At 69.3% G+C, this 56845-nt stretch carries 57 protein-coding genes; 16 read left to right on the top strand and 41 right to left on the bottom strand.

All coding sequences use genetic code 11. From position 1 onward, the window contains the following. Positions 1–7 precede the first annotated feature (7 nt). The 4 genes from KTR9_RS11465 to KTR9_RS11450 form a co-directional block, all read right to left on the bottom strand. Complete coding sequence (locus KTR9_RS11465) at positions 8–547, bottom strand: pyridoxamine 5'-phosphate oxidase family protein (protein ID WP_010841458.1); 540 nt, start codon at positions 545–547, stop codon at positions 8–10. A gap of 30 nt (positions 548–577) precedes the next feature. Continuing rightward, the gene (locus KTR9_RS11460; RefSeq protein WP_044506509.1) at positions 578–2128 is read right to left on the bottom strand and encodes a DHA2 family efflux MFS transporter permease subunit; all 1551 of its coding nucleotides are present in this window, start codon (positions 2126–2128) and stop codon (positions 578–580) included. Positions 2129–2198: 70 nt separating this feature from the next. Continuing rightward, positions 2199–3491, bottom strand: a complete 1293-nt coding sequence (gene cobA, locus KTR9_RS11455) for a uroporphyrinogen-III C-methyltransferase (RefSeq protein WP_231632640.1) — start codon at positions 3489–3491, stop codon at positions 2199–2201. A gap of 63 nt (positions 3492–3554) precedes the next feature. Next, positions 3555–4562 carry an acyl-ACP desaturase gene (locus tag KTR9_RS11450; RefSeq protein ID WP_014926499.1) on the bottom strand — a complete coding sequence of 336 codons (1008 nt, stop codon included), beginning with the start codon at positions 4560–4562 and terminating at the stop codon, positions 3555–3557. A gap of 140 nt (positions 4563–4702) precedes the next feature. Between KTR9_RS11450 and KTR9_RS11445 the strand changes: the two genes are divergently transcribed. Beyond that, a complete protein-coding gene (locus KTR9_RS11445) occupies positions 4703–5392 on the top strand; it encodes a response regulator (RefSeq protein ID WP_014926498.1) in 690 nt (229 codons plus the stop codon). A 1-nt stretch (position 5393) separates the two neighbouring features. Here KTR9_RS11445 and KTR9_RS11440 read toward each other — a convergent pair whose 3' ends face one another. From KTR9_RS11440 to mqo, 6 genes are all read right to left on the bottom strand, one after another. Continuing rightward, a complete protein-coding gene (locus KTR9_RS11440) occupies positions 5394–7007 on the bottom strand; it encodes a GAF domain-containing sensor histidine kinase (RefSeq protein WP_044506507.1) in 1614 nt (537 codons plus the stop codon). Beyond that, on the bottom strand, positions 7007–8482 hold the full coding sequence (locus KTR9_RS11435; RefSeq protein ID WP_014926496.1) for a cobyrinate a,c-diamide synthase: 1476 nt from the start codon (positions 8480–8482) through the stop codon (positions 7007–7009). Before KTR9_RS11435 ends, KTR9_RS11440 begins: the two co-directional genes overlap by 1 nt. Continuing rightward, positions 8476–9093 carry a cob(I)yrinic acid a,c-diamide adenosyltransferase gene (cobO, locus tag KTR9_RS11430; RefSeq protein ID WP_014926495.1) on the bottom strand — a complete coding sequence of 206 codons (618 nt, stop codon included), beginning with the start codon at positions 9091–9093 and terminating at the stop codon, positions 8476–8478. Before cobO ends, KTR9_RS11435 begins: the two co-directional genes overlap by 7 nt. A 69-nt stretch (positions 9094–9162) precedes the next feature. Further along, positions 9163–11181 (bottom strand): VWA domain-containing protein, encoded by a 2019-nt coding sequence (locus KTR9_RS11425; protein WP_014926494.1) that lies wholly within the window; start codon positions 11179–11181, stop codon positions 9163–9165. Beyond that, positions 11178–11684: a GNAT family N-acetyltransferase gene (locus tag KTR9_RS11420; RefSeq protein WP_014926493.1), complete on the bottom strand. Its 507-nt coding sequence runs from the start codon at positions 11682–11684 to the stop codon at positions 11178–11180. Before KTR9_RS11420 ends, KTR9_RS11425 begins: the two co-directional genes overlap by 4 nt. 47 nt (positions 11685–11731) lie before the next feature. Beyond that, positions 11732–13258, bottom strand: coding sequence for a malate dehydrogenase (quinone) (mqo, locus tag KTR9_RS11415; protein WP_010841468.1), 1527 nt, complete (start codon positions 13256–13258; stop codon positions 11732–11734). A 197-nt stretch (positions 13259–13455) separates the two neighbouring features. On the opposite strand from mqo, the gene KTR9_RS11410 reads away from it, so the two are divergent. Both KTR9_RS11410 and KTR9_RS11405 read left to right on the top strand, forming a co-directional pair. After that, on the top strand, positions 13456–14484 hold the full coding sequence (locus tag KTR9_RS11410) for an alpha/beta hydrolase (protein WP_014926492.1): 1029 nt from the start codon (positions 13456–13458) through the stop codon (positions 14482–14484). Next, positions 14481–15878 carry a mycothione reductase gene (locus KTR9_RS11405; RefSeq protein WP_014926491.1) on the top strand — a complete coding sequence of 466 codons (1398 nt, stop codon included), beginning with the start codon at positions 14481–14483 and terminating at the stop codon, positions 15876–15878. The genes KTR9_RS11410 and KTR9_RS11405 overlap by 4 nt, the downstream gene beginning before the upstream one ends. A gap of 17 nt (positions 15879–15895) precedes the next feature. Here the strand turns inward: KTR9_RS11405 and KTR9_RS11400 are convergent, their stop codons facing one another. Then, positions 15896–16699 (bottom strand): alpha/beta fold hydrolase, encoded by an 804-nt coding sequence (locus KTR9_RS11400; protein WP_014926490.1) that lies wholly within the window; start codon positions 16697–16699, stop codon positions 15896–15898. Between the two features lie 56 nt (positions 16700–16755). After that, positions 16756–18327, bottom strand: coding sequence for a cobyric acid synthase (locus KTR9_RS11395; protein WP_014926489.1), 1572 nt, complete (start codon positions 18325–18327; stop codon positions 16756–16758). Positions 18328–18460: 133 nt separating this feature from the next. Here KTR9_RS11395 and KTR9_RS11390 point away from each other — a divergent pair, with 133 nt between their 5' ends. Then, positions 18461–20674, top strand: a complete 2214-nt coding sequence (locus tag KTR9_RS11390; protein ID WP_238554098.1) for a protein kinase domain-containing protein — start codon at positions 18461–18463, stop codon at positions 20672–20674. Positions 20675–20698: 24 nt separating this feature from the next. On the opposite strand, the gene map is transcribed toward KTR9_RS11390, so the two are convergent. Then, a complete protein-coding gene (gene map / locus KTR9_RS11385; protein ID WP_010841474.1) occupies positions 20699–21562 on the bottom strand; it encodes a type I methionyl aminopeptidase in 864 nt (287 codons plus the stop codon). A gap of 121 nt (positions 21563–21683) precedes the next feature. Between map and KTR9_RS11380 the strand changes: the two genes are divergently transcribed. From KTR9_RS11380 to KTR9_RS11370, 3 genes are read left to right on the top strand one after another with little or no spacing between them, the layout of a single operon-like run. Further along, positions 21684–22706 (top strand): heme/hemin ABC transporter substrate-binding protein, encoded by a 1023-nt coding sequence (locus KTR9_RS11380; RefSeq protein WP_014926487.1) that lies wholly within the window; start codon positions 21684–21686, stop codon positions 22704–22706. Beyond that, complete coding sequence (locus KTR9_RS11375) at positions 22703–23845, top strand: FecCD family ABC transporter permease (protein ID WP_014926486.1); 1143 nt, start codon at positions 22703–22705, stop codon at positions 23843–23845. Before KTR9_RS11380 ends, KTR9_RS11375 begins: the two co-directional genes overlap by 4 nt. Beyond that, the gene (locus KTR9_RS11370) at positions 23839–24681 is read left to right on the top strand and encodes a heme ABC transporter ATP-binding protein (protein WP_014926485.1); all 843 of its coding nucleotides are present in this window, start codon (positions 23839–23841) and stop codon (positions 24679–24681) included. Before KTR9_RS11375 ends, KTR9_RS11370 begins: the two co-directional genes overlap by 7 nt. On the opposite strand, the gene KTR9_RS11365 is transcribed toward KTR9_RS11370, so the two are convergent. The 5 genes from KTR9_RS11365 to dxr all read right to left on the bottom strand — a co-directional run bounded on the left by KTR9_RS11365 (position 24623) and on the right by dxr (position 31119). Next, positions 24623–26464, bottom strand: a complete 1842-nt coding sequence (locus KTR9_RS11365) for a penicillin-binding transpeptidase domain-containing protein (protein ID WP_014926484.1) — start codon at positions 26462–26464, stop codon at positions 24623–24625. The genes KTR9_RS11370 and KTR9_RS11365 overlap by 59 nt on opposite strands. Positions 26465–26521: 57 nt before the next feature. Next, entirely contained in the window at positions 26522–27358 is an 837-nt protein-coding gene (locus tag KTR9_RS11360; protein ID WP_014926483.1) for a GNAT family N-acetyltransferase, read from the bottom strand. Positions 27359–27389: 31 nt separating this feature from the next. Further along, positions 27390–28577 (bottom strand): flavodoxin-dependent (E)-4-hydroxy-3-methylbut-2-enyl-diphosphate synthase, encoded by a 1188-nt coding sequence (ispG, locus tag KTR9_RS11355; RefSeq protein ID WP_014926482.1) that lies wholly within the window; start codon positions 28575–28577, stop codon positions 27390–27392. An 85-nt stretch (positions 28578–28662) separates the two neighbouring features. Beyond that, positions 28663–29892: a M50 family metallopeptidase gene (locus KTR9_RS11350; protein WP_044506501.1), complete on the bottom strand. Its 1230-nt coding sequence runs from the start codon at positions 29890–29892 to the stop codon at positions 28663–28665. 51 nt (positions 29893–29943) lie between these two features. Beyond that, the gene (dxr, locus tag KTR9_RS11345; protein ID WP_014926480.1) at positions 29944–31119 is read right to left on the bottom strand and encodes a 1-deoxy-D-xylulose-5-phosphate reductoisomerase; all 1176 of its coding nucleotides are present in this window, start codon (positions 31117–31119) and stop codon (positions 29944–29946) included. A gap of 143 nt (positions 31120–31262) precedes the next feature. Between dxr and KTR9_RS11340 the strand changes: the two genes are divergently transcribed. After that, on the top strand, positions 31263–31559 hold the full coding sequence (locus tag KTR9_RS11340) for a DUF2631 domain-containing protein (protein ID WP_014926479.1): 297 nt from the start codon (positions 31263–31265) through the stop codon (positions 31557–31559). A gap of 73 nt (positions 31560–31632) precedes the next feature. On the opposite strand, the gene rlmN is transcribed toward KTR9_RS11340, so the two are convergent. Then, a complete protein-coding gene (gene rlmN, locus KTR9_RS11335) occupies positions 31633–32739 on the bottom strand; it encodes a 23S rRNA (adenine(2503)-C(2))-methyltransferase RlmN (protein WP_010841484.1) in 1107 nt (368 codons plus the stop codon). Between the two features lie 30 nt (positions 32740–32769). Here rlmN and KTR9_RS11330 point away from each other — a divergent pair, with 30 nt between their 5' ends. Next, positions 32770–33177 (top strand): LapA family protein, encoded by a 408-nt coding sequence (locus tag KTR9_RS11330; protein WP_014926478.1) that lies wholly within the window; start codon positions 32770–32772, stop codon positions 33175–33177. A 27-nt stretch (positions 33178–33204) separates the two neighbouring features. On the opposite strand, the gene KTR9_RS11325 is transcribed toward KTR9_RS11330, so the two are convergent. The 4 genes from KTR9_RS11325 to KTR9_RS11310 form a co-directional block, all read right to left on the bottom strand. Further along, on the bottom strand, positions 33205–34056 hold the full coding sequence (locus tag KTR9_RS11325; RefSeq protein ID WP_014926477.1) for a phosphatidate cytidylyltransferase: 852 nt from the start codon (positions 34054–34056) through the stop codon (positions 33205–33207). Continuing rightward, positions 34053–34610 carry a ribosome recycling factor gene (frr, locus tag KTR9_RS11320; protein WP_010841487.1) on the bottom strand — a complete coding sequence of 186 codons (558 nt, stop codon included), beginning with the start codon at positions 34608–34610 and terminating at the stop codon, positions 34053–34055. The genes KTR9_RS11325 and frr overlap by 4 nt, the downstream gene beginning before the upstream one ends. Before the next feature lie 58 nt (positions 34611–34668). After that, positions 34669–35403, bottom strand: coding sequence for a UMP kinase (pyrH, locus tag KTR9_RS11315; RefSeq protein ID WP_010841488.1), 735 nt, complete (start codon positions 35401–35403; stop codon positions 34669–34671). Between the two features lie 88 nt (positions 35404–35491). Continuing rightward, the gene (locus tag KTR9_RS11310; protein ID WP_014926476.1) at positions 35492–36523 is read right to left on the bottom strand and encodes an alpha/beta hydrolase; all 1032 of its coding nucleotides are present in this window, start codon (positions 36521–36523) and stop codon (positions 35492–35494) included. Positions 36524–36824: 301 nt separating this feature from the next. On the opposite strand from KTR9_RS11310, the gene KTR9_RS11305 reads away from it, so the two are divergent. Then, positions 36825–38246 (top strand): condensation domain-containing protein, encoded by a 1422-nt coding sequence (locus KTR9_RS11305; protein ID WP_014926475.1) that lies wholly within the window; start codon positions 36825–36827, stop codon positions 38244–38246. Between the two features lie 95 nt (positions 38247–38341). Next, entirely contained in the window at positions 38342–39928 is a 1587-nt protein-coding gene (locus KTR9_RS11300; RefSeq protein ID WP_014926474.1) for an MFS transporter, read from the top strand. 54 nt (positions 39929–39982) lie between these two features. Here KTR9_RS11300 and tsf read toward each other — a convergent pair whose 3' ends face one another. Continuing rightward, the gene (gene tsf / locus KTR9_RS11295; RefSeq protein ID WP_014926473.1) at positions 39983–40807 is read right to left on the bottom strand and encodes a translation elongation factor Ts; all 825 of its coding nucleotides are present in this window, start codon (positions 40805–40807) and stop codon (positions 39983–39985) included. Positions 40808–40863: 56 nt separating this feature from the next. Beyond that, complete coding sequence (rpsB, locus tag KTR9_RS11290; RefSeq protein ID WP_010841493.1) at positions 40864–41685, bottom strand: 30S ribosomal protein S2; 822 nt, start codon at positions 41683–41685, stop codon at positions 40864–40866. Positions 41686–42016: 331 nt separating this feature from the next. On the opposite strand from rpsB, the gene KTR9_RS11285 reads away from it, so the two are divergent. Continuing rightward, complete coding sequence (locus tag KTR9_RS11285) at positions 42017–42526, top strand: M23 family metallopeptidase (RefSeq protein ID WP_443134918.1); 510 nt, start codon at positions 42017–42019, stop codon at positions 42524–42526. Between the two features lie 29 nt (positions 42527–42555). Here the strand turns inward: KTR9_RS11285 and KTR9_RS11280 are convergent, their stop codons facing one another. Together KTR9_RS11280 and KTR9_RS11275 are read right to left on the bottom strand one after the other, a co-directional pair. Beyond that, the gene (locus KTR9_RS11280) at positions 42556–43440 is read right to left on the bottom strand and encodes a tyrosine recombinase XerC (RefSeq protein ID WP_044507869.1); all 885 of its coding nucleotides are present in this window, start codon (positions 43438–43440) and stop codon (positions 42556–42558) included. A gap of 86 nt (positions 43441–43526) precedes the next feature. Further along, positions 43527–44393 carry a siderophore-interacting protein gene (locus tag KTR9_RS11275; RefSeq protein ID WP_044506496.1) on the bottom strand — a complete coding sequence of 289 codons (867 nt, stop codon included), beginning with the start codon at positions 44391–44393 and terminating at the stop codon, positions 43527–43529. 174 nt (positions 44394–44567) lie between these two features. Here KTR9_RS11275 and KTR9_RS28215 point away from each other — a divergent pair, with 174 nt between their 5' ends. Next, positions 44568–44714 (top strand): hypothetical protein, encoded by a 147-nt coding sequence (locus tag KTR9_RS28215; protein ID WP_014926469.1) that lies wholly within the window; start codon positions 44568–44570, stop codon positions 44712–44714. Then, complete coding sequence (locus KTR9_RS11270; protein ID WP_014926468.1) at positions 44711–45145, top strand: hypothetical protein; 435 nt, start codon at positions 44711–44713, stop codon at positions 45143–45145. The genes KTR9_RS28215 and KTR9_RS11270 overlap by 4 nt, the downstream gene beginning before the upstream one ends. Before the next feature lie 2 nt (positions 45146–45147). On the opposite strand, the gene dprA is transcribed toward KTR9_RS11270, so the two are convergent. Both dprA and KTR9_RS11260 read right to left on the bottom strand, forming a co-directional pair. Then, a complete protein-coding gene (gene dprA / locus KTR9_RS11265; protein WP_014926467.1) occupies positions 45148–46275 on the bottom strand; it encodes a DNA-processing protein DprA in 1128 nt (375 codons plus the stop codon). Next, complete coding sequence (locus KTR9_RS11260; RefSeq protein WP_274518061.1) at positions 46272–47867, bottom strand: YifB family Mg chelatase-like AAA ATPase; 1596 nt, start codon at positions 47865–47867, stop codon at positions 46272–46274. Before KTR9_RS11260 ends, dprA begins: the two co-directional genes overlap by 4 nt. A 100-nt stretch (positions 47868–47967) precedes the next feature. Between KTR9_RS11260 and bluB the strand changes: the two genes are divergently transcribed. Together bluB and KTR9_RS11250 are read left to right on the top strand one after the other, a co-directional pair. Then, positions 47968–48606 (top strand): 5,6-dimethylbenzimidazole synthase, encoded by a 639-nt coding sequence (bluB, locus tag KTR9_RS11255; protein WP_014926465.1) that lies wholly within the window; start codon positions 47968–47970, stop codon positions 48604–48606. 98 nt (positions 48607–48704) lie between these two features. Then, complete coding sequence (locus KTR9_RS11250) at positions 48705–50045, top strand: DUF4185 domain-containing protein (RefSeq protein ID WP_014926464.1); 1341 nt, start codon at positions 48705–48707, stop codon at positions 50043–50045. Between the two features lie 10 nt (positions 50046–50055). Here the strand turns inward: KTR9_RS11250 and KTR9_RS11245 are convergent, their stop codons facing one another. From KTR9_RS11245 to rpsP, 12 genes are all read right to left on the bottom strand, one after another. After that, entirely contained in the window at positions 50056–50460 is a 405-nt protein-coding gene (locus KTR9_RS11245; protein WP_014926463.1) for a YraN family protein, read from the bottom strand. A gap of 118 nt (positions 50461–50578) precedes the next feature. Further along, positions 50579–50890 carry a DUF2469 domain-containing protein gene (locus KTR9_RS11240; protein WP_005198978.1) on the bottom strand — a complete coding sequence of 104 codons (312 nt, stop codon included), beginning with the start codon at positions 50888–50890 and terminating at the stop codon, positions 50579–50581. Then, complete coding sequence (locus KTR9_RS11235; protein WP_014926462.1) at positions 50887–51576, bottom strand: ribonuclease HII; 690 nt, start codon at positions 51574–51576, stop codon at positions 50887–50889. The genes KTR9_RS11240 and KTR9_RS11235 overlap by 4 nt, the downstream gene beginning before the upstream one ends. Positions 51577–51586: 10 nt before the next feature. Further along, positions 51587–52441: a signal peptidase I gene (lepB, locus tag KTR9_RS11230; protein ID WP_014926461.1), complete on the bottom strand. Its 855-nt coding sequence runs from the start codon at positions 52439–52441 to the stop codon at positions 51587–51589. Positions 52442–52459: 18 nt separating this feature from the next. Further along, positions 52460–52801 (bottom strand): 50S ribosomal protein L19, encoded by a 342-nt coding sequence (gene rplS, locus KTR9_RS11225; RefSeq protein ID WP_004572295.1) that lies wholly within the window; start codon positions 52799–52801, stop codon positions 52460–52462. Between the two features lie 210 nt (positions 52802–53011). Beyond that, positions 53012–53980, bottom strand: coding sequence for a hypothetical protein (locus tag KTR9_RS11220; RefSeq protein WP_044507868.1), 969 nt, complete (start codon positions 53978–53980; stop codon positions 53012–53014). After that, positions 53980–54336, bottom strand: coding sequence for a hypothetical protein (locus KTR9_RS11215; RefSeq protein ID WP_044506487.1), 357 nt, complete (start codon positions 54334–54336; stop codon positions 53980–53982). The genes KTR9_RS11220 and KTR9_RS11215 overlap by 1 nt, the downstream gene beginning before the upstream one ends. After that, on the bottom strand, positions 54323–54667 hold the full coding sequence (locus tag KTR9_RS11210) for a YbaB/EbfC family nucleoid-associated protein (protein WP_014926459.1): 345 nt from the start codon (positions 54665–54667) through the stop codon (positions 54323–54325). The genes KTR9_RS11215 and KTR9_RS11210 overlap by 14 nt, the downstream gene beginning before the upstream one ends. A 36-nt stretch (positions 54668–54703) precedes the next feature. Then, positions 54704–55423, bottom strand: coding sequence for a tRNA (guanosine(37)-N1)-methyltransferase TrmD (gene trmD / locus KTR9_RS11205; protein WP_014926458.1), 720 nt, complete (start codon positions 55421–55423; stop codon positions 54704–54706). Next, positions 55423–55956 carry a ribosome maturation factor RimM gene (gene rimM / locus KTR9_RS11200; RefSeq protein ID WP_014926457.1) on the bottom strand — a complete coding sequence of 178 codons (534 nt, stop codon included), beginning with the start codon at positions 55954–55956 and terminating at the stop codon, positions 55423–55425. Before rimM ends, trmD begins: the two co-directional genes overlap by 1 nt. Positions 55957–55982: 26 nt before the next feature. Beyond that, the gene (locus KTR9_RS11195) at positions 55983–56225 is read right to left on the bottom strand and encodes an RNA-binding protein (RefSeq protein ID WP_004572301.1); all 243 of its coding nucleotides are present in this window, start codon (positions 56223–56225) and stop codon (positions 55983–55985) included. Continuing rightward, the gene (gene rpsP / locus KTR9_RS11190; protein WP_010841588.1) at positions 56222–56659 is read right to left on the bottom strand and encodes a 30S ribosomal protein S16; all 438 of its coding nucleotides are present in this window, start codon (positions 56657–56659) and stop codon (positions 56222–56224) included. Before rpsP ends, KTR9_RS11195 begins: the two co-directional genes overlap by 4 nt. Positions 56660–56845: the final 186 nt, after the last annotated feature.

Raw genomic sequence — 56845 nt, 5'->3', positions numbered from 1 at the left:
TGCGTCGCTACTGCGCGTCGAACTCGAACAGGGTCGCGCCACCGGGCTCCACGGTCTGCAGGACGGTCGCCCGACGCGGCGTCACACGGTAGACCCACCACGGCGGCGGGCCGGCCGACGGCGCGCTGAAGTCCGCGGTCAGGGCGATACCGGACTCGTCGACGCGGCACGGCCACCCGTCGTTCGCCCACAGCTCGGCGAGTTCGGCGACGACGCCGGGTTCGGTGACCCGTCGCGCGTCACCCTCGACGACGAGATCGGCCACGTCGAGCGCCACCGACAGGGTGCAGCGCGGGTCGCGGGCGAGGTTGTTCGCCTTCCGGGTCGTCGGACCGGTCTCGAGCCACAGCGCCCCTTGGTGCCACAGCGCCCCGATGCCGGTGACGTGCGGGCTGCCGTCGGAGTTGATCGTGGCGATCCACCACGTGTGCCGGCCGGGGCCGCCGGTGCCGGGTGCCTGGGACACCCCGGCCGCAAGGCGCGCCGCGACGGGCTGCCAGTCGAGGGTGTCGATGTCGTAGAGCTCAGCGAGATTCTTGGCGTCCATGAAGGGACCGACCGTGCTCCCGCCGACAACTCATCGCTGGGTGTCGGGCCCCGGGGTGCGCGTCTCGGCGTCGACCCCTGCGTCGGCGGCTTCCTGCGCGGCCTGCCCCTCGGCGACCTGCTCGGGCGTGAACCGCATGAACAGCACGACGATCGCGGCCAGGACGGCGATCCCGGCGCAGGCGGCGAAGGCCAGACCGTAGCCCTCGGCCTGCGCCGCGAGCTGTGTGGAATTCATCGTCTCCACCGGCGCGGTCGTGCCACCCTTCGACAGCGCGCGCGAGGTGACCATCGCGCCGACGACGACCAGGCCGACGGCCCCGCCGAGGTTCTGCGCGACCTGTGCCAGTGCCGTCAGGGGGCCGATCTCGGTGGTGCCCACCCCGGCCACCACGGACAGGGTCAGCGGGATGACCGCCAGACCCACACCGAAGCCGATGACGACGACCGGGATGAAGATGCTCGGGAAATAGTCCGGCGAGTCGGTCGCGATCGACGATGCGTACAGACAGCCGACGAGGATCACCGCGCCGCCGACCAGGACGAGCCATCGCGGCTGGATCATCAGCGCCAGCTTCGACGCGATCGCCGCGGCGATGCCCAGTCCGAACGCGAAGGGCACGACGGCGAGCCCGCTCTGGATCGGCGAATACTGCAGGATGCCCTGCAGATACAGCGAGATGAAGACCGCCATGCACATCATGATCATGCTGGCCAGCAGAATCGCGAGCAGCGCCGCGACGCGGGAGCTGTTGTCGAAGAGCGAGAACGGCAGCAGCGGGTTCCGGGCGCGGCGTTCGACCACGATGAACGCGGCCAGGGCGAGGCCGCCGAGGATGAACGAGCCGACCACGACCGGCGCCGTCCAGCCGTTGGGCCCTTCGTTCACCGCGAGCACGAGCAGGGTGCAGCCGAGCGTGCCGAGGACCGCGCCGGGCACGTCGAGGGGCAGTCGTTCACCCTGGGATTCCCGCAGCGCGACAAATGCTCCGACGACGACGATCAACCCGATCGGCACGTTGATCAGGAAGACCAGTCGCCACGACAGCTCGGTCAGCACACCGCCGAGGATCAGCCCCGCCACCGACCCCACCCCGGTCATGGCCGCGTAGACGGCGAAGGCCTGGCTGCGCGGTTTGCCGGGTGCGAAGGTGGTCGCGACCAGGGCCATCGCGGTCGGCGCCGCGATGGCCGCCGACGCACCCTGGAGGGCTCGCCCGGCGAGCAGGCTGGCCTCGTTCCAGGCCAGGCCACAGAGCAGCGACGTGAGCGTGAAGGCGACGACACCGACGATGAACATCCGCTTGCGGCCGAAGGTGTCGCCGAGCCGGCCGCCGAGGAGCATGAGCCCGCCGAACGCCAGCACGTAGCTGCTGATCACCCAGTTGGCACTCGACTCCGACAGCGAGAGGGCGTCGCGGATACTCGGCAGGGCGAGCGCGGCGACGGTGCCGTCGAGCACGACGAGCAGCTGCATCCCGGACAGCACCAGGATCGGCAAACCGAAGACCGGACGGAACTGCGCGGTATCCACCGTTCCAGTGTTCACGGTTCCGGTGTGCGCAGATCCGGGAGTCGACATAGAGAACGACCGTACCGGCCGATGGCAGGCACATGCCAATCCCCATTGATTCGGTCGGGCTCGGATTCGGTCAGGCCCGGATTCCGTCAGGCTCTCCCTCGGTGAACGCGGCCACGTCACCGATGACCACGATCGCGGGCGGCCGCAGTCCCTCGGCGTCGGCCACCTCGCCGGCGTGGGCGAGGTCGGTGCGCAGCAGCCGCTGCGTCGGCAGCGATCCGTTCTCGATCATCGCGACCGGGGTGTCGGGTCGCCGGCCGCCGTCGAGCAGTGCCCGGGCGAAGACCTCGACGCGTTCGACGGCCATCATCAGGACGAGGGTGCCGCGCAGCTTGCCCATCGCCGACCAGTCGATCAGCGAGTCCGGGTGGCCGGGTGGCACGTGACCCGAGGCGATGACGATCTCGTGCGTGACCCCGCGGTGCGTGACCGGGATCCCCGCGGATGCCGGCGCGGCGATCGAGCTGCTGATGCCCGGGACGACCGTCACCGGGACACCGGCGGCCACGCAGGCCTGGAGTTCTTCGAAGCCCCGCCCGTAGACATAGGGGTCTCCCCCCTTGAGACGGACGACGAACTTGCCCGCCTTCGCCTTCTCGACCAGGACGTCGTTGATGGCCTCCTGCTTCATCGCACGGCCGTACGGCACCTTGGCGGCGTCGATGATCTCGACCTGCGGGCCGAGCTCGGCGAGCAGCTCGGGGGGCGCGAGCCGGTCGGCGACCACCACATCGGCCTCGGCGAGGAGCCGCTGACCACGGACGGTGATGAGGTCGGGATCACCCGGTCCGCCACCGACGAGGGCCACGCCCGCGGCATGCGGGGCGGCGTCGTCGACGCTCAGTGAACCGTCGGCCAGCGCGCGGCTGATCGCGGCGCGCAACGCTGCCGACAGCTTGTGGTCGCCACCGGCGAGGACCCCGAACTGCACGTCGCGGTGGCGGCCGGACGCCGGCGTGACCGCGGTGCCGTGTCGGGCGTCGTCGGCGCGCACGCAGAACGTGTGCCTGCGCTCGGCCTCGGCGACCACCGCCTCGTTGACGGCGGGGTCGTCGGTGCAGGCCATCGCGTACCAGGCGCCCTCCAGATCCCCGTCGACGTAGCGACGCTGGGTGACGCTGATACCGGGGAACGACTCGACGGCGGGCGTCGGGTCGAGTGCGACGACGTGGACGTCGGCGCCCGCCGCCACGAGGTTGGGCAGACGTCGCTGGGCGACGGACCCACCACCCACCACGACGACCCTGCGTCCGCGGAGGTCGAGGCCGACCAGGTAGTGCCCCTCTCCGGAGGGGAAGGCGTCGGGCCCGGGAACGTGCGGGGGCCCCGGGACATTCGACGAGGCGGAGTCAGGCTCGGACATGGGAGCTGACACTACCGGGACCGCTGATCCACAGCGGCGTCGGTTGATCCGCAGCGGCGTCGGTCACCGTCTCCGCTGCTCGCGTGCGCGCTGCCGTTCCAGGGCGCGTTCGCGCGACTCCTCGAACTTGCGCACCTTCACATCCATCTGTTCCAGGAAGTCCGCGAGGAGTTCGCGGTAGTACTCACCGATGGGCCCGAAGTCGTCGCGTTCGAAGATGCGCCACTTCCGCAGGACCGGCATGACGACATCGGACATGTGTTGCGGCAGATCGTAGATACCGCCCTTGGCGATCAGCACGGCGTTGCGCCGGAAGTTCGGCATCGTCGCGCCGGGCATCTGGAAGTTGGTCACGATCGCGTGGATGGCGGCCATGGTCTGGTCGGGGACGAGGTCGAGCGCGCCGGCAACGATGTTGCGGTAGAAGAGCATGTGCAGGTTCTCGTCGGCCGCGACACGTTGCAGCATCCGGTCGGCGATCGGGTCGCCGCACGCCTTTCCGGTGTTGCGGTGCGACACCCGGGTGGCGAGCTCCTGGAAACTCACGTAGGCGACCGCGAACAGCATGTCGAAGCTGTGGTCGCGCTGGCCGTCGTCGTCGGGCAACGGGTTGAATCCGGACGTCATGTGCGCCATCCGGATCTCTTCGAGCTCGACCGGGTCGACGCCACGGGTCACCACCAGGTAGTCCCGCATGACGATCGAGTGCCGGTTCTCCTCGGCGGTCCAGCGGCCCACCCACCAGCCCCAGGCGTCGTCGAGGGTGAAGTTGTCGGCGATCACCCGGTGATAGGACGGCAGGTTGTCCTCGGTGAGCAGGTTGGTGATCATCGCGGCCTTGGCGACCTCGGAGAGCCGGGATTGCGAGGGATCCCAGTCGTGTCCGCCCAGTGCCGCGAAGTTGCGGCCGTCGTCCCAGGGCACGTAGTCGTGGGGGTGCCAGTCCCGGGTCATCTTCATGTGGCGCTCGACCTCGGTCTCGCACACCGGCAGCAGTTCGCGCAGCAGGTCCGAGCCGGTCATGCCGGGGTTGCCGAGGTCGGCGTCGGGGGGTCCGATGAGGGTTGTCACGTGCTCTCCTGGTCGGGGCTGGGGTCGTACCGTTTCACTCTGCGCGACGGGGCGGGTGGTGCTCGTGAGGCAAAAGTCCCGCCTGCATGGGGTCCGACGTCGCGAGTTGGCGACCCGTCGGATCCGGTACTTTCAGACCCATGGCCCCTGTCACGACGGATTCGCCCACCACCGGTCCGAGCCCGTCCCCGGTTCGTGCCTACCTCGTCGACGACCACGAACTCGTCCGGCGTGGCCTGCGCGACCTACTCGGGACCGCCGACGACATCGAGGTGGTGGGCGAGGCCGCGTCGGTCGGCGAGGCCCTCGTCGGCATCCTGGCGACCAAACCCGACGTCGCCGTCCTCGACGTCCGGCTGCCCGACGGCAACGGCGTCGAACTGTGCCGGGACGTGCGCGCCGCCGAACCCGGGATCAAGTGCCTGATGCTGACGAGCTACGCCGATGACGATGCGCTGCTCGCCGCGGTCCTCGCCGGCGCCTCGGGATTCGTCCTCAAGCAGATCCTGGGCCACAACCTGGTCGCCGCGGTCCGGACCGTCGGACGTGGTGGGTCACTGCTCGACGACCGGTCCACGGCCGCACTGCTGGCCAAGCTGCGCGACGGCAAGCAGACCGAGAAGGACCCGCTCGCCGAGCTGACCCATCAGGAGCGCGAGGTGTTCGCCCTCATCGGCGAGGGTCTGACCAATCGGCAGATCGCCGAGCGGATGTTCTTGGCGGAGAAGACGATCAAGAACTACGTGTCCCGCATCCTGGGCAAGCTGGACATGCAGCGACGCACCCAGGTCGCGGTGATGGCGACCAGACTCCGCGACGGCAGGGCCTGAGCTATCCGAGGAGGGGCACCGACCAGGTGAGCGTCGTCCCGCCCCTGCGCGTGAGGACGCTGAACGTCCCGTCGCAGTCCTCGGCCCGCCGGGTCAGGTTCTCCAGTCCGCGGTAGGTGACGTCGGCACCGATGCCGATGCCGTCGTCGCTGATCTCGACCGTCAGCACGTCGTCGGCGGTCACCGAGACGGCGATGCGCTCGGCCCGCGCGTGCCGGAGGGCGTTGCTCAATCCCTCCCGCAGGACCGCGTCGATATGCGGTCCGAGCGCGTCCGGCACCACTGTGTCGACCGGGCCGTCGAACTCCACGCTCGGCGAGATCGACGCGTGCCCGGACAGTTCGGAGACGATGTCGATCACCCGCCGTCGCAGCGTCGGGTCGGCATCGGGTCCATAGGCCGTCTGCAGATCGAAGATCGAGGTGCGGATCTGCGCGATCGTGCGGTCCAGGTCGGTCATGATCTGCTCGAGGCGCGCTGTGGCGGCGGCGGGATCGGTGGTCCCGGCGAGCAGCGTCTGCACCGACATGCCGACCGCGAAGAGTCGCTGTATCACGTGATCGTGCAGGTCTCGGGCGATCCGGTGCCGATCCTCGAGCACCTCGAGATCGCGGGCGATCTGCTGCTGTTCGGCGTAGACCACCGCCAGCGAGGCGACCTCGGCCACACCGGCGAGACCGGCGATCTCCTCGTCATCCCAGTACGGGCGATTGCGGTGGGTGATCAGCATCCAGCCGAACGCGCCCGACGCGCGTTGCAGTGGCTGCACCGAGGTCCAGCGGGCGCCACGCCGGATGAGCGACTCCGCGATCTGCCCGGAGCGCTGCACCCGTAGAGACGTGGCATCCGGCGCGATGAAGGTGTCGACCTCCACCGGCTCCCCGGTGTGACCGCGCAGTTCCACCTCCCCGGCCAGCTCGGTGAACAGGTAGACATCGACGGCGCCGACCAGGTCGGCGACATCCGCGCACATGCGGGACATGGTGTCCGACAGTGCGATTCCGGCTAATGGCTCCGACCCACGCCGGGCGAGGACCTGCATCCAGCGATGCCGCGTGCGGGCCCGCTCGAAGAGGCCCGCGTTGTCGACGGCGATACCGGCGGCGACCGCGAGTACCGCGACAACGGTCTCGTCGACCTCGGAGAAGTCCTCCGCGGACCGCTTCTCGGTCAGGTAGAGACTGCCGAAGACCTCCCCGCGCACCATGATCGGTGCGCCGAGGAACGTGTGCATGGGCGGGTGGTTGGCCGGGAAGCCGACCGAGGTCGGGTGCGCGCCGAGGTCGTGGATGCGGTGCAGGCGGGGGTCGTCGATGAGCAGCCCCAGTACCCCGCGTCCGACCGGCAGATGTCCCATGGTCGCCCGCTGGGCGTCGGTGATCCCGATGTGCACGAACTCACTCAGTCCGCCATCGGGACCGCGCACGCCGAGGGCGCCGTACTGGGCGTCCACCAGACCGGCCGCGACCTCGACGATGCGCTGCAGCGCCCGGTCGAGCTCGACACCCTGACCGACGACGAGGACCGCCTCCAGCAGTTCCCGCAGCAACGCCGGGTCGTCGGCACCGTGGTCGGCGAGCGCGTCGAGGGTCTCGCGGAGCCGGTGGTCGAGCATCACGACGCCCCGGCGGTGTCACCGGCCCGGTCGGAGGACAGTGCCGGCGCCACCTCGGCGGCCCGGGACACGAAGCGGCACAGCGCCTCCGGGATCGAGGCCGGATGCAGATGCAGATACGAGGCGTGCACCGACGCCGTCGTGACCCCGTGCCTCGATGCCCGGCCCGAGGCATCCCGCCACGCCCAGGCGGGTGCGTGCGCGCCGTCGCCCACCCCGCTGCGGTGGAACTCGTGGCCCGTCACGCGTTCGCCGGTCCGGAAGAGGACCGAGTCGCTCACGGCGACGGCGTCGCGATAGCCGAGGGTCAGGGTGGGGCCGAAGTGTCCGGGGATGTCGAGGACGCCGCTCATCGGGTGCCCGTCCAGCTGAGCGCACAGGTACAGCAGGCCCGCGCATTCGGCGTGGATCGGACGACCCGCCGCGGCATGCGCACGGAGGTCGGCGCGCAGGAGTTCGTTGGCGGCCAGCGCCTCGGCGTGTTCCTCCGGGAAGCCACCGCCGATCACGACGCCGCCCGCATCCGCGGGCAGCCGATCGACGAGCGGGTCGAACACGACGACGCGCGCACCGGCGGCAGTCAGCATCTCGGCGTGCTCGGCGTAGCCGAAGGTGAACGCCGCGCCCCCGGCGACGGCGATGACCGGCGACTCGGTCGTCGCGGTCCGGCGATGGGGCGCAACGGCTTCCGACGCCGACCACGCCGTCGCATCGGGCACCGATCGTGCGCGGGCGGCGGCCACGATGGCCGGCAGGTCGAGGGCGCCGCGTAGGTGTGCGGTCATCGCGTCCACCGCCGCGACCGCGTCGGCATTGCGTTCGGCAGCCGGGATCAGACCCAGGTGGCGGGAGGGCACCGTCAGCGACGGGTGACGACGCAGCACGCCGAGAACCGGCAGTCCGACCCGGGCGGCGGCCTGTCTCAGCACCATCTCGTGACGGGGCGAACCGACCCGGTTGAGGATGACGCCCGCGATCGACACCGAGGGGTCATAGGACAGGAATCCGTGCAGCACCGCGGCCAGTGACTGGCTGTGCCCGGCGGCGTCGACGACGAGGATCACCGGCGCGCCGATGATCGACGCGACGTGCGCGGTGGAACCCACGCCGAGGGACCCGGCCCCGACGCCGCCGTCGTCGGAGCTGCCGTTGTCGTGGTCGACGATGCGACCGTCGAACAGGCCCATCACGCCCTCGACGACCGCGATGTCCGCACCCGCCGCGCCATGGGCGAACAGCGGCGCGATGCGTTCGGCGCCCACCAGATTCGGGTCGAGGTTGCGCCCGGGACGTCCCGCGGCCACCGCGTGGTAGCCGGGATCGATGTAGTCGGGACCGACCTTGAACGGGGCCACCCGGTGCCCGGCTGCCCGCAGTGCACCGATGAGGCCGGTGGTCACGGTCGTCTTGCCGCTACCGGACGACGGTGCGGCGATCACGACGGCCGGCGTCGAACCGCCGGCGGAGCTCACCATTCGATCCCCTTCTGCCCCTTGCGGCCGGCGTCCATCGGGTGGGCGATCTTGCGCATCTCGGTGACGAGATCGGCGGCGTCGACGAGTTCGGCCGGCGCACGCCGGCCGGTGATCACCACGTGCTGGCGTCCGGGGCGCCGCGCGAGGGTCTCGACGACCTCGGCGGTGTCGACCCATCCCCAGTGCAGCGGGTAGGTGAACTCGTCGAGGACGTAGAAGTCGTGCTCGCCGGCATCGAGGCGGCGGGCGATCTCGGACCACCCGGCCTGTGCGGCGGCGGCGTGGTCGTCGTCGTGGTCGGAGTTGGCGCGCAGCCACGACCAGCCCTGGCCCATCTTGTGCCATTCCACCGGTCCACCGGCGCCGGTCTCGGCGTGGACCCGGTCGAGGGCGAGCATCGTCGACTCCTCCCCGACCTTCCATTTCGCGCTCTTGACGAACTGGAACACCGCGACCCGCATGCCCGCGTTCCACGCGCGCATCGCCATGCCGAACGCGGCGGTCGACTTGCCCTTGCCGTCGCCGGTGTGCACCGCCAGGACGGGCTGGTTGCGGCGCTGTCGCGTCGTCAGCCCGTCATCGGGGATGCTGACCGGAACTCCCTGGGGCACTCGACTTCTCCTTGCCGGTAGCGGGTGGTGGGCGGTGACGGGTGGGCGGGTCGGTGCCGGACGGAGGGCTCAGGCCGCCCCGCGTGCGGGTGCCGGTCCGGTGAGGGCGGTGGCCGACAGCTCGTCCATGGGGATCAGGTCGGCACCGAGGTGGGCCGCGAGATCGCCGGCGAGTCCGAGCCGGACCATGCCCTGCTCGCAGTCGACGACCACGGACCCGATCCCGCGGCGGCGGATGCCGTCCGCGGCCTGCCGGGCGCGTGCCATCGCGCTTCGTCCTGACGCGTCGCGCCCGGAGGTGGCCCGTCCGTCGGTGAGGACCACCAGCAACGGCCGGCGGTCGGGCTCCGCCCGTCGACACCGCTCCACCACGTCGGCGGCCAGTTGCAGGCCCTCGCCGAGCGGCGTGCGGCCACCGGTACGGATCTCTTCGAGGCGACGCACCGCGATCTCGACGGATTTGGTGGGCGGCACCGCCAGTGTCGCGGCGGAACCCCGCGCGACGACCACGGCGACGCGGTCGCGGCGGGTGTAGGAGTCACGCAGCATCTCCACGCACAGCTCGGACACCGCGGCCAGACGACGCCGCGCGGTCATCGAACCGCTGAGGTCGACGACGAAGACGACCAGGTTCGACTCCTGGCCGATCCGTTGCGCCGACCGCAGATCCGGCGCCGCGATACGCAGGCCGCCCGGCCGGAACCCGTCGTCGCCCCGTGTCGCCCGGCCGGCAGCGGCGAGCACGGTGCCGAACAGATGGACCGGTCGTTCGGCGTCGAAGTCGACGGCATGGGTGGTGTGCCCGCGACGGCTGCGCGCCTTCGAGCGACGGCCCGGATCCCCGTCGCCGAGTCCGTCGACCCGCAGGGTCGGCATCCGACGACCGGTCGGAACAGGCGCGGAGCCGAACGCGGGGCCGGGGGCGGTCTGCGGGACCTCGCCGTCGCCGGTCTCGGGCGCGGTGCCGGGATCCTCGGCGGTGTCGGTGTCGTGGGCTGCGCCGGGAGCCGTGGCGGTCTCGTTCGGCTCGGACGCCGGCGGCTCGCCGCCGCCACCGGGCGGTGGCGTCTCCGGCGGTCCCGGGTCGTCGTCGGGTGAGTCGGGCCCGGCCGCGTCCTCACCCGCCGACATCGCCTCGTCGAGCTGGTCGGAGCTGAGTCCCGACTCGTCGAACGGGTTGCGGCGGCGCCGGTGTGGCAGTGCCAGCTCCACCGCCGCCCGGACGTCGACGTCTTCGACGACAACGGCTCCGCGCCAGGCGGCGTGGGCGAGCGCGGTCCGCGCCACGACGATGTCGCCGCGGAGTCCGTCGACGTCGAGGTGGGCGCAGATCCCGGCGATCCGGCGCAGTTCCCGGTCCGGGAGCTCGACGATGCCCACGGCGGCCCGCGCCGTCGCGATGCGTTGCGTCAGTTCGTGTTCGGCGGCGGCGTGGGCGGCGACGAACGACTCCGGATCGGCGTCGTAGGCCATCCGCCGGCGCACCACCTCCACGCGTTCGTCGACCTCGCGACCCGCTGCCACGTCGACGGCGAGCCCGAACCGGTCGAGCAGCTGCGGGCGGAGCTCGCCCTCTTCCGGGTTCATGGTCCCGACGAGCACGAAATCGGCCGCCTGGGTGTGCGACACACCGTCGCGTTCGACGGTGACCCGCCCGCTCGCCGCGGCATCCAGCAGGACGTCCACGAGGTGGTCGGCGAGCAGGTTGACCTCGTCGATGTAGAGGACCCCGCGGTGCGCCCGGGCGAGCAGGCCGGGGGTGAACTCCGCGCGGCCGTCCCGAAGGACCGAGGTGAGGTCCAGCGAGCCGATCACGCGGTCCTCGGTCGCCCCGATCGGCAGTTCCACGACGCGGCCGGCGGTGTCGGCCACCGACCCGGGCACGCCGAGCAACGGACCCAGTCCGCGCACGATCGTCGACTTCGCGGTGCCCTTCTCCCCGCGGATCAGGACTCCGCCGATACCCGGCGAGATGGCCGAGAGGATGAGCGCGAGTTTGAGCTGCTCCTGGCCGACGACCGCACTGAACGGGTAGCGCACGTCGGCAGCCAGATCGGCGGGGGCCGGGAGTTCGCCGAGGGTGGTCATCGCGACCCGGCGCGGAGCATCGACACGTGGGGAATCCCGTCCTCGAGGTAGTCGTCGCCGTCGCGGGCGAAGCCGAACTTGCCGTACATCTCGGTGAGGTAGGTCTGGGCCTCGATCCGGCACGGGCGGTCCCCGACCTCGTCGAGCGCAGCGGTCATGAGGGTTGCCACGAGACCGCGGCCCCGATGGTTCCGCTCGGTGCAGACCCGCCCGATCCGGAAGACCTGCCCGCCGTCGGTCTGGGGTTCCTCGAGCAGTCGCAGCGTGGCCAGGACCGTACCCGCCCCGTCGGTCGCGTCCTCTCCGGCACTCTCGGGCGGGTCTGCACCGTCGGTGATCCAGAACTGTCTCGTGGTCGGCTCGAGGTCGCGTCCGTCGAGCTCTGGGTACGGACACGCCTGCTCGACGACGAAGACCTCGACTCGGAGCCGCAGGATCCGATACAGCGTGGCTGCATCGATGTCATCGGCCTGGGCGCGATGCACCCGCGGTACGGAGATCATGTGTCGTGGTTAGCACACAACGCGGCCGGACTTCATCTTCCGAGAGATCAGCCGGCGGTGGCGGGCGCGAGCCGGCCGGTCTCGGCGGGGGTCTCGTTGCGCTCGGTCAGCTGCAGCGACTTGTTCGTCCAGTCCCAGACCTGGCGGTACAGGTCCCGGTTGCCGTTCAGTTTCTGGCCGAAGGACGGGATGATCCCGGACAGCTTCGACGTCCAGCCCGCGTACTCCTCGGGGAAGCACTGCTCGAGCACCGAGAGCATCGCCGGGACGGCGGTCGAGGCGCCGGGCGACGCCCCCAGGAGGCCGGCGATCGTGCCGTCACCGGCCGCCACGACCGCGGTGCCGAACTCGAGCTGCCCACCGACGCCGGTCTTGCGGATGACCTGTACGCGCTGTCCGGCGGTGATGAGCTCCCAGTCGGCGCCGAGCGCGCGGGGGACGAATTCCGACAGCGTCTTGACCCGGTCGGCGGGGCCGGCGGCGAGCTCGCTGATGAGGTACTTGAGCAGGCCGAACTCCTTCGGCGCGATCGACATCATCGGGAGCAGGTTGCCCGGCTTGATCGACGCGGGCAGATCGGTGATCTTGCCGCTCTTGAGGAATTTGGGCGACCAGCCGGCGTACGGACCGAACAGCAGGCCGGGCTTGTGGTTGATGACGCGGGTGTCGAGGTGGGGCACCGACATCGGCGGCGCACCGACGGCGGCCTGTCCGTAGACCTTCGCGTGGTGCTCGGCGACGAGATCGGGATTCGTGCAGCGGAAGAACTCACCGGAGACCGGGAATCCGCCGAACCCCTTGGCTTCTTTGATCCCCGACTTCTGCAGCAGGTGCAGTGCACCACCGCCGGCGCCGACGAACACGAACTTCGCGTGCACGGACAGCTTCTGGCCGGTCCGCCCGTTGCGGACCTTCACGATCCAGCTGCCGTCGGACTGCTTGGACAGGTTGGTGACCGAGTGGCCGAAGTAGATGTCGGCGCCCTGCGCGACGTAGTTGAGGAGCTGCTGGGTCAGTGCGCCGAAGTCGACATCGGTGCCCTGGTCGAACCAGTTCAGTGCGACCGGGTCGGCGAAGTCGCGTCCGTGGGACATCAGCGGCAGCCGCTCGCTGAACTCGGCCGGGTCGTCGATGAACTCCATGCCCTCGAACAGGGTCTGCGAGGCGAGGTTGTCGTAGCGCTTGCGGAGGTACTTCTGCCCCTCCGCGCCGTGGGTGAACGCGACGTGCGGGATCGGGTTGATGAACTCCGACGGGTCACCGAGGATGCCGCTGTCGACCGCGTGGGCCCAGAACTGGCGCGACACCTGGAACTGCTCGTTGATGGTGAGCGCCTTGTCGATGTTGACGTCACCGTCGGCCGTCTTCGGCGTGTAGTTGAGCTCACACAGCGCCGAATGGCCGGTGCCGGCGTTGTTCCACGGGTCGCTGCTCTCCGCGGCGGCCGCGTCGAGCTGCTCGAACAGGCTGATCGACCAGTCGGGCTGGAGCTGCCGGAGCAGCGCTCCCAGCGTGGCACTCATGATTCCCGCACCCACCAACGCGACGTCGGTCGTGATCTCCGTTTTCGACACCTGGACTCCACTTCACCTGGTGGGACACTGTGACCTGAGTTCGTCGCGGCACGTCGTCCCGGATGGCACCTTCTCGACCGGGCACTTCTCACCCGATCCTTCTCAACCGCCATTGTCCAGCATGGCACGTCCCCCGACAGAATCGACCTGCGCAAGTGTGTGCTGCACGACACCTGGGCAGTCGGTGACCTGTCACTATGCTGGCTGGCGTGAGCGTATCCGCCGCCGCCGACTGGCGGCCCGACCGATTCCTCGACGCCTACCGGCAACGCGTGCTCCCGCTGGGACCCGACCCCGACGGCGAGTCGCCGGTCACCGCGACCCTGGTGCGCCGCGCCGAGACGTCACCCGCACGCGGCGCGGTGCTGTACGTCCACGGCTTCACCGATTACTTCTTCCACGAGCCGCTCGCCGATTTCTTCGTCGACCGCGGTTACGCGTTCTATGCCGTCGATCTCCGGAAATGCGGACGTTCGCGGCAGTCGCACCACACGCCGCACTTCACCACCGACCTCGCGATGTACGACGAGGAGCTCAACGCCTCGTTGCGGATCATCCTCGACGAGGTGGGCCCCGACTGCCGGGTCGTGGTGGCCGGCCACTCGACCGGCGGCCTCGTCACCGCGCTCTGGCTCGACCGGTTGCGGCAGCGCGAGCCGGCCCTGCACGCCGCGGTCGACGGACTCCTGCTCAACTCGCCGTGGTTCGACCTGCAGGGCGACGCGGTCCTGCGCACGCTGCCGGTCACACTGCTGATCAAGGCGGTCGCCGCCGTCGCGCCGACAAGGGTGATCCCGAAAGAACTCTCGCAGGCCTACGGCGAGAGCCTGCACGACAGCGCCCACGGCGAGTGGAACTATGACCTGTCGGCGAAACCGCTCGGCGGATTCCCGGTCACCTTCGGTTTCCTCGACGCGGTGCGCAGCGGCCAGCGCCGCCTGCACCACGGTATCGACGTCGGCGTCCCCGCCCTTGTATTACGTTCGGACAAAACGCATTTTGCCAAGACCTACTCCCCGTCCACCGATCATGCCGATGCCGTCCTCGACGTCACCCACATCGCGCGCTGGAGCGGTTGCCTCGGCGGCCGGGTGACCGCGGTGCCGATCCCCGACGCCCGGCATGACGTATTCCTCTCCGTCGCGCATGCTCGTGAGCACGCCTACCGCGAGGTCGACCACTGGCTGTCCGCCGTCCTCTCAACCGAAAGCGAGAATCCCCTATGACCGCCACACAGGTCGTCGACCTGGCCATCATCGGCTCCGGGAGCGGCAACGCCATCCCCGACGACCGGTTCGCGGACAAGACCCTCGCGATCTTCGAGGAGGGCGTCTACGGCGGCACCTGCCTCAACGTGGGCTGCATCCCGACCAAGATGTTCGTCTACGCGTCCGAGGTGGCCGAGATCGCCACCCACGGCGCGCGCCTGGGCGTGCACGCCAAGGTCGACTCGGTCGACTGGCCGGGCATCGTCGACCGCGTGTTCGGCCGCATCGACCCGTTGTCGCAGGGCGGCAAGGAGTACCGGGTCGACCGCTGCGACAACATCACCGTCTACGACTCCCATGTGGAGTTCGACGGGCGGGACGACGACGGCCGGTACCGGCTGGTCACGAGGGACGGCGACACGGTCCTCGCCGCCGAGGTGGTGCTGGCGGCCGGCTCGCGCGCGGTCATCCCCCAGGTCATCGCCGACTCGGGCGTCACCTACTACACCAACAACGACGTGATGCGTCTCGCCGAGCTGCCCGAACGCCTGATCATCGCCGGAAGCGGTTACATCGCCGCGGAATTCGCGCATGTCTTCGGCGCGCTGGGTTCCCACGTGACGGTCATCGCGCGTGGACCGGCATTGCTGCGCAAGCAGGACGCCGACATCTCCAACCGCTTCACCCAGGTGGCCAGGGAGAAGTGGGACGTGCGCCTGGAGACCACGATCACCGACGCCGAGGACCTGCCCGACGGCGGTGTCCGCGTGGGGCTTTCCGACGGCACCTCACTCGAGGCCGACGTGCTCCTGGTCGCGACGGGCCGCCGGCCCAACGGCGACCGGCTCAACCTCGGTTCCGTCGGCATCGAACTCGACGAGGAGGGCCGCGTGCGCTGCGATGCACACGGCCGCACCGCCGCCCGCGGCGTGTGGACCCTCGGCGACGTCAGCTCGCCCTACCAGCTCAAGCACGTCGCCAACCACGAGCAGCGGGTCGTCCAGGCCAACCTCCTGAAGGGTTGGGACGCAACCGATCTGGACTCCTTCGACCATCGGTACGTACCGGCCGCGGTGTTCACCCACCCGCAGATCGCGTCGGTGGGGCTGACCGAGGCCCAGGCGCTCGACGCCGGCCTCGACATCGCCGTCAAGGTCCAGGCCTACGGCGACGTCGCCTACGGCTGGGCCATGGAGGACACCACCGGATTCTGCAAGCTGATCGCCGAACGCGGCACCGGCCGGCTGCTGGGCGCACACCTCATCGGTCCGCAGGCACCCACCGTCATCCAGCCGGTCATCCAGGCGATGCACTTCGGACAGACCGCACACGAGCTGGCCCGCGGGCAGTACTGGATCCACCCGGCGATGCCCGAGGTCCTCGAGAACGCGCTGCTCGGCCTGGAGATCTGACGGCGTCGGCGAGACCCTCAGAAAATGGTTGAGCGCAGGGCGATCTCGCTGGCGAGGGCCGGAGCGGCGTGCTGCGGAATCCAGTGGTCCACGCCGGCGAGTTCGCAGAAACGGAAGTCGCCGTAGACGTACCGCCCGCTCCCCTGTGCCTGTTCGCGACCCAGCGCGGTGTCGGCGTCGCTCCACAGCAGCGTCGTCGGGATCTCCACCGGCGGGCACGCCATCGTCGCCTTGATGTCGCCGGTGAAGTTCGCGCGGTACCAGTTCAGCGCCGCGGTCAGGGCGCCGGGCTCCCGCAACGGGGCGAGCTCGTCCTCGGTGATCCCCACGGCCCGCAGCTGCGCACCGTCGTCGGCGAGGAGCTTCTCCTCTGCCCCGTCGGCGACGAAATCGAGGATGTACGAGGAGCGTTCGCGCTGATCGCTGCCGGCGAGCGCGTCGCGCATCGCCGACGGATGCCCGGTGCTCCCGACGACGAGTCCGGTGAACCGGTCGGGGTACTTCCCGGCGAGATGCCACGCGAGGATGCCGCCCCAGTCGTGTCCGACCAGGATCGCGTAGCCGATGCCGAGCGCGTCGAGCACGCCGATCGCATCGGAGACGAGGTGGGTGAGGTGGTAGTCGTCCACCTGGGACGGCCGCGCGCCCGGGCTGTACCCGCGCTGGTCGATCACCAGGGTGCGCAGGCCCGACTCGTGCAGGCGCGGCAGAACCTGGTCATAGCAGCTTCCGTTCACCGGGAAGCCGTGCAGCAACAGAACCCACGGGCCGGCCTCCGGCCCCCCGATCCGGACGTCGAAGGTGAGGCCGTTCACGGTCACCTGACGGTGATCTTCAGTCATTGGGCAACGATAACCCGTTCGCAGGATCGCAGCGCCTACAGAGCATCGAGGTGGTGCCGGATGATCGGCGGATTGCGCGGCGGCCCTTGTTCGATGAGACGCGTCACGGCGTCAAGGTCGAGATGTTCGGTGACGAGGTCGGCCATCTGGTCGACCTGCCGGCGACGTTCGGCGTCGACATCGGTGTCCGGTGCCACGCGGAACCCGCGCACCCCGGCCTCGGTCGCCACGTCGGTGAGGAGACGGCGACGGAAGTCGTTGCACGCCAGCAATCCGTGCCAGTGCGTACCCCGTAGGGCCCCCCGGATCGCACCCTCCGGTCCGTGCCGGTCGTCGACGATCCACGTGTCCTCCGCCGAGCGGGTCACCCGTCCGTGATGGATCTCGTAACCGCTGATCGCGACCGCGGACGCCGGGTCACCGGCCGATCCGCCGGCGCCGGTGACCTGCCGCACGGTCTTGTCGGCGTCGAACTCGATGTCGAGGTCGAACAACCCCAGCCCGGGCACACGCCCGCGACCGGATTCGACCCGGTCGTCGAGTGTTCGGCCGAGCATCTGGAATCCGCCGCAGACGGCGACGATCGGACGTCCGCGGGCGGCGCGTTCGGTCAGCGCCTCCCCGATGCCGCGCGCCCGGACCCAGTCGAGGTCGGCGACGGTGGCCCGGGTACCGGGCACGACGACGAGGTCGGCGGCCGCCACCCCGGCCGGGTCGTCGACCCAGGTGACGTCGACACCGGGTTCGCAGGCCAGCGCCTCGACGTCGGTCGAGTTCGATATCCGCGGCAACCGGATGGCCGCGACACGCAACCGGGCGCCCACCGTCGGGCCGGACTCGGTGAACGAGCGCGGTGGCCCGACGCGTCGCCCGACGGGTGCGGCGAGGGAGTCCTCGGCGTCGAGCCACAGGTCGTCGGCGAACGGCACGACACCGAGCGTCGGCCGCCCCGTGATCGCCTCCACCTGGCGGAGCCCCGGTTCGAGGATCGAGGGGTCGCCGCGGAACTTGTTGATCACGTACCCGGCGATCAGGCGCTGATCGGCGTCGTCGAGAACCGCGGTGGTCCCGAACAGGTGTGCCAGCGAGCCACCCCGGTCGATGTCGGTCACCAGCAACACCGGAAGCCGAGCCGCCTGTGCCAGACCGAGATTGGCGATGTCGTTGGCGCGCAGGTTGATCTCCGCGACCGAACCCGCGCCCTCACAGATGACCACGTCGAAATCGCGTCGCAGACCGGCCAGTTCGTCGGCGACGACGACACGCAGTCGTGCCCGCCACTGAAGATAGTCGGCGGCCCCGACGTCGCCGGCCGGGCGGCCGCGCAGGATGACGTGCGAGCGGCGGTCACTGCCCGGCTTCAGCAGCACCGGGTTGAACCGGGTGGACGGCTCGAGTCCGCTCGCGAAGGCCTGCAACGCCTGCGCGCGACCGATCTCGCCGCCGTCGAGGGTGACCACCGAGTTGTTCGACATGTTCTGCGCCTTGAACGGTGCGACGCGCACGCCGGTTCGGTGCAGCGCCCGGCACAGCCCGGCGACGATCAGGCTCTTCCCGGCATCGCTGCTCGTACCGCCCACGAGCACTGCGCCACCGACTGCGTCCACCCGGACAGCCTAGTGGTGGCGTCGTTCACACGGCGCACCGTTCGCCTCGCGGCGCGGTGGCGCTGGATACAGTGGCCCATCGAAGGGGTCAGCAGTCGTGCACAGCAATGGGGGGTCGTCGGACGTGGAGGTCGTGAAGCCCGGATCCGTGTTCGCCGGGTATCGCGTTCTCTCGCTGCTCGGGCACGGCGGCATGGGACAGGTCTGGCTCGTCGAACATCCGACCCTGGGCCGGCGCGAGGCGCTCAAGATCATCTCGCCCAATCCCGCCGACCCCAGCTTCGCCGAGCGGTTCCGCAACGAGGCCCGCACCGCGGCGGCACTCGATCATCCCGGCATCGTGACGGTCTACACGCACGGCGTGGAGAACGGCAGTCCGTGGTTCTCGATGACCTACCTCGACGGCGACGACCTCACCGCCGTACCGATCCTGCCGGTCGCGGATGTGGTGACCATCGTCGGCAAGGTCGCCGATGCCCTCGACTACGCGCACACACAGCGCGTCATCCACCGCGACATCAAACCCGCGAACATCGTGATCGCGCGGGGATCCGACGGCCGGATCACGCGGGTCACCGTGCTCGACTTCGGCATCGCCCGCCTGATGGACGGCGCCAAGATGACCGCCACCAATCTGTTCGTCGGCACCCTCGCCTATGCCGCACCCGAAATCCTCACCGGCGAGGCGGCCATACCGGCGTCGGACCAGTACGCGCTCGCGTGCACCACCTTCCAGCTGCTCACAGGATCACAACCCTTCCCCGGCCAGACCCCGATGGCCTTGATCGCCGGCCACGTCAACACACCCCCACCGCGGATCTCCGGGCGTCGACCCGATCTCGGATATCTGGATCCCGTGTTCGCGCGCGCCCTCGCCAAGAACCCCGCCGACCGGTTCTCGTCCTGTTCCGAGTTCGCCGCTGCCCTCGCCCGGGCCGTCGAGACCGCACCGACGGCGTCCACGCCGCCGTTCGGGCAGCACCAGCCCCCTGGTCGCCCCCAGCAGCTTCCCCCCACCCAGCATCCGCCCACCCAGCACGCGCCGGTACACCCCGCCGCTGCCCACCGGGCCCCGCCGCCCGGCGGTGGTCAGTACGCACCGTTCCCCGCCTACGGTCCCGGCGGCCCGCGTCTCGGCCATCCGACCGGACCGCATGGGCCCGGCCCCGGGCAACGGGGATCCGGCTCGCGGACCGCATGGATCATCGCCGCGGTCCTCGGTGTCATCGTCCTCGTCGTCGGGGTCGTCGGAGCCGCCATCGCCCTCGGCGGATCGGAGTCGGATTCCCCGACGACGGTCGCCGGGTCGTCGACGTCGGGGCCCAGCACGTCCGGTTCCCCGGCCGGCAGCGGCACCTTCGATTCCATCGCGTCCAGCGGGGACAGTACGTGCGCGGTACGCGACGGCCGGCTGTACTGCTGGGGCGGCAACGAGCGGGGCACGCTGGGCGACGGCACGACCACCGACCGCCCGCGGCCCGTCGCGATCACCGGCATCTCCGATGTGTCCGCGGTCAGCATGGGCGGTCTCGGAACAACCTGCGCGATCAGTTCCGGCGACCTCTACTGCTGGGGCTACGGCGTCGGACAGCCGGGCCAGAACGTGCCGCTCCCGACGAAGGTGACCGGCCTGTCACGGGTGTCGGCGGTGTCGGTCGGGTTGACGATCTGCGCGATCAGCGACGGCGACGCCTACTGCTGGCGCAACAACGCCAGCGGGCAGGTGGGTAACGGCAGCACCGGCTCGGTGGACGTGCCGACCCGCGTCGCCGGGTTGACGGACGTGACCGCCGTCTCCACCTCGCACACCACCAGCTGCGCGATCGCCGGCGGCTCCGCGTACTGCTGGGGCAACAACCGGGAAGGCCAGATCGGTGACGGCACCACGATCGACCGCCTGACCCCGACGCGGGTTCTCGGTCTCGATTCGCCGGCGTCGATCAGCGCGAGCCTCTACTCGACATGTGCGGTGGCCGGCTCCGGTGGCGTGTTCTGCTGGGGCCAGAACACCAGCGGCCAGCTCGGCGACGGCACCGAGCAGAACCGGCGGACCCCGACCCGGATCGACGTCCGCGGGGCCACCGAGGTGTCGACCGCGGCGTACGGCGGATGCGCAGCCGCCGGCAGTTCCGCCTATTGCTGGGGGTCGCGCAGCGATCAGCCCGACAAGAGCCCGGACCGCGTCAACGGACTGTCCGGGGTCACCGAGGTCACCACCGGGTCGGCGAACGTGTGCGCCGTCGCCGACGACGAGATGTACTGCTGGGGCCTCAACGGGAAGGGTCAGCTCGGCAACGGGACGACCACGACGAGCAGCGAACCGCAGCCCGTCCGGTTCCCCGCCTGACTCCTGAGTGGTCGGCCTGACCTCTCAGTTGTCGGGAAGCGTGAGGACCTCGGCTCCGTCGTCGGTGACGACGAGGGTGTGCTCGAACTGCGCGGTCCACCGGCGGTCGGCGGTCACGACGGTCCAGCCGTCGTCCCACATCTCCCATGGCAGCGCGCCGAGATTGATCATCGGCTCGATGGTGAACACCATCCCCGGTTCGAGGACCGTGTCGACGTTCGGCTCGTCGTAGTGCAGCACGATCAGCCCGTTGTGAAAAGTCTCACCGATGCCGTGGCCGGTGAAATCGCGCACGACCGTGTAGCCGAAACGATTTGCGTAGGACTCGATGACCCGTCCGACGACATTTAGCTCGCGGCCCGGCTTCACGGCCTTGATGGCCCGTTCGGTCGCGATCCGGGTCCGTTCGACGAGATCGACGGCCTCCTGGTCGACGTCGCCGGCGAGGAAGGTCGCGTTGGTGTCACCGTGCACACCGTGGATGTAGGCGGTGACGTCGATGTTGACGATGTCCCCGTCCTCGATCACGGTCGAGTCCGGGATGCCGTGGCAGATGACCTCGTTGAGCGACGTGCAGCACGACTTCGGGAAGTCCTTGTAGCCCAAGGTCGACGGGTACGCGCCGTGATCGATCATGTACTCGTGCGCGATCGCGTCGAGCTCATCGGTGGTCACGCCCGGGGCGACGGCCTTGCCTGCCTCGGCGAGAGCGTTGGCCGCGATCTTGCTCGCGATGCGCATCTTCTCGATGGTCTCGGCCGTCTGCACCCAGGGCTCGTGCCCTTCGTCGACCGTCGGCTTCCACACGTACTCGGGACGTTCGATGGAGTCGGGCACGGACCGGATGGGCGACACGATCCCCGGCGTGAGGGCACTACGAACTGGCATGCGTCCAGACTATCGCTGCCCGTCGCGCCGAGGCCCGTGGGCGGACGACGGACCGATCGCCATTAAGCTCGCCGGGAGGAGCCGACGGCGGCGTCGGGCCGACGATGGAGGTGGTGACGCGGTGCGGACCAGGGGGTTGCGGGCGGCGCTCGTGATGGTGCTGACCGTCCTGAGCCTGTCGGCATGCTTCGTCACCCCGATCGAGCAAGACCGGCACTCGCCGGGTGCGTCGCTGCGCTCCGGTCCGCAGACCGCCACACTCGCGGAGTCCGACGTCACCCCCGTCGTCGAGAATCCCGCCCCTCGGCTGCCCGCCACCGTCGACTCACTCCGGTACGGCGACGTGACCGTCGGCGACGCCGACCGGATCATCGCCGTCGACATCAACGGGACCCTCGGCAACATCGTGTACGCCCTCGGACTCGGGTCCCGCGTAGTGGGGCGCGACACATCCACCGCCTTTCCCTCGGCGAGGTCGCTGCCGGTGGTGACCAACCGCGGACACAGCCTCAACGCGGAATCCGTTCTCGCACTCGACCCGAGCGTGCTGCTCGTCAGCGAGTCGACCGTGCCGACCACCGCGGTCGACCAGATCCGCGACTCCGGGGTCGCCGTTGTGGTCTTCCCGGCCGCCCGCGATCTCGAGTCGAACGACACCCTGATGCGCTCGGTCGCCGCCGCGCTCGGTGTCCCCGACGCGGGCGAGAAGCTCGTCGCCCGGACCGACGCCCAGATCGAGGAAGCGCGCGAACTGGTGCCGGACCCGTCCGGAGATCCCACGATGGCGTTCCTCTACATCCGTGGACGCAACCTGCTGCTGCTGGCCGGGCCCGGATCGGGCGCCGACGACCTGATCGAGGCGCTCGGCGGCCGGGATGCCGGTGCGGCTGCCGATCTCACCGGCGCGTTCACCGCGATCAGCGCCGAGGCCATGATCACCGCCGACCCGGACGTCATCCTCGTGATGACCCAGGGCGCGGCGACGGTCGGCGGACCCGCTGGGGTCCTGACGTTGCCGGGTGTGGCCGACACCGAAGCCGGCCGAAACTCACGGGTCGTCCAGATGGACGAGACCCAGATCCTGGCGTTCGGACCCGAGGTCGGACTCGTGCTCGGCGCCCTCGCGAGGTCGATCTACGCATGACCGACCCGGCACCCACCCGGACGACGACAGCGCCGGCGACCGAACCGACCACCGCGTCGACGGCCTTCCCCTCCCCCGGTGACACACCGCATCGGGTCCGCGACCTCACCGTGGTCGCCGTGATGCTGGTCGCCACCGTCGTACTCGTCATCGTGTCGGCCGGCACCGGCAAGGTGTCGGTACCGCCGCTCGAGGTACTCGGCAGCATCGCCCACCACTTCCACCTCGACCTGGGACCGCTTCCGTCACACCCGAACGGCGAGGGCGCGCTGTGGAATGTGCGATTCCCCCGCATCGTGCTCGGACTGTTCGTCGGCGCCGCACTCGGTGCCGCGGGCTGCCTTCTCCAGGGTGTGCTCGCGAATCCGTTGGCCGAGCCGGGCATCATCGGCGTCTCCTCGGGCGCCGCGGTCGGCGCCTGCCTGATGATCGTGCTGGCCGGAGGGACCGCCGGAGTCGGTGGCGCCGCGGGCAATTGGGCTCTCGCCGGTGCCGCGTTCGTGTTCGGTCTGATCACGGCGGCGGCGGTGTACCTGTTGTCCCTCCGGGACGGCTCGTCGTCGGCGATCATGCTCGTGCTCACCGGCATCGCCGTCAACGCGTTCGCCGCCGGGATCATCGCGTTCCTGACCTTCGTCGCGACCACCGCCGCCCGCGAGCAGATCATCTTCTGGCAGCTCGGCTCGCTCGCCGGACGCACCTGGAGCGAGATCTGGGTCGTGGCACCACTCGTCGTCGCGGGTGTCGCCGCCTGCCTGTTCCTCGTCCACAAACTCGATCTGCTGGCCCTCGGCGACATCCAGGCCGCCTCCCTCGGCGTGAACGTCGAAGCCGTCCGTCGCCAGGCGATCATCCTGACCGCGGTGTTGACCGCCGCCGCGGTCGCCTTCGCGGGGATCATCGCCTTCGTCGGCCTCGTGGTACCCCACGTGATGCGCCTCATCGTCGGACCGCGCCACGCGATCCTGCTGCCCACCAGCGTCATCGGCGGGGCCCTGGTCATCACCGCCGCCGACCTCGCCGCCCGGACGATGCTCGGTGACGCCGACCTCCCGCTCGGCATGTTCACGTCGCTGATCGGCGGCCCGGTGTTCTTCATCCTGCTGCGTCGCAGCCGTCACGCGGGTGCCGGATGGTGACCGCCGAGACCCCGGCCACGACGGTCCTGGGCATCCGCGCAGAGGATGTCTCGGTCGTCCTCGGCGAGCGCGAGGTGGTCCGCGGGGTGTCCCTCGACGTCGGGCCGGGTGAACTCGTCGCCCTGGTCGGACCCAACGGATGTGGCAAGTCGACGCTGCTGTCGGCGCTGTCGGGCACCCGCACGCCACAGCGGGGACACATCGAGGTCGACGGGCGCGACGTCACGTCGACCTCGATGCGCGAACTCGCGCGCCACCGCTCGCTGGTGACGCAGCAGAACCGGGTCGACACGCCCTTCACCGTGGCCCAGGTCGTCGCGATGGGCCGGTACCCGTGGCTGCGGACACCGCGCGCCGCCGACTCCCCCGCCGTGATCGCCGACGCGATGGCGCTTTGTGAACTCGGCGACATCGCCGACCGCCCGTTCGGACAGCTCTCCGGCGGCCAGCAGGCACGCGTCTCCCTGGCTCGTGCACTCGCCCAGGACACTCCCGTGATGATGCTCGACGAGCCGACCGCGGCCCTCGACATCCACCACCAGGAGCAGGTGCTCGACATCCTGCGCATCCATCGCGACGCGGGCAACGCGGTGCTGCTGGTGGTGCACGACCTGACTCTCGCGGCGGCCTACGCCGACCGGGTGGCCGTGATGAAGGACGGCCGGTTGCTGGCGAGCGGACCGACGTCCGAGGTGATGACCGTCGACCTGCTCAGCCGCACCTACGATCACCCCGTCGAGGTCATCGAGCACGCCGGTCGACGGGTGGTCCTGCCCGTCAGGGCAGAGGGCGCACCGCGTACCCCGGTCCGAGACCACCGAAGAAGTCGCGGGTGACGGCCACCGCGTTGTTCGAGTCCCCGCCACCCACGACGAGGGTCGCGAAGGCGATGTCGCCGCGGTAGCCGGCGAACCAGGCGTGTGACCCGCCGGCGAACTCAGCCTCACCTGTCTTGCCGAACACCGCTCCCTGCCCGTCGATCACCGATGCCGTACCGCTCGTGATCACGGCCCGCATCATCGGGCGGAGCTGGTCGTAGACCTCGGGCGCCATGGTCGGCGTCGGCCCCTCGACCTTCGTGGGCTTGTCCAGGATGAGTTGCGGCACCGGCGCCTTGGTGCCGTTCGCGACGGTCGCTGCCACGAGCGCGAGGCCCAGCGGCGAGACGAGCACCTTGCCCTGTCCGAAGCCGTCCTCACTGCGGGCGACGAGTTCGTTCTCGATCGGCACCGACCCGGACACGGCGTCGAGGCCGGCGATCTCGTACTGCTGACCGATGCCCATCGCAGCCGCGGCGTGCGCGAGGTCCGACGGACCCATCTGGCTGGCGAGCTTGGCGAACGTGGTGTTGCACGACTGCGCGAACGCTCGCAGCATCGACACGGTGCCGAGCGAGAAACCGTCGTAGTTCGGGATCAGGCGCGGCCCGATCTGGATCGCACCGGGACATCCGACGGGGGTGTCGGGGGTGGCCATGCGTCGGCTGATCGCGGCCGCGGCGGTCACCATCTTGAACGTCGAGCCGGGCGGGTACAGACCGGTCGTCGCGATGGGACCCTGCCGGTCGGCGGCGGGATTCTGCGCAACCGCGAGGATCCGTCCGGTGGACGGTTGCACGGCCACGAGCGCGATCTGAAAACGGTTGGTGGCATTGACCGCTCGCTGTGCCGCGTTCTGCACCGTCCGGGACAGGCTCAGCGAGACCGCCGGCGCGGGGTCGGGGTCGTGATCGGCGAGCACGTCGGCGTCGAGGCCGTTGGGATTGACCGTGACCACGCGCCAGCCCGCGCGTCCCGACACCTCGGAGTCGACGACCTTCTTGACCTCGGTCAGCAGTGCGGGCGCGAATCTCGGGTCCTCGGGGACCAGTTCCGCCTGTTCATTGGTCACCACGCCGGGGATCGCCAGCTGGTCGCGCAGTCGATCGAACTGCTCGTGCGAGAGCCGGGCGAGCGGGTACTGCTGCCGGTTCGCGGTGACCTGTTCGGTGATCGTCTGCTCGTCGAGCGACGGGCTGAACCGGCGCAGCACCGCCACCGCGGCGGTCACCGACTCGGCGATCGACGCTCCTTGTTCGGCGGCGTCGACCGGGTCGAAGTTGACGCCGACGACGCTGCCGTTGACCATCACCTCCGAGCCGTCGGCCTCGTTGACCGTGGCGCGCGGCGCCTCGACGATCTGGAGCGAGAGCCGTTGGTCCGCACCGAGTTTCGGGTGGATGTTCGTCGACGCCCAGCGCACCGCCCAGCCGTCGTCGGAGCGGCCCATCCGCAGGGTGGCGTCATAGGTCCAGTCGCGACCCCGCGGCAGCGCCCACTGGTAGTCGACGTCCACCTCGGCGGTGTCACCGGTGACGCGAACCCGACCGGCCTGCGACTCGAGCGCCTCGGCACCCAGACCGGCCCAGGCCGACTCCATCGCGGACTCCGCAACGCCGGGTGCGTCGGTCAGCGCGGCCGCGGAGGCGACCTCACGGTCGGCATAGGCCTGGAGGAAGCGTTCGGCGGCGCGGCGCGGACCGTCGTCCTCGGAGGCCGAACAGCCGACCGTGGCCACCGTCACGGCAGCACACAGCGCGACGATCACCGCCGGGGTCCATCGAGTTCGCATGCGCCACATCGAGGTCGAGTCTAGGGTGGCGCGGTCGGATTCCCGCGACGCCACGCGGCAGGGCGGTCAGTCGACGAGGACGGTCGCGAAGGTGCCGACCTCGGTGAATCCGATGCGCTCGTACACTGCCCGCGCGGTGACGTTGAAGCCGTTCACGTAGAGACTGGGGATGCGCCCGTGCGCGGCGACGGCCTCCGCGACGGCGGCGGTGCCGCCCAACCCGAGCCCCTCGCCACGACGGTCGGGAGCGACCCAGACACCCTGGATCTGGCCGACCCGGCGGGACAGCGAGCCGATCTCGGCCTTGAACACCACGTCGGGGCCGTCGAACCGCGCGAACACCCGCTGCGCGGTGATGAGCGAGGCGAGGCGACGCCGGTAGGACCGGCCGCCGTCGCCGGCCGTCGGATCGACACCGACCTCGCCGATGAACATGTCGATGGCCGCGGGCATGTACGCGTCCAGGTCGTCGAGGGTCACCAGCCGCACCAGGGGGTCGGCGGGTACCGCCGAGCAGGTGGTGAGGGCGAGCAGCGGCTGCACCGGTCTGACCTCTCGCGCCTGACCCCACACCGGCTCGATCTGGTCCCACATCTGCAACACGAGTTCGGCGCGGCCGACGATCGACGAACACGCCCGCGGCGCGGCGACGGCGCGGTCGGAGAAGTAGTCGAGATCGCCCGGCGACCCGACGAGCGGGATCAGATTCGCGCCGGAGAAACAGAGCGACGACGCCGGATTGTGCGCCGTCCACAGCTCACCGCCGAGGAGGCGGGGGTTGATCCCGTGCGTCTCGAATCGGGCCGCCACCATGCACATCGCCACCGGGTCGGAGGTGAGGACACGTTCGACGGCAGCCGCATCACGAGCGCCGAGCGGCTTGTCGCCCAGTAGCTTCAGCAACGCCGCTCCTCCTCTCCGGGTTTCCGCCGACCTACGAAACGGTCACCACGGGCGCGCCCACAGTTGTACCGTCTCCAGTTTCTCCTGATTCCTCGGCGATCCGCAGCGCTTCTTCGATCAAGGTCTCCACGATCTGCGCCTCGGGGACGGTCTTGATGACCTCACCCTTGACGAAGATCTGACCCTTGCCGTTTCCGGATGCGACGCCGAGGTCGGCTTCCCGGGCTTCGCCGGGACCGTTGACGACGCACCCCATCACGGCGACGCGCAGCGGTACCTCCATGCCCTCGAGTCCCGCGGTGACCTCGTCGGCGAGTTTGTACACGTCGACCTGGGCGCGTCCGCACGACGGGCAGGAGACGATTTCGAGTTTGCGGGGGCGGAGATTCAGCGACTGCAGGATCTGATCGCCGACCTTGATCTCCTCGGCCGGCGGTGCCGACAGCGACACTCGGATGGTGTCGCCGATGCCCTCGCTGAGGAGCGCACCGAACGCCACCGCGGACTTGATCGTGCCCTGGAACGACGGCCCGGCCTCGGTGACGCCGAGGTGCAGCGGGTAGTCACAGGCGGCGGCGAGCTGGCGGTAGGCCTCCACCATGATCACCGGGTCGTTGTGCTTCACCGAGATCTTGATGTCGCCGAAGCCGTGCTCCTCGAACAGCCCGGCCTCCCAGAGCGCCGACTCGACGAGGGCCTCGGGGGTCGCCTTGCCGTACTTCTGCAGGATGCGCTTGTCGAGCGAGCCGGCGTTGACGCCGATCCGGATCGGGATGCCGGCATCACCGGCCGCCTTGGCGACCTCCTTCACCCGACCGTCGAACTCCTTGATGTTGCCCGGGTTGACACGCACCGCGGCACACCCGGCGTCGATCGCGGCGAAGATGTACTTCGGCTGGAAGTGGATGTCGGCGATCACCGGGATCTTGGACTTCTTGGCGATGATCGGCAGCGCTTCCGCGTCCTCGGGACGGGGGCACGCGACGCGCACGATGTCGCATCCCGAGGCGGTCAGCTCGGCGATCTGCTGGAGCGTGGCGTTGATGTCGTGGGTCTTGGTCGTCGTCATCGACTGCACCGAGATCGGGTGGTCGCTGCCGACGCCGACCGAGCCGACGAAGAACTGCCGGGTCTTTCGCCGCGGGGCGAGCACCGGGGGTGGCCCGGCGGGCATGCCGAGTCCGATCGGCACGGCGTTCGCGGGAGTCGGGGCGTTCATCTCGTTCACCTCTGGGGAATCGGAGTGTCGGTGTGGTCGGGCGGGGTCACAAGGTGTTCGTCGTGCGGGCTCACGCCGGATGTGTTCACCAGGGATTGATCGGGTTGACGATGTCGGCGGTGAGCGTGAGCACCATGAAGCCGGCCATCACCACCACCGCCGCATAGGTGATCGGGAGCAGCTTGTAGTAGTCGACGGCACCGCCGGGGGCGCGGCCGAACCAGCGCCGCACGGTGTCGCGCCCCTTCTCGTAGCCGACGATCGCCATGTGCCCGCCGTCGAGCGGGAGCAACGGCACCAGGTTGAACAGCCCCAGGAAGAAGTTGATGCTGATCAGGAGCATCCAGAACATGTCCCACAGACCGCGCTCGACGGCCTGGCCGCCGAGCACCGACGCACCGTAGACGCTGACCGGGGTGTCGAGCGCGCGTTCCCCGCCGGTGACCGCCGTCCACAGGTCACCGATCTTCGACGGCAGCGACAGCAGTGCGTTCCAGGTCTCGACGATGAGGTCACCGGTGAAGGCGAACGCGCCGGGCACGATGTCGATCACGCCGTACTGGATCATCCCCGGCGGGACGTCGTAGGCGATGCCGACCATGTTGTAGGTCTGGGTCTCCGTCGTGCCGTCCGACTTGTTCACGGTGACGGTGGTCGGCTCGGGCGTCATGGTCAGTTCGAGTCGCTGCCCATCACGGTCCACAGTCAGTGCGACCGGGCCGGTCGACTCGCGGATCACCGGGGTCAGGTCCGACGCCTGGCCGACCGGCTGACCGTTGATCGCGACGATGTCGTCGCCGGGGAGTAGTCCAGCGACCTCCGCGGGACCGGTGCCGGCGGCACACGGCGCGTCCTTCCGCTCACCGTCCACGATCGTGCTGGTTGCCGGCACGCACTGCGTCTCGGCAACTCGCGCCGGGGTCGGCCCTGGGTCGAGATTCGGCAAACCGAACGTCAGTCCGACGATGATGATCAGCACGAAACCGAGGATGAAGTTCTGGGCCGGTCCGGCGAACAGCACGACGAGGCGTTTCCACGCCTTCTGCTTGTACATCGCCCGGTCTTTCTCGTCCCAGGCGAGTTCTTCGTGCGGGGTCATCCCGGCGATGTCGCAGAAGCCGCCCAGCGGCAGCGCCTTGATCCCGTATTCGGTCTCGCCTCGACGGGTGGACCAGATCGTGGGACCGAAGCCGACGAAGTACCGTCGGACCTTCATGCCCGTCGCCTGCGCGGCCCACATGTGACCACACTCATGCCAGGCGACCGACAGCAGCAGCGCCACGGCAAACAGCGTCACGCCGATCGCGAAACTCACGTACCTACTCCATCCGGATCACGGGGCGTACCCGCTCACGAGGGCCGCCGATCAGAAGGATGCGGCCGCGACCAGCTGCGCAGCGCTATCCCGGGCCCACCGATCGGCGGCGAAGACCTCTTCCACAGTACCTGGCGTCCGGGCCCACTGATCGGCCTCGCCGAGCACCTCCTCGATGACCTCGACGATGCGCGGGAACCTGATCGCGCCCGCGAAGAACCCGGCCGCGGCGGCCTCGTTGGCCGCGTTGTAGACGGCCGTCAGGCTGCCCCCCGCGCTTCCCGCGCGCCGCGCCAGCTCGATCGCCGGGAACACCGTGTCGTCGACGGGCTCGAACGTCCACGACGACGCGGTCGAGAAGTCGCACGCGGCCGACGAACCGGGCACCCGGTCCGGCCATCCCAGGGCCAGCGCGATGGGCAGTTTCATCGACGGCGGTGAGGCCTTGGCCACGGTCGCGCCGTCGACGAAGGTCACCATCGAGTGCACGATCGACTGCGGGTGGACGGTGACGTCGATGTGGTCGTAGTCGACGCCGAACAGCAGATGCGCCTCGATGACCTCGAGCGCCTTGTTGACCAGGGTCGCCGAGTTGAGCGTGATCATCGGACCCATCGACCACGTGGGATGGTGGCCGGCCTGCTCGGGGGTGACGTCCTCGAGCTGCGCGCGGGTCCACCCCCGGAACGGGCCACCCGAGGCGGTGAGGACCAGCCGGTCGACCTCGGCTGCCGTCCCGGCGCGCAGGCACTGCGCGATGGCGGAGTGCTCGGAGTCGACCGGCACGATCTGCCCGGGCGCGGCCGCGTCGAGGACGAGTGCGCCTCCGGCGACGAGCGACTCCTTGTTGGCCAGCGCGAGCCGGGCACCCGATCGGAGTGCGGTGAGACTGGGCGCGAGTCCGATCGACCCGACGACCGCGTTGAGGATCACATCCACCCCGGTGTCCGCGACGACCGCGTCGATCAGGTCGCACATGGCGTCGGGCCCGCCGAGCACCCGGCCGCCGAGCCGTTCGGAGAGTTCCGGTGCCCGCGCGGCGTCCGCGACGGCGATCCGCGCGGCCGGGACGCCGAACGCGGCGGCCTGTTCGGCGAGGAGGCCGGGGTGCGATCCGCCGGCACCGAGGCCGACCACCTCGAAGAGGTCGGGGTGCTCGGTGACCACCTCGAGCGCCTGGACGCCGATGGAACCGGTGGAACCGAGGATCAGCACACGTGTGGGCACGCACCCATTCTGGACCATCCCGATTCGGCGGACGCCGTCGCCGGTGGCACCGGACAGACCCGCGGGCGGGGTGTGCCGCTATGCTGCTCGGAGAACTACTACCGATCGTCAGACATCTGACGTCCGCGCTGTGAGGAGTGGCTGTGGCAAGCACCGATGTGGAGCACACTGTGGGGCATGGCGAAGGGGGCCACGTCGAGGTCATCGACACCGGCTGGCGCCGCGAGCCCGCCGATGCCCCGTCCGCCCGGTTCGGCTGGCACGGTGCGGCGACCAAGACCTTCTACGGTGCGGCCATCTTCTTCGCGCTGTTCCTGCTCGCGATGATCATCGGCAACCACACCGGCCACATCGAGGACCTGTACCTCATCGCCTTCGCCGTGGGAACGCTGTTCTTCGCGGTCCGCGGCTGGTGGATGAACCGCGGAAAGTGGTCCTGACCGCCACGACACCAGATCCACGAGAAACGCCGAGCGGTGATCCGCTCGGCGTTTCTCATTTCTGCGTCGTGCCTCAGCGCTCCTCGGCGGCCAGCTGTCCGCAGGCGGCGGCGATCTCCTGACCGCGCGTGTCGCGGACGGTGCACGAGACTCCCTGCTCGCGGACACGCCGGACGAACTCGCGTTCGACCGGTTTGGGACTGGCGTCCCATTCCGAGCCCGGCGTCGGATTCAGCGGGATGAGGTTCACGTGCACGAGTGACCCGAGGGCACGGTGCAGTTTCTGCCCCAGCAGGTCGGCTCGCCAGGGCTGGTCGTTGACGTCCCGGATGAGGGCGTACTCGATCGAGACGCGTCGTCCGGTGGTGTCGGCGTAGTAGCGGGCCGCCTCGAGCACCTCGTCGACCGACCATCGGTTGTTCACCGGGACGAGGGTGTCGCGCAGCTCGTCGTCGGGCGTGTGGAGCGAGACGGCGAGGGTGACCGCGAGGCCCTCGTCGGCGAGACGACGGATCGACGGCGCGAGGCCGACGGTCGACACGGTCACCGAGCGTGCCGAGATCCCGAGACCGTCCGGCGCGGGCGAGGTGATCTGCCGGACTGCGTTCACCACGCGCTTGTAGTTGGCCAGCGGCTCGCCCATGCCCATGAACACGACGTTCGACAGGCGCCCGGGTTCGCCGAGTTCGCCGTCACGCAGCGCACGAGCCGCAGCACGGACCTGGTCGACGATCTCGGCGGTCGACAGGTTGCGATCGAGCCCGCCCTGTCCGGTCGCGCAGAACGGGCAGGCCATGCCGCATCCGGCCTGGCTCGAGATACACAGGGTGTTCCGCTCGGTGTAGCGCATGAGAACGCTCTCGAGGAGGGTGCCGTCGTGCAGACGCCACAGCGTCTTGCGGGTGGAGTCGTCGTCGCAGGAGATATGCCGGACCGGGGTCAACAGCTGCGGGAAGAGCTTGTCCCGCACCCCTTCGCGGGAGCCTGCGGGCAGGTCGGTCATCTCGTCGACGTTGCCGTTGAGACGCGCGTAGTACTGACGGGCCAGCTGATCGGCCCGGAACTTCGGCAGCCCCAGCTCGGCCAGCGCCGCGACGCGACCGGCGGCGTCGAGGTCGGCGAAGTGTGTCGGCGGACGCCCGCGTCGGGGCGCGTCGAACACAAGTGGCAATGAGGTCATTTCGCCATTGTCGCATGTCATGATGAAGCGATGACGACACCCGAGGACCGACGGCACACGGGTTCGGTACCTGCGTGGGGCGAACAGCCCGCCGGGGCACCGGTACCGGCGACCGGCGACCCGCACACACCTGATCAGCACTCCCCCGACCCCGACCACCGCGATCGCCTGCGACGCACGGTCGCCGATGTGGAGCACACGCGGACCCGGGCGACCTGGTTCGGCGTGGTGATCGGTGCGATCATCCTCGTCCTGCTCCTGGTCTTCATCGTGCAGAACCTCGACTCGCAGGAGATCGAGCTGCTGTTCTGGGAAGTGAATCTGCCGCTCGGGGTGAGCCTGCTCATCGCGGCCATCGCCGGCGCGCTGATCGTGGCGCTCGTGGGCGGTCTGCGGATGCTGCAGCTGCGGCGTGCGCTGAAGAAGGCCGCGAAGTAGCGCTGACGCCGGGGCCCTTGCCCGCGGTCAGAGCAGTGCGGTCAGCACGACCCACACCACGAACGCCGACGGCAGCAGGCTGTCGAGGCGGTCCATGATGCCGCCGTGCCCGGGCAGCAGTGTGCCCATGTCCTTGATGCCGAGATCGCGCTTCACCTGCGATTCGACGAGGTCACCCAGGGTCGCGCAGACCACCAGGACCGGTCCCAGGATGATGCCGATCCACCAGTGGCTCTCCAGCAGATACACCACGCATCCGACGGCGCCGACGGTGCCGACGACGAGGGAGCCCACCATGCCTTCCCAGGACTTCTTCGGGCTGATCGCCGGTGCCATCGGGTGCTTGCCGAACATCACGCCCGCGGCATAGCCGCCGACGTCGGAGCACACCACGACGACCATCAGCGTGGCCACCCGCGCGGCGCCGTCGTCCTGCACCACGAGGTGCGCGCCGAACGAGGCGAGCAGCGGCAGCCACGCCAGGACGAACACGGTGACCGCGAGGTCGCGCAGGTAGTCGACCGGCGCATTGTTGATGCCTTGCCCGAGGAGCTTCCACACCATGGACACCAGGACCGTCGCCACGAAGGCGACGAGCGCGCCGGTCGGGCCCCAGGGCCAGCTCGCCCAGATGATGGCCTGCCCGCCGATGAGAAGCGGCCAGAGCGCCACCGCGTATCCACCGGTCCGGAGGCGTTTGACGACCTCCCAGGTGGCGATCGCGAAGGCGACCGCCACGAGGCCGTACCAGACCTTCGGTACGAAGATCAGGATCGCGATGATGCTGATGCCGAGCGTGCCGCCGACCGCGATGGCGGCCGGCAGATCGCGCCCCGCGCGCGACTTCTTCTCACCGCCTCGTTGCGGAACCTCGTTCACACCTCGAGCAATTCGTCTTCTTTGTGCTTCACCAGCTCGTCGATCTGATGCACATAGGTCGCCGTGGTCTTGTCCAGTTCCTTCTCGGCGCGGGTGACCTCGTCTTCGCCGGCCTCGCCGTCCTTCTGGATGCGCTTGAGTTCGTCGGCAGCCTTGCGACGCACGTTGCGGATCGCGACCTTCGCGTCCTCACCCTTGCCCTTGGCCTGCTTGACGAGCTCGCGGCGCCGCTCCTCGGTGAGCTGCGGGACGGCGACCCGGATGATCGTGCCGTCGTTGGTCGGATTGACCCCGAGGTCGGAGTTGCGGATCGCGGTCTCGATGTCACGCAGCGTCGACGCCTCGTACGGCTTGATCACGACGAGGCGCGGTTCGGGCGTGTTGATGCTCGCGACCTGCGTCACGGGGGTGATCGAGCCGTAGTACTCGATGTTGATCTTGTTGAACATGGACGGGTTGGCGCGCCCGGTCCGGATCGAACCCATGTCCTCCTTGGCGACGTTGACCGCCTTCTCCATCTTCTCCTCGGCGTCGAGCAACGCGTCGTCGATCATGTTCGTCCTTGTTCCGTTCAGTCGGTGTTCTCGTCGATCTCAGGGTCAGGCGTCGGGTTCAGGTGCTGACCAGGGTGCCGATGCGGTCGCCTGCGACTGCACGGGCGATATTGCCCTGTTGGAGCAAATTGAACACCAAGATCGGCATCTTGTTGTCCATACACAGGCTGAAGGCCGTCGCGTCGGCGACCTTGAGCTCCTTGTCGAGCACCTCGCGGTGGGTGATCTCGGTGAACATCGTGGCGTCGGGGTTGGTGCGCGGGTCGGCGTCGTACACACCGTCGACCGCCTTGGCCATCAGGACCACCTCGGCCTTGATCTCCAGCGCTCGCTGGGCGGCGGTGGTGTCGGTGGAGAAGTACGGCATCCCCATGCCCGCGCCGAAGATCACCACGCGCCCCTTCTCCAGGTGCCGCTGTGCACGCAGCGGCAGGTACGGCTCGGCCACCTGTCCCATCGTGATGGCGGTCTGCACGCGGGTCGAAATCCCGCGCTTCTCCAGGAAGTCCTGCAGCGCAAGGCAGTTCATGACCGTTCCGAGCATGCCCATGTAGTCCGAGCGGCTTCGGTCGAGGCCTCGTTGCTGCAGTTCGGCGCCGCGGAAGAAGTTCCCGCCGCCGATCACGACGGCGACCTGGACACCGGAATTGACGACGTCGGCGATCTGGTCGGCGACGGTGCCCACCACGTCGGGATCGAGCCCGACCTCTCCTCCACCGAACATCTCGCCGCCCAACTTCAGCAAGACCCTACGGAATCCATCCCGCCGGATGGGGTCGGACGCTTCACTCATCGGCTTCCTCACTCGTCGGTTCGGTGAACTATCGTACGTCTTCACCGGAATCGACCCGCGACACGCGTCGTGCGCGCCGCGGGAGAGTTCACCCGCGCAGGGCCGCCTCGAACTGCGGCCAGGCACGATGCAGTTCGTCCTGCCAGTACGGCCACGCGTGGGTGCCGCCCTCGTAGAGGTGGAACGTCGCCGGGACACCGATGTCGCGCATCCGGCGCTGGAGGTTCCGCGTGCACTGCGCCGTGGCCGTCTCGATCACCGCCCCGACCGCGATCTGGTCGAACAGCTTGGAGCCGTTGCCGTCGATACCGGGACCGTCCAGGGTGTCGTATCGGCCCGGCATCCCGGACCCGTTCGACACGTAGATCGACGTCCCCCGGAACTCCTCGGCATGCAGGTACGGGTCGCTGGCACGCCAGGCCGGATCGTCGGGCGGTCCCCACATGTTCACAGTGTTGGCACCGCCACGGCCCTCGACGACCATCCGGACGACGGCCTGACCGAGCGGATCGCTGGTCTGGGCACAGCCGCTGAACGAACCGAGTGCCTGGTACACGGACGGTGCGTGAAGGGCCAACTGGAACACCGACGTGCCCGCCATCGAGATCCCGGCGATCGCGTTGCGTCCGGTGCCGTCGAAGCGCTCGTCGATCGTTGCCGGCAGCTCCTCGGTGAGGAAGGTCGCCCATTTCTGCCTCCCCAGCACGGGGTCGGGTCGCTGCCAGTCGGTGAAGTAGCTCGCCGCGCCGCCCATCGGGACGACGATGTTGACGTTCTCGTCGGCGAAGAACGTCCGGATGTCGGTCCGGTCGAACCAGCTGCTTCCACCATCGCCGCCCGCCGCTCCGTTGAGGAGGTAGAGCGTTGGCGCGGGCCCGGTTCCGCGGGCGGGCCACACCTTGACCGGAACCACCCGGCGCATCGCGGCGGACCGGACGCCGACTTCGATCTCGCCTCCGCGCTGAACCGTCTCGGCGACGATGCGAGCGGGCGCGGGCGACGCGGTGGCGGGCACCACCATTCCGAGAGTCGAGATGACCAGCGCGATCACGAGTACGGCGACCCGCATCGGCGAGCGCCGGCGCCACGCCCGATCCACGTCGGCAGACCCGTCGTCCATACCCCTCGCCTTCATCCGGGTGCGACCGGCGTCACACGCAACCACGGCAGTGTGCCCGACGCACCGCCGGATGTCCACATGGGTCAATCGTCCGGCACCACAACGGCATTCGATGACACAGAGAGACGAGGACTGTTACAGCGTCTCATCACACCGTGGTTGTCCCTGTTTCGGCGACCGCCGAGGTTACCGTGCGGTAGGGTCCGTCCCGGTCGGCCGCTCCACCGTCCGGGGAACCTCGGGCACCTGTCGTGCATCGGTCGCCGAATCCACTTTCCCGCAGGCGAATCGAGGTACACACATGATGAAGTTCGGCCTCATCGAGGAATGGGAGCCCCGCGCCGGTCACCTGACCAGCTGGGTGGCCTCCCTCGCTTCGGTGACGAATGCCGATCGGGCTCCTGTGCATCCCTCCCCGCCGTCCCACCAGCAGGAGGAGTACCTGCGGGTGGCCTGGCGCAACGAGTCCGCGGGGTTCCGTTTCGCCCGGCTCTGTCTCATGGCGTTCGACGTCTCGGCACCTCTGGACGTCTCCGCGATGACGATCGCGGTCAACGAGTTCGTGCGGCGCCACGACAGTTTCCGGTCCTGGTTCTCGATGGAGGACGACGGTTCGGTCCTCCGCCATCTCGTGCCCCCGGAAGTCGTCGACATGGTTCCGGTCGCATACGGCGACCGCGACGCCCCGCAGCTGCGGACGCATGTGCAGGACGAGACCTCGGGGCCGTTCAACTGGGACTGTTTCACCTTCGGGGCCATCGAGTGGGAGGGCGGGTTCACGCTCTACGCCGCGGCCGATCACCTCAACACCGACGGGATCTCACAGGCGATCACCTGCGTGGACCTGTTGTCGCTCTACATGAATGAGGCCTTCGGTGGCGACGTCGAGCTGCCCCCGGTCGGCAGCTACCTCGACTACTGCGCGCGCGAGCGCGACGTGTCGCGCCGGCTGACCCGTCGATCGCCGCACGTCCAGCGCTGGATCGATCTGGTGCAGGCGAACGGTGGGCGCCTGCCGAGTTTCCCGTTGCCGCTCGGCACCGGCGGGCAGACGTATACGCGCAGCGCAATCGTGAACTCGACCCTGTTCGACGAGCCCACGGCCGCGCGTTTCGAACAGATCTGTCGCGAACTGGGAGCCAACATGATCGCCGGGATCATGACGGCAGCCGCCCTCGTCTATGCCGAGTTCACCGGCCGGAGTGAGTATTTCGGGATGACGCCGAAGAGCACGAGGTCGGGCGCCGCGGAGCTGAAGTCGGTGGGCTGGTTCACGAGTCTGATCCCGGTTCCGCTCACCGTCGACGACGACACCACGTTCCGCTCGCTGGCACCGGAGGCCGCGCGCAGCTACGAGTCCGGAAAAGAGTTGACCGACATATCGTTCCACCGGGTCCTCGAACTCGTGGAATCCGGCGACGGCATCGCGGTCCGATCCGGCTGGGCGGTCCCGATGGTGTCCTACATCGACGTCCGCAAGCTCCCGGGCGTCGAGATCTTCGAAGCCGGGAACGGGTGCCTCTTCGGTAATCGCGGCAGCAGCGAGGAGGTGTACATGTGGGTCAACCGGTTCTCCGGCGAGACCTCGATCACGTTGCTGTACCCCGACACCGAGATCGCTCATGAGTCCGTGACGCAGTACGTCGAACGATTCGTCGCGGTGATGTCGGCGGTCGCCGACCTGGGCGACTACCGACCCTCGCTGCCGGCTCTCGCACCGTGACCGCCGGCCCCGCGGCGGGCCGGCGGCCGACCGGCGCGATCGGCGATCGCCCGGGAGCCTGGGCTGCTCTCGCGGGATGCCTGCTCGGGGTGTTCATGCAGATGCTGGACACCACCATCGTCAACATCGCCCTGCCCGATCTCGCCCGGGACCTCGGCGCGTCGACGTCGCAGCAACTCCTGGTGCTGACGGTGTACACGCTGTCGTTCGCCTGCACCCTGCTGACCGCGGCGACACTGGGGGCCCGAGTCGGACGCCGCCGGATGTTCGTGATCGGCATGGTGGCCTTCACCGTCACATCGGTGCTGTGCGGTGTGTCGACCGGGCCGGGTGAACTCATCGCGTTTCGCGGGTTACAGGGTGTCAGTGCGGCGCTCATGTCTGCGCAGACCCTGGCGCTCATCGCGGCCCTCTTCGACAAGAGACGCCACGGACTGGTCTTCGGCGTCTACGGGGCCGTGGCCGGTCTCGCCGCCATCCTCGGCCCGGTGGTCGGCGGATTCCTCGTCGACGCCGACGTTCTCGGATGGGGCTGGCGAGCGATCTTCTTCGTCAACGTCCCACTGGGCGTGCTCTCCTGCCTGCTCGCCCACCGCCGCCTGCCCGCCGCCCGTGAGCCGACGCCGGGACGGGTTGACGTCCCGGGTGTGGTCATGTCGGCGACGGCGCTGTTCCTGCTGCTGTACCCGCTGGCCCTCGGACGCGAGATGGGGTGGCCCCCGATCCTGTGGGTGATGATCGGGACGGCCGGAATCCTGTTGGCGCTGTTCGCCCTTCACGAGTTGCGCGTCGACGCCCGGGGTGGCACTCCCCTGCTGCGACCACGACTGTTCGCCTCCCGCCGGTTCACGGTCGGGCTTCTCCTGTCGCTTCTGTTCTTCAGCGTGTTCGCCGGGTTCTTCTTCACCGTGTCGATCTCGGCCCAGTTCGGACTCGGCTACTCGGCGTTCCGGACCGGGATGCTGGCGCTGCCCTTCGCAATCGGTGCTGCCGTCGGCTCGCTCTGTTCGCCACGGGTGGTCGTCCGGCTCACGGCCCCGCACACCTTGACGGCTGGGGCCCTCGCCGTCGGAGCCGGATTCGTTTGGCTCGCGATCATCATCGAACCGGCAGCGGAGACCTTGCCGTGGCCCGGCATCCTCGGTCCCCTCGTACTCGGCGGTCTGGGAACCGGCCTGTTCATCGCACCGTTGCAGGCCGTGATCCTGTCCGACACGACCGAGTCCACGGTGGGCACGGCAACCGGGACGATCCCCACGGTTCAGCAGATCGGCGCCTCGATCGGGCTGGCGGTCGTCACCCTGTTCTTCTTCGGACAGGTGGCCGGGCAGACCGCCGAGACGGTTCCGGTTGTACGAGCCGAACTCGTTGCGGCGCTGCCGGACTCACCGGTTCGCCCGGTGCTGCACGTGGCGGTCGCCGATCGTTTCGCATCCTGCGCGGGCGAGCAGCTGAGATCCGCTCATCCGGAACGACCGGCGCCGGCCTGCGCGGGCGGCCCGACGTCGCCGGCGATCGCGGCGGTCGCGGCGCAGGCGCGGCCCTGGACCCAGGACGCGGCGCGGTCGGTGACGGCCCGGACTTTCCTGGCCGCCCTGCGGACGACCCTCGTGACGTTGGGTCTCGTCGCCGTCGCGATCGCGGTACTCACGACAGCGCTACGGACGCGACAGACCCCGTGAACGCACATCGCCCCGTCTCCTCGGCGGAGACGGGGCGATGTGTGGCGAGTTCGATCAGGCCTGGCCGACCTCGAACCGGGTGAAGCCCTTGATGGTCACGCCGGCATCGTCGAGCAGTGCCTTCACGGTCTTCTTCGAGTCCTGGACCGACGACTGGTCGAGCAGCACGACGTCCTTGTAGAAGCCGTTGACGCGACCCTCCACGATCTTGGGCAGAGCCTGCTCGGGCTTGCCCTCCTCCTTGGCGGTCTGCTCGGCGATACGACGCTCGTTCTCGACGACGTCCGCGGGGACCTCGTCGCGAGTGGCATAGCGCGCCTTGAGAGCAGCGACCTGCATGGCGGCGCCGCGGGCGGCCTCTTCGGCACCCGCGCCCTCGCCGGTGTAGGACACGAGCACGCCGACGGCCGGGGGCAGATCGGATGCACGCTTGTGCAGGTACACGGCCACCGGACCGTCGTAGTAGGCCACGCGACGCAGCTCGAGCTTCTCGCCGATCTTGGCCGAGAGTGCCGCCACGGCCTCATCGACGGTGCCGTCGCCGAGCGGAGCCTTCTTCAGCTCGTCGAGATCGTTCGTCTTCGCCGCGGCCGCCGCGTTCACGATGTCGTCGGCGAGCTGCTGGAACTCACCGTTCTTCGCGACGAAGTCGGTCTCGGAGTTGATCTCGATGAGCGCGCCGTCCTTGGCCGCGACCAGGCCCTCGGCGGTGGAGCGCTCGGCGCGCTTGCCCACGTCCTTGGCGCCCTTGATGCGCAGTTCTTCGACGGCCTTGTCGAAATCGCCGTCGTTGTTGGCCAGCGCGTTCTTGCAGTCGAGCATTCCAGAGCCGGTGAGCTCACGGAGACGCTTCACATCAGCTGCGGTGTAGTTCGCCATCGTTGGCGAGCCTCCTTCGGGAAGTGTGTTGGGACCGGACTGCAGAGCAGTGGGGACTACTGAGCAGCCGGTGCGTCGGCCGCGGCGTCGCCGCCGGCCGGTGCTGCGGCCTGGGTCAGCAGTTCCTGCTCCCACTCTGCCAGCGGTTCGCCGCTGCCGGCCTCGGGCTTGGCGTCGCCGCTGGCGGCACCGGCACGGGCCTGGACACCCTCGGCCACGGCCGAGGCCACGACGCGGGTGAGCAGCGCTGCGCTGCGGATGGCGTCGTCGTTGCCCGGGATCGGGTAGTCGACGAGGTCGGGATCGCAGTTGGTGTCCAGGATCGCGATGACCGGGATGTTCAGCTTGCGTGCCTCACCGACGGCGATGTGCTCTTTGTTGGTGTCGACGACCCACACGGCCGAGGGGACCTTGGCCATGTCGCGGATACCGCCGAGCGTGCGCTCGAGCTTGTTCTTCTCGCGGGTCAGCATCAAGATCTCTTTCTTGGTGCGGCCCTCGAAGCCACCGGTCTGCTCCATGGTCTCGAGCTCCTTCAGGCGCTGCAGGCGCTTGTGGACGGTCGAGAAGTTGGTGAGCATGCCACCGAGCCACCGCTGGTTGACGTACGGCATGCCGACACGGGTCGCCTCTGCGGCGATCGATTCCTGGGCCTGCTTCTTGGTGCCGACGAAGAGGATGGTGCCGCCGTGGGCGACGGTCTCCTTGACGAACTCGTACGCCTTGTCGATGTAGGTCAGCGTCTGCTGCAAATCGATGATGTAGATGCCGTTGCGGTCGGTGAAGATGAATCGCTTCATCTTCGGGTTCCAACGGCGGGTCTGGTGCCCGAAGTGTGCGCCGCTGTCCAGCAGCTGCTTCATGGTCACGACAGCCATGATCGTCCTTTTCTCGCAGTTGTCGTCGGCACCGTCGGTACCGACCCTGGCGCCTGCGGCCGAGTGCCACCCGATACGGCTTGGGCCGTCCGGGACTGCTCACTTGGCGTGTGTCCGTCGACTGTGCTGGTCAGAGCGTCGAAGCCCCGAGCGGCACAGAACTGAATGCAGGCGCGCGAAGTCACCTCACCAACGCGCGATGAGGTGCGGTCAGAAGTTTACGCCGCCACGGAACGAACACCAAAACGCCTTCGCCCACGTCGGGGGGCGGATCCGGCATCGGGTCGCCGATCCGGCGGATCCCACTCGGCCTCCGGTGCGTCCAACCACCGTGCGAACTCCAACGCCACGCTTCGTGGCCGCCATCCTGCTCGCCGCCCTCTGGTTCGCCGGTCCGGTCGCGACGGCTGACTCGGGCGAGGCGTACACGGTACCGCTGGCGCCCCGGCCGACCGTCGTGACGGCCTACGACGAGCCCGAGAAGCGGTGGCAGCCAGGACATCGGGGCGTCGACCTCGCCGCCGGGCCCGGCCAGGCCGTCCGTGCGGCAGGCGCGGGCCGGGTGCGGTTCGCGGGAACCGTCGCCGGGCGGCCGCTGGTCTCGGTGTCGCATCCCGACGGCGTGATCACCACATACGAGCCGGTCGAGGCCGACGTCGACGCTGGCGACCACGTCTCGCGCGGCGAGATCATCGGAACGGTGATCGGCGGGCATCCGGGATGCCCGGTGCTCGTCTGCCTGCATTGGGGCGCTCGGCGCGGCAGCGGGCGCGGAGCGGACTACCTGGACCCCCTGGGTCTGCTCGGCGCGGTGCGAGTCCGGCTCAAACCGGTCGGATGACCGCGCCGGACGGGCCGAACGGATGCGCCTCAGGCGCGGGGGTGCGCCTGACGGTGGACGGCGCGTAGGCGTTCGACGCTCACGTGGGTGTAGATCTGCGTCGTCGCGAGCGACGAGTGACCGAGTAGTTCCTGGACGACGCGCAGGTCGGCGCCGCCCTCCAGCAGGTGCGTGGCGGCGCTGTGCCGGAGTCCGTGCGGTCCGGTCGCCGGCCCGCCGCTCGCGGCGACCGCGCGTGCCACGACCGAGCGCGCCATCCGCTGGTCGAGCCGACCACCGCGGGCGCCGAGGAGCAGCGCCGCCCCCGAGGCGTCGGTGAGCAGAGCCGGGCGCCCGGCGCGGAGCCAGTCGTCGACCGCGCGCGCGGCCGGCTCGCCGTACGGGACCGAACGTTCCTTGTCCCCCTTGCCGATCACCCGCATCACCCGCCGGTCGGCGTCGACGTCGCCCACATCCAGCCCGCACAACTCCCCCACGCGAACCCCACTGGCGTACAGCAATTCCACGATGGCCCGGTCGCGCAGGGCGAGCGGGTCGTCGGGCGCGCGATCCGCGCTGGTGGCCGCGATCGCGGCCTCGGCCTGGGCGGGAGCCAGTACCGCGGGCAGCGTCCGATGCGCCTTGGGCGCTTTCAGTCGCTGCGACGGGTCGGTGGCCAGATACCCCTCCCGGACCGCCCACGCGCAGAAGGTCTTCGCCGCCGAGACCTGTCGGGCCACGGTCGTACGCGCCGCTCCCCGCCGGGTCAGTTCGGCGAGCCAGGCCCGCAGTAGGGCGAGGTCGATGTCGCCGACCGCGACACCCCGGGCACCGGCGAACGAGACCAGTGCGCGCGCGCCACCGACGTAGGCACGGATCGTGTGCTCACTGCGCCCTTTCTCCAGGCGCAGGTGGTCGGCGAAGTCGTCGAGCATGGTCACGACCTCATCGTGTCGGGCATCCGGGTGCAACCGCACACGCGGCGTCGTGGCCGAATCGATGCCCGATCCCCAGGACGTCGTCAGCCCTGGGCGCCGACCCCTTCCTCCTCGGCCCGCAGGTCGGCCTTCCACTGGCGGAAGCCTTCCTCGGTCCGTCCGCGCCGCCAATATCCGGAGATGGAGGCGTTCGCCGCCCCCACTCCTCGCTCCTTGCGGACGTAGGCCCGCAGATTGTGCATGACCGCCTGCGCCTCACCGTGGATGAACACGTGGGGCTCGCCGTCGAGCCACTCCGTGGCGCGGACCGCTTCGATCAGCGGCGCGTTGTCGCCGGCGAGTGAGTCGTCGACCTCGCCCGCGGGCCCGCCGCGATGCACCCACGTGATCTCCGCCCCGGCGGGCGCGTCGAGATCGAGTTCGTCCTCGGGTCCGGCGACCTCGATGAACACCTTGGCGACGGCGTCGGCGGGAAGCGCTTCGAGGGCAGCGGCGACCGCGGGGAGGCCGGCCTCGTCGCAGGCCAGCAGGTGCCAGGGGGCGTCCGCACGCGGGCGATAACCGCTGCCCGGTCCGACGAAGCGGATCGTCTCGCCCGAGCCGACCGCGGCCGCCCAGGGACCGGCGATGCCCTCGCTCCCGTGGACGACGAAGTCGACGACGAGCTCACGAGCGGCCGCATCGACGCGGCGAACGGTGTAGGTCCGCAGCACCGGCTGACGCTCCGGGGGCTCGTTGGCACGGACCTCCTGCAGATCGAACGGCTCCGGGTAGCTGACACCCGGCGGTGCGAAGATGAACTTCACATACATGTCGGTGTCGGGTTCCCCGGACTTGCCGACTGCCGGCTGGAAGTCCTCGAACCCTTCACCGCCCAGGTACAGGCGCACGAAGTGCGGACTGATCCGCTCGCTCCGGAGCACCGTCATCGTGTTCACGCGTTTCGCCATCGAACCTCCCTTTTCAGAGGTCACCTTACGCCCCTCTGTTTAGGGGACCCTTAGCTTTAGCCGAGCGAACCACCCATCCGCAGTTGTAAGGTTTTCTACTGATCAAGCGATGTGCATCTGAGACTTTGCCATTACTAAAATCAGACGTCGTGAGACCCGACCAGAGGTGACTCCATGCCGGATCAGCCCGTGGATCAATCCACCCCGCGCCGCGGTTCACGGCTCAGCGTCGACGACTGGCTGGAGGCGGCGACGCAAATCCTGGTCGACGACGGCATCGACGCCCTCAAGATCTCACGCCTGAGCGCCGGCTCGGTGTGACGAAGGGCAGCTTCTACTGGCACTTCACCGACATCGGTGCGCTGAAGACCGCGCTCGCCGAGCACTGTCGGCAAGCGCAGTCGGCAGCGGCCGCCCGGATCGAGTCGCTCGAGTCCCTGCCGCCGATCGAACGTGTCGACGCGCTGGCGCGACTGCTGTCCGATCCACGTCGCCGGGCGATGGAGTCGGCCCTGCGGCGGTGGGCCGAGACCGATCCGACAATCGCGGATTCGGTCGACCGGCTCGACTGCCGGATCTTCTCGATCGCGATCTCCGCGATGCGTGAACTCGGGTTCTCCGAGGCCGAGGCACACGCTCGCGCCACCACACTGCTGTACGCGGGGATCGGCTACGTCCATGCGCACGGCCGTCTCAACGAGGCGACGGTCGAAGATCTGCATGTCATCATCGACATCCTCACCCGCCGCTGAGGTCACGCCAGCCGCCACCGTCCGTCGACGTTCTGCACGTGTCCCGTGACGTCGAGGTGCGCGAGCGCCGACCGCACCACGCCGATGTCGAGGCCCGCGGCGAACGCGATCTCGTCGATCCCCACGCCGCCGCGGCCGGGAATGGCGTCGTGGACCCGCAGCTGCTCGGCGTCGAGCCCGTCGGTCGGCTTCGTGCGGCCGCGGCCGATGTCACCGCCACCATCGGGGCGCACCAGGTTGACGACCGACGCGACGTCGGAGACCAGCACCGCGAGTTCGTCGGCGATCATCCGATGGCAGCCGACCGAGGTCGCCGACGTGACCGGGCCGGGCACCGCGCCGAGGGGCCGGCCGAGCTTGCGCGCCCACGCGGCGGTGTTCGCCGCGCCGGATCTCCGCCCCGCCTCGACCACCACTGTCGCACCACTCATCGCCGCGACCAGGCGGTTCCGGGTGAGGAACCGGTGCTTGGCGGCCGTCGTCCCCGGCGGATATTCACTGATCACCGCGCCCGTGCGCGCGATCGCGGCCAACAGAGCCGAGTGCGACGCCGGATAGTCCCGGTCGATCCCACAGGCCATCACCGCCGCGGTCACCCCGCCCGCCGCGACGACCGCGCGGTGGGCAGCACCGTCGATGCCGAACGCTCCGCCGGACAGCACCGCGAAACCCTGGGCCGACACTCCCGACGCGAGCGTCTGCGTGACGTGTTCGCCATAGGACGACGCGGCGCGCGATCCTATCAACGCGACCGACGCCGCGGCCAGGTCGTCGAGCCGGGCGGGGCCGCGTACCCACAGCGCGAGCGGTTCACCACCGCGCGCCGCGGTGTCGGCCTGCCCCAGCGCCAGCAGTGACCAGGCCGGCCATTCCGGGTCGGCTCGGGTCACCAGGCGCGCACCGATCCGCTCGGCGGCGTCGAGATCATCTGGTGCACAGTCGGAATCGAATCGAGCCGCGGTCGCGGCGAGCACCGCGTCGTGACCGGCGGGCACAGTGCGCCGGCGGATCGCCGACGCGGCCTCGACCGGGCCGATGTCGTCGACGAGCGCGATGACCGCGGCACAGGGCGGTTCGGCGACCCGCGCCAGGTAGGCCCAGGCGATGGACTCGGGAGGATGGGCGGTCACCAGGTCGCTCCTCTGTCTCGGTACAGAAGTGCCTGCGCGACATCGTCTTCGACGGGGCGCTCGGATCCGCGTAGATCGCTGAGGGTCCAGGCCAGCCGCAGTGCCCGATCGGCGCCGCGCGCCGTCACGCGGCCGTCGCGGAGGAACAGTTCGATGGGCCGCAGAACGTCCGGTGGCAGCCGGAACCGCTGGCGCAACGCGGACCCGGGGACCTCGGCGTTGGTGCGCCACCCGAACTCCGACCACCGCTCGATCGCGGTGGCCCGCGCCGCGGTGACCCGGGCGCGGACGTCGGCACTCGACTCGCCGGCACCACTCATCAGCGCGGCGTTCCCCGGCGGGTCCATCCGCACCCGGATGTCCACGCGGTCGAGCAGTGGCCCCGACAGCTTGCCCAGGTAGCGCCGCCGGACGACGGCCGTGCACACGCAGTCCACATCGTGGGCGGGCGCGCACGGGCACGGGTTCGCCGCGAGGATCAGCTGAAAGCGCGCGGGATAGACCGCCATGCCGTCACGCCGCGGCACCCGCACCTCGCCGTCCTCGAGGGGTTCCCGCAGGGATTCGAGCGACTTGACACTCATCTCGGCGCACTCGTCGAGGAACAGCACTCCTCGATGCGCCTTGGACGCCGCGCCCGGCCGGGCGAAACCGGTGCCGCCACCGAGCAGGGCTGTGATCGACGAACTGTGGTGCGGGGCCACGAACGGCGGTTCGGTGATCAGTGGACGGCCGGGCGACAACTCCCCCACCAGGGAGTGGATGGCCGTCACCTCCAGCGAGTCCTCGAGACCCAGCGGCGGCAGGATGCCCGGCAACCGCCGCGCGAGCATCGTCTTGCCGATTCCCGGCGATCCGGTCATCAATACGTGATGTGCTCCGGCCGCGGCGATCTCGAGCGCATGCCGGGCCTCCTGCTGCCCCACCACGTCGGCCATGTCCGGAATCGGTGGCGCCTGCGAGGCCGTCGCGTCGTGCACGGTGTCGAGCACATGGTCTCCGGCCAGCCACTGTGTCACCTCTTTGAGACTCGTCGCGCCGCCGACGTCCATCCCCTCGACGAGCGCCGCCTCGGCGACGGTCTCGATCGGCACGACCGCCCGCCGGTATCCCTCCTGCCGTGCGGCGATCACCGCCGGCAACACCCCGCGGATCGGCCGCACGCTGCCGTCCAGACCGAGTTCGCCCAGGAAGATCGTCGACGACAGCCTCTCCGCCGACACCTGTTGAGTGGCAGCCAGAATCGCGACCGCCATCGACAGATCGAACCCCGAACCGACCTTCGGCATGTCGGCCGGCGACAACGCCACCGTCACCTTCAGCTCGGGAAAACTGAACCCGGAATTCTTGATCGCAGCCCGCACCCGGTCCCGCGCCTCCCGAACCGACGGATCCGGATTGCCCGTCACCGCGAATCCCGGCAGACCCGAACTCACACTCGCCTGCACATCGACCACCCGCGCGGCAAAGGCATTGAGCCCCACCGACTGTGTTTGCCCCAACATGGGCACAGTCTCGCCGGTGCCATGCGTCGCGGACGGTCCCGAACCACCCGGACAGCCGATCTGTGGATCAGGCCGTGGTTGTCCCATGGTCACGCCTCGAGGTTGCCTCGGTGCGAACGCGATCGTCGGGAACGTCCGCGAGGGAGCCGCGCTACCTGCCGAGGCGCTTGACTAGGCTCGACAACCGATGAACCACGGAACTTTCGACGATGCGTTCGTCGGTGATCTCGACCGGCTGCTGCGATGGAGACGCGACGTCCGTCGCTTCAGCCGCGAGCCACTGGAACCACATCTGCTGCCCGAGATCCTCGACGCGGCCGAACTCGCGCCGTCGGTGGGCAACAGCCAGCCGTGGCGCTGGGTCGAAGTGCGGTCCACCACGGCCCGAAAGGCGGTGCGCGACAGCTTCACCCACTGCAATGCCGATGCGCTCGACGGCTACACGGGCGAGCGCGCACAGCTGTATTCGTCACTCAAGCTCGCCGGTCTCGATGACGCTCCCGTCCACCTCGCCGTGTTCTGCGAACCCGCTGTCGCCCAGGGCCAGGGACTCGGCCGACAAACAGTGCCCGAGACGTTGGAGTATTCGGTCGTCACCGCGATCTCCACACTCTGGCTGGCGGCGCGGGCCCGGGGCGTCGGGGTTGGGTGGGTGTCGATCATCGAACCTGATCGGGTGACCGCGGCTCTCGCGCTCCCGTCCGCGTGGAAGCTGGTCGCCTACCTGTGTATCGGCTACCCGGCCCACGACTCGGAGACGCCCGAACTCGAACGTGTCGGCTGGCAGGCTCGGACTGCGTCTGAGGGGCGCCACTTCGTGCGCTGACACCAGATCGTGACCCCCTCGAACACGCGATTGTGCACAACTCCAGTCACAATAGTCACGTCAATCACTTCTGTCACAAGAGTAACTGGAGGACGTGCGTGTCGAGCCGTCTCACCACGAGTGTCCGGCTGGCACTCGCCGGGGTCATCGCGTTCAGCGGTACCGCGATCGCCCTGACGACCGGCGCCGGCGTCGCCCACGCCGCACCCTGCGGCAACGCGAGCACCGGATCGAGTGTCCTCGGCTTCGGCTCCAGCGGATCGAGCGGCTCCAGCGGCTCGGAAGGGTCCTCCGGCGGCTCGAGCATCCCGAACCCGGGTCCCCAGGCGCCGCTGGTCCCCTATGTCGGGTCCAAGTCCCGCACCGTCGGCTGGGTGACGGGGCCGCTCAGCGCCAACCGGACGTACAGCCGGTTCGGGATCGGGGGCACCGATCTCGGCGTCGCCTGGGACAACGGCCGCGGACAGACCCTGATGGCCTTCGGGGACACCTTCGGCAACTGCAACGCACCGGGGCAGCAGTGGCGACATAACGTACTCCTCCGCACCGACGACGACAACCTCGCCAACGGCCTCTCGGTTCCCGACGGTCGCGCCGGCGACGTGACCTCGGGTTCGGTGATCGCGCCGGGCCAACCCAACTACGCGCAGGAGCTCATCCCGTCGGTCGGTATCTCCAACGTCGAGGTCACGACCATCCCCACCGCGGCCATCTCCCTCCCGCACGGCGACGGCTTCCGCCAGTACGTCAACTACATGTCGGTGCGATCGTGGGGTTCGCCGGGCAACTGGGTCACCAACTTCTCGGCCATCGCCCATTCCGACGACAACGGCCAGACCTGGGTCACCGACCAGGACACCATCCTCATCAATGCGCCGGTCTCACTCCGACTTCCCGGCGAGTTCCGCCCCATCGAGTTCAACAACGGTAAGTTCCAGCAGAACGCCTACGTCCGCGGCCGGGCCGGGACCCCCGACGCGGAGTACGTCTACCAGTACGGCACGCCGAACGGGCGATTCGGCGCCGCGTTCCTCGCCCGCTTCCGGCCGGCGGACATCCTGTCACTGGACGCGTACGAATACTGGGCGGGGAAGAGCCGCGGCTGGGTGGACGACATCGCCGCGATCCCCGACGACGGCTCCGCGATCGTCGTCGGTCAACCGGTCACCGAACTCTCGGTCGCCTGGAGTCCCTATCTCGAGAAATACATCATGCTCGACGGCGACAACGACATCACGCTGCGCACCGCGGACCGTCCCGAAGGCCCGTGGAGCGCACCGAAGACCATCGTGCCCCGGGGCGCCCTCGTCGTCTACGGACCGATGATGCTCCCCGGTTCCCCCGCGCTGCAGGGTGATTCGAAGGACCTGTACTTCAACGCATCGCGTTGGAGCGACTACAACGTGATGCTGATCCGCACCGACCTGAGCAAGCTCTGACGCGTTCAGCTCAGACGTAGACGCCGCGGTGATGCCGAACGCGCGCACGGGCCAGGTCGTCGGGTACGGCCTGGTCGAGCCGCACACTGACCACGTCGAACCGGATCTGCGACCACCGGCGGTCCTGCGCGGCGAGCCACAACCGGGCGAGCCGACGCATCCGCGCGAGCTTCGTCGGCGTGACCGCCATGACCGGATCGTCGTAGGTGCGACTCGCGCGGGTCTTGACCTCGACGATCACCAGGATCGATCCGTCGGCCGCGACGAGATCGAGTTCGCCGTATCGGGTACGCCAATTGCGTTCCAGGACAGTCCAACCCAGCGATGTCGCATAGTCCGCGGCCACATCCTCACCGAGCCGGCCGATGTGTCCGCGTCGATCGGGGCGGGGATGTCCGCGCGGTTCAGCACTCATGCCGATCAGCGTCGCGCAGAACCGCTTTCGATCACCGGTCGAATACGAGCAAAGCCCTGATCTGTGGACGATCAGGGCTCTGTCAACAGCTGCGCTCTCACCGAGAGCGGGCGCGGGATCAGGGTTCGTCGGGCAGTCGGAGTTCCGGCTTCTCGAGCTCTTCGATGTTGACGTCCTTGAACGTGATCACGCGAACCTGCTTGACGAAGCGCGCCGGGCGGTACATGTCCCACACCCACGCATCGCTCATCCGGAGTTCGAAGTACACCTCGCCGTCGGTGTTGCGCGGGATCATCTCGACGGCGTTGGCGAGGTAGAAGCGCCGCTCCGTCTCCACCACATAGGTGAACTGCCCGACGATGTCCTTGTACTCGCGGTACAGAGAGAGTTCCATCTCGGTTTCGTACTTCTCGAGATCCTCAGCACTCATCCTGTCAGCCTATCCCTGTTGTCGTTTGCGCTGGTGACCACACGTGCCGCGACATTACGGTACGACATGCGGTGTTGTGGCGACGGGCCTGCCGCGTCGATGCGCGACATGTGCAACGCCGTGCTGTAGCCCTTGTGGATGGCGAAGTCGTACCCGGGTAGGTCGTCGTCCATGGCGATCATGATGCGGTCTCTGGTGACCTTCGCGATGATGCTGGCGGCGGCGATGCACGCGGCGGCCCCGTCTCCCCCGATCACCGGCAGCGACGGCGCGGTCAGCCCCGGCACCGCGAAACCGTCGGACAGCACGTAACCGGGCTTCACGTCGAGTGCCGCCACCGCGCGCCGCATGCCTTCGATGTTGGCGACGTGGATGCCGATGCGATCGATCTCCGCGGCCTCGATGATCACCGCGCTCCAGCTCTGTGCGTAGCGCGTCACCGATCGGTACAGGCCCTCACGTGTCCGCTCGGTCAGCTTCTTGGAGTCGTCGAGATCGGACAGAGATGCGAGCTGGGTCGGCTTGAGCACGCACGCCGCGACCACGAGGGGCCCGGCACACGCACCGCGACCGGCTTCGTCGACACCGGCCACCGGCCCGAGACCCTGGCGGTGCAGTGCGAACTCGAACGTCCGCAGGCCCGCAGCGCGACGGACGGGCGAACGCGGAGGCCATCGAGTCGTCACGGCTCACCCATCACTGCTGCGGATTGAACGAACCGACACCACCGATCCGCGAGAAGGGATAGATGATGAAACGGACCTTGCCGCGGATGTCGCTCACCGGGACCGTGCCCTGGAACCGGTCCTCGACGTGGTAGCGCGAGTCCTGCGAGTTCAGGCGGTTGTCACCCATCACCCACACATTGCCCTCGGGAACCTTGATCGGACCGAAGTCGGGGCCGAGACACGGGGGCACCTGATTGCCCGGACCGGCCACGCCGGGCCCGAACGAGGCGACCGTCTCCTCCTGGAGCTTCATGTCGATGTAGGGCTCACGCAGCGGGCGGCCGTCGACCTTGACGCCGACGCCCTCGTCGTTGCGGCATTCGACGGTCTGACCGCCGGTGGCGATGACCCTCTTGACGAGATTGTTCTCGTCCGGCGGCGCGAACCCGAACCACGAGAGGGCGTCCTGCGCCTTGTGCATCACCGGATTCGTCGACCGGGGTGACACCCAGGCCCCGTTCCACGACTCCGACGGCCCCTTGAAGACGACGACGTCGCCGGGCTGCGGATCACCGAACCGGTAGGTGAGCTTGTCGATCACGATGCGGTCGTTCGTGCAGCCGTCGCAGCCGATGAGGGTCGACTCCATCGACTCCGACGGGATCACGTACTGCCGACCGATGAAGGTCTGCAGAACCCAGGTGAGGAGCAGGACGCACCCCACGATGATCACGACTTCGCGCAGGAGCGAACCCGATCCGGATGTACGCTTGCCGCGCTCGTCGGCTGGGTCGTCCCGGTCGGTCTTCAACCGCCATGGACGCTTGGCGTCCTCGTCGCGGTCGCCGCCGGGGGCGTCGTGGGGTCGCTGTGTGTCGGCCACCTCGTCAGGTTAGACGCGTCAGCGCTTTTCCTTGATCTTGGCTGCCTTGCCGCGCAGGTCACGCAGGTAGTAGAGCTTGGCGCGACGGACGTCACCGCGGGTGAGGACGTCGATCTTGGCGATGTTCGGGCTGTGCACGGGGAAGGTGCGCTCGACGCCGACGCCGAAGGACACCTTGCGGACGGTGAACGTCTCGCGCACGCCGCCACCCTGACGACGGATGACGACGCCCTTGAACACCTGGACGCGCTCCTTGCTGCCCTCGATGACCTTGACGTGGACGTCGAGGGTGTCGCCGGGGCCGAAGTCCGGCACGTCGTCGCGGAGGGACTGCTTGTCGAGGAAATCGAGCGTGTTCATGTGGCGTGGTCCTTGTCTGGCGGAAAACGTTGAGCAGAGGAACCTGGCGGCCCGTGGGCTCGACCGGTTCGTGCTCCGAGTCGTTGGCGTCGCTGCCGACGGTGTCACTGACGTCGAAGTCGCGGACGGCCCCGGAGACGGGGCATCGTCGGCAGGCAACCCGACTATTGTGCCAGAGACACCCCGGGCCGACGAAATCGCGGTGCGGCACTACACGCGCGGGCCGACGACCACCACATTGTCGGCCTGCAAGGCGGAGACGGTGGCCGGGTCCATCGGGGTCGCCGCGGCGATCGCGGTGGGCGTGACTCCGGTGTGCACCATGTGGTCGAGAATCGCGAGTTCCGGCGCCCGCCCGTCGGCGGTGAGCGCCTCGTCGTCGGCGAGTTCCACCCCGGCCCGTTGATATGGCTGCGGGTCGTTGGTCCCCACGACGACCACCCGCGTTCCTCGTGCACCGGTCCCCACCCCCACCGCCGTCCGGAACCAGCCGGCGATCGACGACGGAACCGTCGTCTGCAGTCGCTCGGCTCTCGCCCGCAACCAGGTCAGGTCAGCGGCGCCGACCCCATCGCGGCCGGTGCGCGCGGCGGCGCCGGCCAGACCGCCGACACCGGCGGCCACCGCTCCCGCCGCGCCCATCGCCCCGAGCGGCATCATCGGCATCATGCCGCTCGTCGCCGCGGGCGCACCCGCGCTCTGCCCCGCCTCGCCCGACCGTTCGGTGTGGTCGTCGCCGGCGGCGGTGAGTGCCATCCGGCCCGTGCTCGCGGCTTCGACGCGCCACGTGTCGTCACCGATCGCGGAATTCACCTCCGCGCGCCGCACGTCGCGGTCGGCGATCAGCGCGATCACCGACATCTGCTGCCGGGTCTCGGTCACCGTCCGGGCATAGGCGTCCAGCGACGTCCCCAGTGCGCGAAGCCGGTCCGCCGCCCCGGGCAGATCGGCCGCGGCGCTCCGTCCGAGGCCGTCCACGACGGCCTGGTGAAACCGGCCGGCCGCACCCTCATCCCCCGTGTACGAGTCGGTCGCCGACGCCACCGCTCCGGCGAGGCCGTCCAGTGCATCCGCCAGTTCCCGGGCGCGCTGCGCCGAGTCGCGCAGGGCGACGGTGTCGGCAGTCGGCCACGTCCCGGGTGCCAGCCTCTCGGCGATCCGCTCGGCCTCGTCCGGCATCATCGGACGTCCCCCCGGCCGATACGCGTGGACGCTTCGGCGTCGGTGGCGAGGAGCGCATCCACGCCGGACACCAGGGCCTGCCGGTGCGCATCGAGCCGGTTCTCCGCGTCGTACAGGGACTCGGCGGCCGCCGCGACCGCCGGCGAGAAACCCTGCCGGAATGCTCGAGCTGGGTCACCGACGCCCACCGCCGCGTCGACGTCGCGGAGCAGCGCGGGGAGTTGGGCTCGCACGTCCGCGAGTCCCACCGTCGCCTCCGCGACACGCAGCGCCAGTGCGGCGGCCGCGCCGGTGTCCGCCGCGACCCGGTGGCGGTCGGCGTCCGCGACCGGGACCGGATCAGGAGTCGCCATCGGTCACCACGCGCTCGAGACGGGCGTCGGCGTAATCGATCGGCAGATCTGCTGCCGTGGAGAGCACCTCGGCGGATCGGGCGCGCAGGGCGGTGTCCGCTTCGGCGATCAGCGTGGTGAGCAGGGTCGACAGCTGATCCGCGCGGTAGCGTCGAAGTGCGGCGGGTTCGATCGCGATGTCCACCGCGAGTCCACGCGCGTCGACCGTCACCGCGACGAGCCGGTCGTGACTGGTGGCCCGAGAGGTCAGCTGAGACAACGCTTTCCGAATACGGTCGAGTTCGCTGCGCTGCCGGTCGAGTTCGTCGACCATGGCCGAATACCCCTGCATCCCCGAACCCCCTGCGAGTCGAATCTCTCGCGAATCCTAGCCCGGATCGCGCGGATGGTCCGTGGCGGAGTCCACAGCGTCCGTGAGAAGGTCGGGTCGTCGCGCGCGCGTGCGTTCGAGGGCCTGTTCCGCACGCCACCGGGCCACCTTCGCGTGGTCGCCGCTGAGGAGCACCGACGGGACGTCGAGACCACGCCAGGTCACCGGCCGTGTGTAGCTCGGACCTTCGAGCAGGCCGTCGGAGAACGAATCCTCCTGATGCGACCGAGGATTGCCGAGCACACCGTCGAGGAGACGCACGGTCGCCTCGATCATCGCCATGACCGCGACCTCTCCCCCGATGAGGACGAAATCGCCGAGGGACACCTCTTCGACGCGCACCCGCCGGGCGGCGTCGTCGAAGACGCGCTGGTCGATGCCCTCATATCGGCCGCAGGCGAACACCAGGTGCTTCTCCGTGCTCCAGCGACGGGCCGTCTCCTGGGTGAACGGCACGCCGGCGGGGGTCGGCACGATCAGCAACGCGTCGTCGGGGCACACCTCGTCGAGGCACGGACCCCAGACGTCGGGCTTCATGACCATCCCGGGTCCGCCTCCGTAGGGCGAGTCGTCCACGCTGCGGTGGACGTCGTGCGTCCAGTTCCGCAGGTCGTGCACCGTGACGCTGATTCGTCCGGCATCGATCGCCTTGCCCAGCAGGGCAACTCGGAGCGGATCGAGATATTCGGGGAAGATCGACACGACGTCGAGGCGCATCACGGCGCCTCGTCGATCGAATCCGGATCCAGCAATCCCTCGGGTGGATCGATCACGATCAGTTCGCGACTGACGCTCGGCACGATCTCCCGCACGAACGGGACGAGCACCTCGCGGCCGTCGGTCGTCCGCACCGACAGCAACTCGCCGCCGGGCAGGTGCAGGACCGATTCGACGACGCCGACCGCGGCGCCGTCGACCAGTTGCACGGGCACGCCTTCGAGTTCGTGATCGTAGAACTCGTCCGGGTCGTCGGAGGGCTCCACCTGCGAGGAGTCGATGAGGAACAGCGTGCCGCGCAGGGCGTCGGCCGAATTCCGGTCCGTGACGCCGGCCAGGGACACCAACAGCCGCCCGGAATGCTCCCGGGCGGCTGTGATGGTGAAGTCCCGTTCCCCGGCACCACGCGGCAGACGGCCGCGCAGCACCGCGTTCGGGGCGAAACGCACCTCGGGCTCGTCCGTGCGGACGTCCACGACGATCTCCCCACGGATTCCATGTGACTTGACCACACGGCCGACGACGAGATCCACGATGCGTTCGGTGTTCGGGTTCTCGCTCAGCGGTCGGTGTCGACGATGTCGACGCGCATCCCGCGTCCGCCGATTCCGGAGACCAGGGTGCGCAGCGCGGTCGCGGTACGACCGTTGCGCCCGATCACCTTGCCGAGATCGTCGGGGTTCACGTGCACCTCGACGAGCCGCCCACGGCGGCCGGTGACGAGGTCGACCCGGACGTCATCGGGGTTGGAGACGATTCCGCGGACCAGGTGCTCGACCGCGTCGGCGACGACTGCGCTCACGCGTCACCCTCGGCGGCGGGCGCCTCGGCAGCCTCGTCGTCCTTCTTGGCGGCCTTCTTCTTTGGGGTGGTCGCGGCGGCGACGGGCTCGTTGTCGGCGGCGGCGAGCGCGGCGTTGAACAGGTCGAGCTTCGACGGCTTGGCCTCGGCGGTCTTCAGGGTGCCCTCGGCACCCGGCAGGCCCTTGTACTTCTGCCAGTCACCGGTCACCTTGAGGATGGCGGCCACGGGCTCGGTCGGCTGCGCGCCGACTCCCAGCCAGTACTGGGCGCGCTCGGAGTCGACCTCGATCAGCGAGGGCTCTTCCTTGGGGTGGTACTTGCCGATGGTCTCGATGACCCGGCCGTTGCGGCGGGTGCGGGCGTCGGCGACGACGATGCGGTACTGCGGGTTGCGGATCTTGCCGAGCCGCGTGAGCTTGATCTTGACAGCCATGTCTACTTCTCTTTCGTGTGGTCACTGCGCAATTCAGCAGTCCGCCCGGAATGGCGGACCCGGTTTTGCGTCTGTATCGGTGTGACCGTCGGGCGGCCGTAGCCGGATCCGACGAACCAGCGAGCCATTGTGCCAGACCGGACCGCGGACTCCGAATCCGACGACCGGGCGGTGAGCGATGCCGGG

It is taken from the genome of Gordonia sp. KTR9 (assembly GCF_000143885.2).
Classification (GTDB): Bacteria; Actinomycetota; Actinomycetes; order Mycobacteriales; family Mycobacteriaceae; genus Gordonia.
This window is presented reverse-complemented; position numbering and strand designations above follow the sequence as displayed.

Bases quoted from the DNA above. Each gene is read 5' to 3' on its own strand.
- KTR9_RS11465 (WP_010841458.1), bottom strand. From the start codon at position 547: ATGGACGCCAAGAATCTCGCTGAGCTCTACGACATCGACACCCTCGAC.
- KTR9_RS11460 (WP_044506509.1), bottom strand. From the start codon at position 2,128: ATGTCGACTCCCGGATCTGCGCACACCGGAACCGTGAACACTGGAACG.
- cobA (WP_231632640.1), bottom strand. From the start codon at position 3,491: ATGTCCGAGCCTGACTCCGCCTCGTCGAATGTCCCGGGGCCCCCGCAC.
- KTR9_RS11445 (WP_014926498.1), top strand. From the start codon at position 4,703: ATGGCCCCTGTCACGACGGATTCGCCCACCACCGGTCCGAGCCCGTCC.
- KTR9_RS11440 (WP_044506507.1), bottom strand. From the start codon at position 7,007: ATGCTCGACCACCGGCTCCGCGAGACCCTCGACGCGCTCGCCGACCAC.
- KTR9_RS11435 (WP_014926496.1), bottom strand. From the start codon at position 8,482: ATGGTGAGCTCCGCCGGCGGTTCGACGCCGGCCGTCGTGATCGCCGCA.
- KTR9_RS11425 (WP_014926494.1), bottom strand. From the start codon at position 11,181: ATGACCACCCTCGGCGAACTCCCGGCCCCCGCCGATCTGGCTGCCGAC.
- KTR9_RS11420 (WP_014926493.1), bottom strand. From the start codon at position 11,684: ATGATCTCCGTACCGCGGGTGCATCGCGCCCAGGCCGATGACATCGAT.
- KTR9_RS11410 (WP_014926492.1), top strand. From the start codon at position 13,456: ATGCTGGCTGGCGTGAGCGTATCCGCCGCCGCCGACTGGCGGCCCGAC.
- KTR9_RS11405 (WP_014926491.1), top strand. From the start codon at position 14,481: ATGACCGCCACACAGGTCGTCGACCTGGCCATCATCGGCTCCGGGAGC.
- map (WP_010841474.1), bottom strand. From the start codon at position 21,562: ATGCCAGTTCGTAGTGCCCTCACGCCGGGGATCGTGTCGCCCATCCGG.
- KTR9_RS11375 (WP_014926486.1), top strand. From the start codon at position 22,703: ATGACCGACCCGGCACCCACCCGGACGACGACAGCGCCGGCGACCGAA.
- KTR9_RS11370 (WP_014926485.1), top strand. From the start codon at position 23,839: ATGGTGACCGCCGAGACCCCGGCCACGACGGTCCTGGGCATCCGCGCA.
- KTR9_RS11365 (WP_014926484.1), bottom strand. From the start codon at position 26,464: ATGTGGCGCATGCGAACTCGATGGACCCCGGCGGTGATCGTCGCGCTG.
- ispG (WP_014926482.1), bottom strand. From the start codon at position 28,577: ATGAACGCCCCGACTCCCGCGAACGCCGTGCCGATCGGACTCGGCATG.
- rlmN (WP_010841484.1), bottom strand. From the start codon at position 32,739: ATGACCTCATTGCCACTTGTGTTCGACGCGCCCCGACGCGGGCGTCCG.
- KTR9_RS11330 (WP_014926478.1), top strand. From the start codon at position 32,770: ATGACGACACCCGAGGACCGACGGCACACGGGTTCGGTACCTGCGTGG.
- frr (WP_010841487.1), bottom strand. From the start codon at position 34,610: ATGATCGACGACGCGTTGCTCGACGCCGAGGAGAAGATGGAGAAGGCG.
- pyrH (WP_010841488.1), bottom strand. From the start codon at position 35,403: ATGAGTGAAGCGTCCGACCCCATCCGGCGGGATGGATTCCGTAGGGTC.
- KTR9_RS11310 (WP_014926476.1), bottom strand. From the start codon at position 36,523: ATGGACGACGGGTCTGCCGACGTGGATCGGGCGTGGCGCCGGCGCTCG.
- KTR9_RS11305 (WP_014926475.1), top strand. From the start codon at position 36,825: ATGATGAAGTTCGGCCTCATCGAGGAATGGGAGCCCCGCGCCGGTCAC.
- KTR9_RS11300 (WP_014926474.1), top strand. From the start codon at position 38,342: ATGCAGATGCTGGACACCACCATCGTCAACATCGCCCTGCCCGATCTC.
- tsf (WP_014926473.1), bottom strand. From the start codon at position 40,807: ATGGCGAACTACACCGCAGCTGATGTGAAGCGTCTCCGTGAGCTCACC.
- rpsB (WP_010841493.1), bottom strand. From the start codon at position 41,685: ATGGCTGTCGTGACCATGAAGCAGCTGCTGGACAGCGGCGCACACTTC.
- KTR9_RS11280 (WP_044507869.1), bottom strand. From the start codon at position 43,440: ATGCTCGACGACTTCGCCGACCACCTGCGCCTGGAGAAAGGGCGCAGT.
- KTR9_RS11275 (WP_044506496.1), bottom strand. From the start codon at position 44,393: ATGGCGAAACGCGTGAACACGATGACGGTGCTCCGGAGCGAGCGGATC.
- KTR9_RS28215 (WP_014926469.1), top strand. From the start codon at position 44,568: ATGCCGGATCAGCCCGTGGATCAATCCACCCCGCGCCGCGGTTCACGG.
- KTR9_RS11260 (WP_274518061.1), bottom strand. From the start codon at position 47,867: ATGGGACAACCACGGCCTGATCCACAGATCGGCTGTCCGGGTGGTTCG.
- bluB (WP_014926465.1), top strand. From the start codon at position 47,968: ATGAACCACGGAACTTTCGACGATGCGTTCGTCGGTGATCTCGACCGG.
- KTR9_RS11245 (WP_014926463.1), bottom strand. From the start codon at position 50,460: ATGAGTGCTGAACCGCGCGGACATCCCCGCCCCGATCGACGCGGACAC.
- KTR9_RS11240 (WP_005198978.1), bottom strand. From the start codon at position 50,890: ATGAGTGCTGAGGATCTCGAGAAGTACGAAACCGAGATGGAACTCTCT.
- rplS (WP_004572295.1), bottom strand. From the start codon at position 52,801: ATGAACACGCTCGATTTCCTCGACAAGCAGTCCCTCCGCGACGACGTG.
- KTR9_RS11220 (WP_044507868.1), bottom strand. From the start codon at position 53,980: ATGCCGGACGAGGCCGAGCGGATCGCCGAGAGGCTGGCACCCGGGACG.
- KTR9_RS11215 (WP_044506487.1), bottom strand. From the start codon at position 54,336: ATGGCGACTCCTGATCCGGTCCCGGTCGCGGACGCCGACCGCCACCGG.
- KTR9_RS11210 (WP_014926459.1), bottom strand. From the start codon at position 54,667: ATGCAGGGGTATTCGGCCATGGTCGACGAACTCGACCGGCAGCGCAGC.
- trmD (WP_014926458.1), bottom strand. From the start codon at position 55,423: ATGCGCCTCGACGTCGTGTCGATCTTCCCCGAATATCTCGATCCGCTC.
- rpsP (WP_010841588.1), bottom strand. From the start codon at position 56,659: ATGGCTGTCAAGATCAAGCTCACGCGGCTCGGCAAGATCCGCAACCCG.